Raw genomic sequence first — 57,671 nt, 5'->3', positions numbered from 1 at the left:
GTTGCATTGATGCTGTAACAGGGGATGCTCTTGATCTGAATGAGCGTTATCCGGAAGCGTCGTTTGACCGTATTTTGCTGGATGCACCATGTTCCGGTCTTGGTGTTATTCGTCGCAAGCCCGATGTGAAATGGACCAAATCCGTAGAAGATATTGAAGATATCTCCAACCTGCAGCGTGAACTGCTTGATCGTGTGGCGCCGTTGTTAAAACCAGGCGGGATTCTGGTTTACAGTACGTGTACCATTGAACCTGTCGAGAATGAGGTTATGGTCGCAGACTTCTTGAACCGACATCCGGAATATAGTCCAGCGGAAACGTCCGTCTGGTCCGATGCGGAGACAGTGAACCTGAAGGTCGTCAACGGTGGGGTTCAGATTTTGCCACAATTCGCTCACAGCGACGGATTTTTCATCGCACGGTTGACAAAAACAGTGGAATAACAGTTTAATAGAGCACGGAAGGATGGCCGCCGAGGGGAACTTCGGCGGATTTCTTTGTGATGGGACTTCGAGTTTATGGTCAGACAAAAGGGATGACAGGGTGCGATGGTGGCATTGAGGTGTTATAATGCATGAAGTACAGACATCAAGGGTATACATGGATGTAAAGTGGTCTTTGTGATAGAATAGGACGAATGGAATGTAAAGTAGGAGCCAAACGAAAAGAAAAGAAGGAATAGGTGTTGACAACAAAATGAAACCTTTTATATATGATTATTCTCTGGAAGAACTGCAGCAATGGGCTGTGGAGAATGGGGAGCCGGCGTTTCGCGGTGGTCAAATCTTTGACTGGATTTATGTAAAACGCGTGAACGATTTTAGTGAAATGACGAATCTGTCCAAGCCATTGCGTGAAAAGCTGACAGAGCAATTTGAATTTGTAACGCTTAAGGAAATTACAAAGTTTGAGTCCAAGGATGGGACCGTAAAATTCCTCTTTGGTCTTCATGACGATCATGCCATTGAGACAGTAATCATGAAGCACAACTACGGAAATAGTATCTGTGTAACCACACAGGTTGGATGTCGTATTGGTTGTACGTTCTGTGCGTCCACATTGGGTGGGCTCAAGCGTAACCTTACGGCTGGTGAGATTGTTGCTCAGGTTGTGCAGGCCCAGAAAATTTTGGATGAACGCGGCGAGCGTGTCAGCAGCATCGTGATCATGGGTTCGGGTGAACCGTTCGAAAACTATGAAGCAACGATGACTTTCTTGCGCATTATGATTCATGAAAAAGGACTGAACATTGGTCAGCGTCACATCACGGTTTCAACAAGTGGAATCGTTCCGAACATCTACAAGTTTGCGGATGAAGATACACAGATTAACCTCGCCATTTCGATCCATGCACCAAATGATGCACTGCGTTCGAAATTGATGCCGGTTAACCGTCGTTTTCCTTTTGAAGACGTGATGGAGTCCCTTCGTTATTATCTGGCCAAAACAGGTCGGAGAATTACGTTTGAATATGCACTCATTGGTGGGGTAAACGACCAGCCAGAGCATGCAGCAGAACTGGCAAGCGTGCTTAAAAACATGTTGTGTCACGTTAATCTGATTCCGGTTAACCATGTTCCTGAACGCAAGTATGTAAGAACATCGAGAAGCGACATTTTCAATTTTCAGAAGATTCTCTCGGAACAGGGTGTTAATGTAACCATTCGTCGTGAACAGGGACATGATATTGCTGCCGCTTGCGGTCAGCTTCGTGCAAAGCATATGGAGTTGAGGTGAGAACGTTTTGATCAAAACAGTTCATGTGAGCCATATCGGACGGGTGCGTTCGGTGAATGAAGATTCAGCCTGGATTCGTAATCTCGATACAGGATATATTCTGGGTATTGTTGCCGATGGCATGGGTGGACATCTTGCAGGGGATACGGCAAGCCGCTTGGCAGTGGAGACGTTGGTGCACGATCTGGGAACGCTGGAACCAGGTCTGTCGCATGCGTCTCTGTCTGCAGCTCTCAGCGATGCTATTTTGCATGCCAACGAAGTCATATTCCGCACGGCATCTACAGATGACAAGTACCACAACATGGGAACAACGGTGGTTGCAGCGTTATTGAACGATACGGAAGGTGTTATTGGACACATCGGTGATAGCAGAGCTTACAAAATTGCGAACAAAGCTGTGATCCAGCTGACCGAGGACCATACACTGGTGAATGAATTGTTCAAAAACGGCCAGATCAGTAAAGAGGATGTGTCTCATCATCCACGTCGCAACGTGCTGACTCGTGCGCTTGGAACAGATGCCGAAGTGAAGGTGGATCTGGATACCGTTAAGCTGGAGGAAGGCGAAGTTCTTCTCCTGTGTAGCGACGGTCTCAGTAACCTGGTCAGCAATGAGCAGATTATTCAGGTTGCCGGCAATCAGGAACTGGCATTGGAAGATCGTGCAGACCGACTGCTTCAGTTGGCTTTACTTGCTGGTGGAGACGATAACATCACGGTTGCATTGTTCGAGTTGCAGAAGGAAGGTTCCGTGGATACGGAAACGGGGTGTGAGTCATGATTGGGCACCAGCTAGGCGGACGTTATGAAGTAATTGAGCGAGTCGGCGGTGGCGGCATGGCTCTCGTGTACAAAGCCCAGGATCTTCTGCTGAACCGGAATGTAGCGATCAAAGTCCTTAGACAACAGTTTGTGCATGACGAAGAGTTTATTCGCCGTTTCCGCAGGGAAGCACAATCGGCAGCCTCACTTTCTCATCCCAATGTAGTCAGTATTTATGACGTGGGACAGGAAGATGACGTTCATTATATTGTCATGGAGTATGTGGAAGGCAAAAACCTGAATGAAATCATTAAAGAACGTGCGCCTCTGCAGGTGGATGAGTCGGTAAGAATTGCTTCCCAGATCGCAGACGCGCTTGATCATGCACATCATAATCAAATCATTCATCGGGATATCAAACCCCATAATATATTAATTGGCCGGAATGGCCGTGTGAAAGTAACAGATTTCGGGATCGCTCGTGCCGTTACATCTACAACAATTACGCAGACAGGTTCCGTAGTCGGTTCTGTACATTACTTCTCACCGGAGCATGCCAAAGGCATCGTTACTGGCGAAAAATCGGACTTATATTCTCTTGGGATCGTATTGTACCAAATGCTGACTGGGCAACTTCCGTTTTTGGGGGAAAGTCCAATCAGTGTAGCATTGAAGCATTTGCAGGAAGAGTTCGATGAACCACGCAAATTCAATCCTCTGATTCCGCAAAGTGTGGAAAATGTCATTCTGAAATCGATGCGCAAAAATCCGCAGGAACGTTATCAGTCAGCCAAAGAAATGCAGACCGATCTGGAAACTTGCCTGATGCCGGAGAGACGCAATGAAACGAAGATTGATTTTCCGGATGAGGATGATATAGACCAGACTCGCGTTATGCCAGCCATCAAGCCTGAACCGCGCGGAGTTACATCGACGGGTGCAGTGCCTGTGATGGAGTCTGACGATGAAGCAGGCAAAGCGAAAGCAAAGAACTGGAAGAAGCCAACACTACTCATTTCATTAACTGTTCTTATTCTAATCGCCATGGTGGGGGTTGTATGGTATGTCAAGGGTATGCTGGTTGTACCTGAAGTTACCGTACCTAATGTGATCACCCAGACGGAAGAAAAGGCTCGGGAAATACTCGAGGAGAAAGGACTCGTCGTCAGTGATGAGGTCATCCGTCTGTATCAGGAAGATGTCGAACCCGGTATTGTTTTTGACCAGAGCAGAAAAGAAGGCGATGTCGTCAAAGAAGGTTCCGAGGTCCAGATCAGTGTTGGTGCAGAAAAAGAACTGGTGAAGATGATTGATGTCAAACAAGAGACTTATGATGAGGCTCTCAAGAAATTGACTAAGCTTGGTATTAAGGAAGATCAGATTCAGCGGAAAGATGAGTTCTCCAATGATGTGGCTTCAGGTACTGTTATTTCCCAGACACCTGGCGTCAATGAGGAATTCGATCCAGAGGCGGTTCAGATTGAGTTAACCGTAAGTAAAGGCGCCGAAACGGTTAAAATGCCTGAACTGAAAAATCTAACCCGCAGTGAAGCCGAAGAAAAAATTAAATCTGCTGGACTTGTGCTTGCTCAGGTGCAGGAAGAGTCAAGTTATACGATGGCACAGGGCAAAGTGACGCAGCAATGGCCTGTGGAAGCTGGCGCAGAGGTGAGTCCTGGCGATAAAATTACGATCTTTATCAGTACAGGGTACCCGCCTGAAGCGCTCCAATATCCGTTCAATATCAATGTATCACCCAAAGAAGATGGCAAAAACAGTAAAATCCGTATCACGTATGAAGATGCACGCGGCAAGAATCAGGAATGGGGAACTCGCACCGTCAATTCAACCCAGACGCTAACCATTCCACTTGTGCTCGCTCCAAATGAAAATGGGGCAGTGTCCGTGTATCGAGATGGACAGTTCCTGGACACGTATCTTGTCTCCTACAGTGAAGCCAAAAACGGAACAGTGAGTGTACCTTCCATTGACCCGGAACAAAGCACACAGCCACCGCCAGAGAATGACCCTGATCCGGGTGTAGGTAGTGGTGAAGAGGGCAGTGTTGACCCCAACCAGGAAGGTGAGCCTGAGTCTACACCGGCAGATGGTGAGGGCGACAGTGAAGAGGAAGACACCTCTGCCATGAACAACGACAAAGGTCATGGCAAAGGAAAAGAAAAGAAAACGGAAGTAGATAACGCATCAAGCCGTCCATAAGGGCGGCTTATGCTGGCGTCTGGAGTAAATGTACCACCATCTAAAGGAGGGCGACGGAGCTATGCCAGAAGGTATCATCGTTAAAGCGCTAAGCGGTTACTATTATGTCATGCCAGTGGAAGACAACGGGGTTCCTTCGGTTGAAGGTTCCGCCGTTCAATGCAGAGCCAGAGGTATCTTCAGAAAGCGGGGAACCTCACCGCTTGTAGGTGATCGCGTCAGCTACATGTTGACTGAGAATGGAGAAGGAACGGTAGATGAAATTCGGAAGCGTGAGACGGAACTTATCCGTCCTCCTGTAGCCAATGTAAGTTTGGCTGTTTTGCTGTTCTCAGTGAAGGAACCGGATATGAACCTGAATCTGTTGGACAAGTTCCTTGTTCACATCGAACAGGCGGGGCTGGATGCACTCATTGTGTTGACCAAACAGGATTTGGCAGATCCAGCCAAAGATATCGTTGCTGAAGTGAAAGCATTGTATGAACAGGTGGGTTACGAAGTAATCTCGACAAGTTCACGTACCGGTGAAGGCAGTGAATTGCTCAGGGACCGTCTGGCTGGTAAGATCAGCGTATTCTCCGGACAATCCGGTGTAGGCAAGTCTTCGATGTTAAATGCATTGATGCCGGGCCTGACGCTGGAGACAAATGCGATCAGCATGCGCCTCGGACGAGGGAAACATACCACCAGACACGTGGAACTTATACCCCTGGATAATGGCGGGTTCGTTGCAGATACGCCGGGATTCAGCCAACTGGACTTCCTGGAGATCGGTGTGGAGGAACTCTCTACTTGTTTCCGGGAATTTGCCCAGTTTGCAGATCAGTGCAAGTTTCGAGGCTGTACCCATACACATGAACCAGGATGTCGTGTGCTTGCGGCCAAGGAGGAGGGTCTAATCTCCGAAAGCCGATATCAGCACTATGTGCTGTTCCTTACCGAAATGAAAGATAAGAAGCGGAGGTATTAACATGATTAAAATTGCCCCATCGATATTATCAGCTGATTTTGCCCGACTTGGCGCGGAAGTTGCAGAAGCCCAAGCTGCAGGAGGAGACTGGATTCATGTTGACGTTATGGACGGTCATTTCGTCCCTAATATTACGCTTGGACCTGCGATTGTAAAGGCGATCGCTCCACATACAAGCTTGCCGCTCGATGTGCATTTGATGATTGAAAACCCGGAGCGTTATGTTGAGGAATTTGCCAAAGCGGGCGCAGCGGTAATTACCGTTCATGCTGAGGCTTGTGTACATCTGCACCGCGTTATTCATCTGATTAAGGAGCAGGGAGTGAAGGCAGGGGTTGCCCTTAATCCGGGAACGCCAGCGTCAGCCATTCTCGAAGTTTTGGATGATGTTGATATGGTTCTTGTCATGACAGTAAATCCTGGTTTTGGCGGACAGGCATTTATCTCGGGCACCATGAACAAAATCAAGCAGATTCGTACCTGGTTGAATGAAAAGGGGCGCCATGATGTACATATCGAAGTAGATGGCGGAATTGCTGCGGACACAGCCCCGCTTGTGGTAGAAGCTGGAGCAGATGTACTCGTTGCCGGAAGTGCTGTATTTGGCCGTGAGGATCGTGCTGCTGCGATTACTGAAATTCGCCGTAGCTATGGGGGCTAATCTATGACCCTTAAGGAGACGCTGTGGACGATGGCTGCGAGTCTTGCGACGGGACTCGTGCTTGCTTTGTTTGCGGTTATTCAATCCCCGTATAATGCCATTACGTCATTGATCGGGGTGGGCGTTGTTATTATGTATTTCCGCAAATTTGATCGTACGGGACATCGGGTTACTTTTGTTATATTCAGCATACTGTATTATTTATTAAGTGTTTTCATGATCGCTGTCTATCAATATATTCCTTCCCAAACGTAAATGACCTGATCTTCGGGCTTGTCATTGTGGAATAGGGATCGAAGGTTCCGCATAAATATGGTTACATGAGCAGGTTTCTCATGTAGCCTTTTTTGTCGTGTTTGAGGTAAAGAAGGCCTGGAGCATAGGATACGGCGGACGCATGAGCATGATGGGGAGGGTGAATTATGAAATTTTACACATTCAAACTGCCGAAGTTTTTGGGAGGATTTGTAAAGGCGATTCTTAATACGTTTCAAAAGAACTGATCAGATTGATAAGGTAACAGGGAATACCGCCGCTTTGGCTCAGGCTTATCTGGAATTCGTACCTGCGAAGCGCCATGCGGCGGCCATTCACATGTTAATGAGCGTATTCAAGATCCCTTTTTTTGAATACCAAAAAAGCACCTGCAAGGAACAAGGTGCTTTTTGCTTACCCGATTTATAGTAGCTTTGCGTGATTATACGCGAGTCACTTTACCGGCTTTCAGTGCACGGGTGCTTACGTATACACGTTTTGGTTTGCCGTCAACGAGAATGCGGACCTTCTGAACGTTTACGCCCCAAGTACGACGGTTACGGTTGTTAGCGTGGGATACGTGGTTACCGGTGCCCGGTTTCTTACCTGTCACATAACATTTGCGAGACATAGATTACACCTCCTATCCTAAAATAACCAGTTGCCTTCGGAAACGAGAGATCATTCCATAAGGACTAAATTGTTCTTCCTGATCATCAAGATCAGGTTTCAGTAGCTAATGGTGTTGTTCAAGCCGGATGACCGGATCATTTCCATTACTTAACCTGCATAAAACAATACTTGAATATAATATCATAATCAAAAAAGCTTCGTCAACTGATCCAAAAACTTTATTTATTTCTCCTGTCTAATATAGTACAATGTTGAATAGTCCATAATACAGTGGTGAACAGGCTGTTGCCGCGGGAAAGTCGGAGAATAAACCGTATCTAGAGGTCGGTGGTCTGCTTTTTTGGCAACGCTGTGAGCTGCGGCATTCCATCAATTGGCACCAGTCTCCATGCGGCATTCATGTCGGCTCTTGATACCGGTGCATATCCGTATGCCCCGAAGTTAGGGGTGCAGAGAGTGCAGGATATTGGTAGCCCGGCCGCCCAGACCGTTAATCCGGCTGACATTATGTATTGTATGCCTGTGCCGGACAAGGTATGGACGAAGAATAACGCAGTCCGCGTTAGCGCATGAACAGACCAGACACATCTTGGTGCAAGGTGTTCGTGTATCAAGCTAGGAAGGGGAATTCTCACTTGAGTATACGTTCTTTAAATGGAACAGATTTCACCGCAATGGTACTTGCCGGAGCGGAACAACTTGGACAGCATGCAGAGCACGTCAATTCCCTGAATGTTTTCCCTGTGCCGGATGGTGACACGGGAACGAACATGAATTTGACAATGAGTGCAGGAGTTGCAGAGATTAAAAGAAAAAGTTCTGCCTCCATCGGCGAAGCTGCCGGTATTCTATCGAAAGGCTTGCTTATGGGCGCACGGGGGAATTCGGGAGTTATTCTATCGCAATTGTTCCGTGGATTTAGTCGTTCAGCTGCTCCCTTTGAGGAACTGAATACGCTCCAATTTGCAGCAGCCCTGCAGAACGGTGTTGACGCAGCTTACAAAGCTGTCGTAAAACCCGTGGAAGGGACCATTCTTACCGTAGCCAAGGAAGCGGCCAAACATGCCAGCTACTACGCAAGACGGACGAATGATATTACTGAATTAATGAATGAAGTTTTGTTAAAAGCAAAAGAAGCACTGGCAATGACTCCGGAATTACTGCCTGTATTGAAACAGGTTGGTGTTGTGGATTCAGGTGGTCAGGGGCTTGTATATATCTACGAAGGCTTTATGGAAGTGTTGCTGCAAAGTGACGGAGGAAATCGTACTTCCTTGAAGAAAGAATCGACTCCAGCTGCGGCAGCATCTGCATTGAAACCGGCTGCACCGGCAGAAGTGGTTGTCAAGAAGCCTGCACAGCAGGTAATTGCACCGGAGATGCCGTTGTCTGCTCAGGCGAGATTGGAAACGGAAGATATTGAGTTCCTGTATGATATGGAATTTTTCATTAATCGTGAGCTTGGAGAGAACGCAGGAGTGGCATTCGATGACGAGGCATTCCGGAAAGCGTTGTCAGTTAATGGGGATTCGATCATCATCATTGCCGATGATGAAGTGATCAAAGTTCATGTCCATTCCAAGACACCAGGTGATGTTTTAAATCTGGCACTGCAATATGGTGAAATCACACAGATTCATATTCTCAATATGCGTGAACAGCATCGGGATCTGCTGACGGCAGGAATGGATATTGCGCCTTCACCTGAATTGTTTGCAGACATTCCACCTGAGGCAGCGCGAAGCCTGGAAGAGGCTGTGCTTCCTGCAGATGAGATGGCACCGTATGGTTTTATTGCGGTATCCTCCGGTGATGGTATTGCAGAGATCTTCCAAAGTCTTGGCGTCGATGTCGTTCTGTCCGGTGGACAGACGATGAATCCAAGTACTGAGGATTTTGTGAAAGCCGTTCGTTCAATTGCTGCGGAGCAGGTATTCATTCTTCCGAATAACTCGAATATTGTACTGGCTGCCGAGCAGGCGCGTGAATTGCTTGAAGATGAGCGCCGGATTACGGTTATTCCAAGTAAGACCATCCCACAGGGAATGGCAGCTGCGTTTGCTTTCCAGGAAGACGAGTCTGCGGAAACGAACCGTGACCAGATGCTGGAGGCAATAAGCCGGGTACAGTCCGGTCAAGTGACTCATGCGGTTCGTGATACGCAATATGATGACTTGGATATCAAGGCCGGGCACTACATCGGTATTCATAACTCCAAAATTGTAGCGACGGATGAAACCATGCTTCAAGCATGTGAAGATCTGCTCAAACAGATGATGGAGAGTGGAGATGAAGTGGTGACGATCCTTGAAGGGGACGAAGCTGACCCTGAGGTTACCGCTGCCCTCGCTGCATGGCTTGAAGAACACTATCCTGATGCTGAGGTAGAGGTACATGTTGGAGGACAGCCAGTGTATTATTATTTGTTCTCCGTAGAGTCCTAATAGCACTCTAGCGAAGAGGAGGAGAGTCATGAGCCACAAGGTTGCGATTGTAACGGACAGTACGGCAGATATTCCCGAAGAACTCATTCGTAAGTACGGGATGCACATTGTTCCACTGCGTGTTCTGTTCGGGGAAGAAACATATGCAGACGGCATTGATCTGACTTCGGAACAGTTCTATGAAAAATTGAAGAAGGTATCTGTGTTGCCCACAACTTCACAGCCATCTCCAACCGATTTCATGAATGTGTATCAAGCACTGCTGGATGAGAACCCGGAACGCCCGATTGTATCCATCCACCTGTCATCCGGCATGAGTGGTACCTATCAATCGGCCATGCTCGGCAAGTCTTTGCTGGAGCGTGAGGGTGACATCACCGTGCTGGATTCGAAGTCAGCATCTTATGGATACGGTCTGATGGTGGTACAGGCTGCTGAACTTGCCGAACAGGGCAAGTCAGCAGTCGAAATTACTGCGGCTATTGAAGGGATGCAACAATCTCGCAAGTTGTTCTTTCTCGTAGATACTCTGGAGTATCTGCAAAAGGGCGGTCGGATTGGCAAAGCTTCAGCCATCTTGGGAACGCTGCTTAATATTAAGCCGATCCTGTCTATTGATGAAGAAGGCGTTATCTACGCAGTTGAGAAAGTCAGAGGTCATAAAAAAGCAATGGCACGCATTATTGAGCTGTTTCAGAAGGATCTTGCAGGCAAACGGGTTAACCTGGCGGTAGGGCATACCGCAGACCCGGGTTCAGCGATCGCTTGTGCAGAGCAGCTGCGTGGTCATTTTACACTGAATGAAGTGATCTATACCAATATTGGAGCTGTAATAGGCAGTCATGTTGGGCCTGGTGTCATTGCGATCTTTATGTGGCCTGTTCCGGAATGAGGGATTAGACATGAAATTGGAAGAAATATCGGTTAAGCAAATTAACGGCGTGAGTGCTCTCAAAGAGGGAGAGCTTCACGCCTTTGGCATCTCTACTGTTAAAGATCTTCTGGAATATTATCCCTTCCGTTATGAGGATTATCGTCTGCGTTCGCTTAGTGAAGTGAAAGATGGAGACAAGATCACCGTCCAGGGACAGGTGATGGGTATTCCTGTATTACAACGATACGGCAAAAAGTCCCGTCTCACCTGTAAGATCATGACGGAAGAATGGATGATTACAGCAACGTGGTTCAATCGCCATTTCCTCAAAGAACAGCTTACGCCCAATCGGGAGATTGTGATTACAGGAAAATGGGAACAAAAACGTATGCAGATGACGGTCACTGATTCAGAGTTCCCGGATAAAGGCGATGGGCGTTCAGGCACATTGCAACCTGTATACTCGGTAACCGGGAAGCTCACGCAACAATGGATGCGCAAAACGATCAATCAGGGATTAATCCAATTCGGAGATATGATTCCCGAGATTCTGCCCCAATCGTTGATGAAGAAATATAGTCTGATGCCACGCAAGCAGGCGATTGCGGGGATTCATCGTCCGCAGGACAACCGGGAAGGTCAACAGGCCAGACAGCGGATGGTGTATGAAGAACTGTTTCTGTTCCAGTTGAAAATGCAGGCGTATCGTGCGTTGAACCGGAATCGCATGGATGGCATGGTACATACTACGGACAATACGACGATTCGTGAGTTTGTACGCAGTTTGCCTTTTGAATTGACAGATGCCCAGAAAAAGGTGGAGCTTGAGATTCTGCACGATATGCGTTCCCCCTATGCAATGAACCGCTTATTACAGGGAGACGTGGGCTCCGGTAAAACGGTGATTGCGGCGATTGCGCTCTATACAACGGTTCGATCCGGTTTTCAGGGGGCTCTGATGGTGCCTACAGAGATTCTGGCGGAGCAGCATATGCGGTCACTGCAAAAACTGTTTGAACCGTTTGGGGTAACCGTAGGGCTGTTAACGGGCAGTGTAAATGGGCGTAAGCGTAAAGATCTGATCGCATCGTTGCAAATGGGCATGATTGATATCGTGGTGGGTACACACGCCCTGATTCAGGAAGATGTCTTCTTCCGTGATCTGGGTCTTGTGGTGACGGACGAGCAGCATCGCTTCGGTGTGAATCAGCGCAGCGTTTTACGACGCAAAGGATATAATCCGGATGTGTTAACGATGACGGCTACACCAATTCCGCGGACACTGGCCATTACGGCATTTGGGGATATTGAGGTATCCACGATCTCGGAACGTCCGAAGGGACGGATTCCAATCTCTACGTATTGGGTCAAACATGACATGATGGAGCGAGTGCTCGGTTTTATCTCCAGAGAAGTGGATCAGGGACGTCAGGCCTATCTGATCTGTCCACTCATTGAAGAGTCGGAGAAGCTGGATGTCCAAAATGCCATTGATCTGCATGTACAGATGCAGCAGAACTTTCCGAAATATCGCGTGGGTCTGCTGCATGGCCGGATGACGGCCGCGGAGAAAGAAGAGATGATGCGCGACTTCTACAGCAATGATATTCAGCTTCTCGTCTCGACTACCGTTGTGGAGGTTGGGGTCGATGTGCCAAATGCAACATTGATGGTCATTATGGATGCGGACCGCTTCGGGCTGTCACAGCTGCATCAGTTGCGTGGTCGGGTGGGTCGTGGGGCCCATGCATCCTATTGTGTACTCATTGCCGATCCAAAGACGGAGGTTGGGCAGGAGCGCATGAAGGTGATGACGGAAACCGAGGATGGATTCGAGGTATCTCGTCGGGATCTGGATCTTCGGGGTCCAGGTGATTTCTTTGGTACAAAGCAGAGTGGATTGCCTGAGTTCCGTCTTGCCGACATGGTTGCCGATTTTGCTGTACTGGAACAAGCCAGAGATGACGTAACCCACTTGATTGAGGATGCGACCTTCTGGACGTCTATGGACTACGCACCTTTGCGTGATTTCCTACAGCAACAGCAAGTGTTCAAAGGCGATTTAATTGACTAAGGTTTGCCGATACGACTGGATTTTTCATATTACCTTTGTAAAAATAGACAAGTGTACAAGCCCTCCCGACATATGAATAGGAAGTGAGTTTATTCTTTGGGAGGTGCTGTACGTTTTGGGTTACCAACAATATGGAATCAGTCCGCAGCTGGTGGAGCGGATCAAATTAAAGATGAAAAATCCTGCTGTCAAAGAGCGTATCAAAAGGTTGATTGATGGCGTGACCAAGTCTGATTTGCAAGATAAGGCCAAGGTCAGAAGGTTGGTCAAGTCTTCGGCAGTCATTATGAATGAAAATTTCTCTACGGCGCAGGAGGAGCAGTTCGTTGCTTTTGTACTCGCACAGAAGATTGATCCGAACAATACGTTTCATCTGATTAAGCTGTGGGGGATGTTTAGGTAGGGATACGATGTAATGTTGGGTGGGTTAAAATGAACTACAGGGTGTTACACGTGGCCACTACGAGTGCAGTACCATCTTTCGATCGCTGTTATCCCCGGATTTTTTTGAATTACCCTTTGAAAGGGTAAAATCCGGGGATAAAGGCGAGATTATGCTTACGAAGTAGCTTTCTTTCAGAAAGCTTTTAGCTTCGCTTCTCCAGATTGGTTCTGCACTCTCCGTTACTGTGTAGCTGGAGTTCATTTTATAAAAAACCAAATTACATCGAATGTGTATGAGGTAATTTTAGGTAAGGGCGGACCCTAAGTCAGAAAGATGACTTAGAGTCCGCCCTTTTTGTTCGTTATAAGCAGGGACAAGCCTTATGGCAACGTCTCGGTTGATTATGCTCAACCCAAATCCCTTGAAAATGATGAAGCACTTTTAGATGGTGATTCAAGATCGATTATAAATTCCTTTCTAACAATGCCCCCACTCGTTGTGCCATATAGTGAGGGGGGGAGGGCTTTCCATTCTTGAACCACCATTCCACTACCCCTACGATAGCAGCTCCAAAAAATTGAATAATCACATCTTCACTGTCACCGTGACTTAATCCTTGAGAACTTCCTTCGGTTATGGTTTCTACATTCTTTAACTCTTGGAGGACAAACTCAAGGAACCGACTGCGAAAAAAAGGTCCTCCTTGATTCGCCAACATCGTTGAAAAGAATAAATAATGACTCTCAAAGTACTCGAACCATAACAATACCGCATCAAAATAAACGGTATTATTAGCTGCTAATTCACAGAGTTTCCGTAGTTCGTAAATATGTTCTTCGATTAGCTTATCTAGAAGATCAAATTTATCTATGTAGTGAAGATAGATGGTTCTTCGGCTAACATTTGCCCTATCGGAAATTTCTTGTATAGTAATTTGATCCATTTTTTTTTCAATCATCAGTTCAATCAGAGCTTTTTTTATCGCTTCTTGAGATTTGATTATTCTTCTATCCACCTTAGACACTGTGAGTCACCATGCTTTCTAAAATAAATTACACAACTTCAAATGATTTGTGAACAAATGCACGAATTACGGTTATTTGGTCATTGCTGACGCATTATTTTTTTGTTTATGATTATACACAGTTGTTACCTAATACACCATTGTGCATTTTTATGTGGATATTAATTGAACCAGTAGGAGCCGATCTTCTTCGCGGTTGGCAAGCTGCGTCAAAGCTTTGGCAGCCACCCGTGCTGTCCAGTAAAGCAGCTATGAGTAGAAGTAATAATGATCACATTCGAAGGGGGATCTACTTAATGAAGATTACGGTAATAGGAGCGACGGGTGCGACTGGCAGGAAAGTGATAGAGCGAGCACTTGATTTGGGGCACGAGGTTGTAGCCGTGGCTCGCCGGCCGGAAGTCATCGCCCCCACAGCACGCCTCAGCGTCCGACAGGGAGATGTACTCGATATGCCGAGCATTGCCAAGGCCTTGGCCGATACAGGTGTGGTAATTAGTTGCATAGGTCCTACCGGAAACTTTTCGCAGGGTACCGTCATATCGGAGGGGATCTCGAACATCCGCAAAAACTTTTCGCCAGGCACCATCATGTCGGTGGGCATTACGAACATCCTAGCAGCCTGTCAGAGCGCCGGAGTTAAGCGCTTCGTCATGCAGAGCGGCATTGGTCTGAGCGATGGAAAAGAACTTTCACCACTAAATCGCTTGGCCATAAACATTTCGGGTCGCATTTTCACGAAGGCGGTTGAGGACAAGGCCATTGCCGAGCGTGCAGTACAACGGAGCGAATTAGATTGGATCATTGTACGACCGCCAGCTCTTAGCGACGTAGCCGCCACTTCGAAATATACGGCAGGCCCCTCGACCCGCATTTCTCCGCTCCGGCCACTTTCCTTCGCTGACTGCGCCGACTGCCTCGTAAGGGCGGCGACGAATGAGCCAACCTGGGTCAGGAAGATCGTTAACGTTGGGCGATAATGGGGTCTAATTTTGATATTTCTAAGTATTGTTCTTTTGAAAGGGTAGTTTAAATATCCAATTGAAATCGCGTGTTGACTACAAAATGAAGGTTGAAAACTATCCCCTTCCAAGGTAAGATCAACGAACTTTTACCTTGGGAGGGGATTTTTGTGTCGATAAAGATTGCCCAGAATGGGAAACCCGCATTGGAACAGCGTTTTTAGATTCATTAGAACACTTTAATCTAATTTATCTCTCTTTGTTAATACCGTTAAAAGAACGAGTGGCTACTAATGAAGCGATGAACACTAAAATTAAAATGTTGTTATACGGGTTTCCTTTAAGTATGTAGACTTGAACGATGAGTGCCAGAGTTGAGATGCTTAAGATTATTCGCAGGACAATCGCCGATGAGTGATCGGGATTCTGACTTCGTTTGGAGAGAAAAGATAGGGTGTACCATAGAAGACTAAAAAGTAGAATTGCAAGCATGCATGAACACCTTTCTGTATTAATTTCATTGTACAATTGGAATAACCTGACAACTGATTATAACATAGGTTTTTCGGGAATCGCAGATATTCATAGAAGTTAAGGGATGAACTATGGTGTGCATGGTGCAGTATTGTTGATGCATTTTCACAGGATGGACTTTGCTTTCCTCCGGGGGGAGCGGTAAACTGTTGCATACGAGATGAAGGAAATTGCGTTACAATGAGACATGTTTTTATTTTGGACAGATGTGGAGGAAGTACGATTGGAAATGTTTACGATGCTGCTGGGTTTATTTGAACGGGCGGCGCTGCTGATTATATTTTTATTCTTTCTGTCGAGGGTGCCGAGATTTAGGCAGATTCTGCAAAAAGGGAAATTAAGGTGGCAGGAGTATATTGCGGTTACCTTGTTATTCTGTGCTTTTGCCATCTTCGGCACGTATACCGGCATTAATGTTGAAGGTTCACTGGTGAACGTGCGGATCATCGCCGTGCTTTCGGGTGGTATTTTGTTCGGAGCGCCTGTGGGTATTATTACGGGTATTGTCTCCGGGGTGCATCGGTATCTGATTGATATCGATGGAGTCACAGCCATACCGTGTCTGATCACGAGTATCCTTGCAGGTCTGGTCTCTGGATATATACATAAGTATACGCCCAAGCCCAAGCGATGGATTATTGGTATTGGTGCCGGAATGATCTGTGAAGCGCTGACGATGTTACTGATCCTGCTATATTCCTATCCCGATCCACTGGGTGCTGATATTGTTTCGCAGATTGCCTTGCCTATGATTCTTGGTGAAGTCAATATTGGGCTGATTGTGCTATTGGTGCAGAGTGTAGAAGGGGAAAAGGAGATGATTGCGGCTCGTCAGGCGAAGCTTGCGTTGGAGATTGCGAACAAAACTTTACCGTATTTCCGTTCGATTGATGAGGAGTCTCTGCGTAAAATCTGCCGGATTATTCAGGAGGATATTCAGGCTGATGCGGTTGCGATTACGGATACCCGGAATGTACTGGCTTATGTAGGATTTGGTGAGGAACGATATCATATTGGCAATGAGATTATTAGTGAGATGACGAAGAAGACGATATCCAGCGGGGAGATTACGATCAGCAATGATGTGATTGATGAAAAAACACCGGATATCCACTCGCTTTTAATCATTCCGCTCAAAGAACGAGGAGACATCACAGGTGCGCTCAAAATCTATTATCGCAAAGCGTACAAAATTACGTATCCATTGCAAACGATGGCTGTAGGTCTATCGCAGATCATCTCGACCCAGATGGAGGTATCGCGGGTAGAGGAGATCAAGGCAGCTGCCAACAAAGCAGAGCTGCGTGCATTACAGACAACCATTCACCCTCATTTTCTGTTTAATGCGCTAAATGCGATTGCTTCGTCCATCCGAACCAAACCGGATCGTGCGCGGGAGTTGATTGTCAATCTATCCGGATACATGCGCTACAATCTGGAACTGTCGGATGAGTTAATCGATATTCACAAGGAACTGGAGCAAGTCCGCAATTATGTGGAGATTGAGAAAGCCCGCTTCGGCAGTCGACTTAATGTGATCTATGAGATTGATGAGGTCGCGGTGCATATCCCGAGTCTTGTTATCCAGCCGCTCGTCGAAAATGCAATTATACATGGCATTCTCAAGGTGAAAGGACCCGGGACCGTTCGAATTCGGGTACAGGATTATCCGGAGTTTGTGCGAATCAGTGTCAGTGATACAGGAGCAGGCATTGGAGCAGACATTATAGAACGGGTCTACCATGACCGCATGCCGGGTAACCAGATCGGGCTATATAATGTGCATCGCCGGGTTAAGCTCATCTACGGACAAGGTGTAACCATTACAAGGCTGGAGCAAGGAACCGATATTTTATTTGATGTGCCCAAAGGAGATGTCGTAACAAGGTGATGATGGATCAATGAAAGCTCTTATTGTGGAAGACGAGATTCTGGCAAGTGAGGAATTGAATTATTTAATCCAGGAACATAGTCAGATTGAGGTGGTGGATCGCCTTGAAGATGGGCTGGATGTACTGAAGTTTTTGCAGGAACAAGAAGTTGACGTGATTTTCCTCGATATCAATATTCCCTCGCTGGACGGCATGATGCTGGCCCATCATATCGGGAAGTTTGCAACTAAACCTTATATTGTATTTACTACGGCGTATAAGGAACATGCAGCAGAAGCCTTTGAGTTGGAGGCGTTCGATTATATTCTGAAGCCTTATGACGAGAAGCGAATCGCTGCGATGCTCCATAAGCTGGAGGTGTCTTTCAAGCGTGATCATGCGCCGGTGGAGCAGCATGTTGAGGATGGACCAGCCCCTACGGCGGACGGATCTGCTGTGCAAGGGGAACTGTTACGAGATACGAATTCCCATACGGACAGAAGAATTAATTTGCTGCGGAATGACAATATTATTGTTACGGATACGGCAGACATCTACTATGCGGAAGCGCAAGAGAAGGTGACGAAGGTATATACTAAAAATGGTGAGTTCACCATGCCAGTGAGCATTTCGGATTTTCACAGCCGTCTGCCACAGGACACGTTCTTTCGCTGCCACCGTTCGTACGTCGTAAATCTGTCGCAAATCCGTGAAATAGTGCCTTGGTTCAACAATACGTATCTGCTCCGTTTGCGCGATTTGGAAGCTGAAGTGCCCGTGAGTCGCGGGAAGGTCAAAGAATTCAGGCAACTCATGCGCATCTAGAAGCATTTCATTCCGCATCTGATGCAACTCATGCTCAAACCGGTGTAATGAATCCCCTTTCATGTATGATTAGCTTGTGAACGCATTCATGTATATGACATCGGCAAAGGGGAGATCACGATGAAAGCAGCAATTTCATCAGCACCTACATCAACATTTGCACCTACAAAAATGAACCGCTGGCTTATTGTTTTGGGGACTATCATTGTACAAATGGGTCTTGGAACCATCTATACTTGGAGTTTATTTAATCAACCGCTGTCTGATCGTTTCGGATGGGACGTCAGCTCGGTCGCGATAACTTTTTCAATTACCAGTTTTGCATTGGCATTTGCCACATTGTTTGCAGGACGGTTGCAGGAACGTTGGGGCCTCCAGCGCCTCATTCGTGTAGCCGGGGTTGTGCTTGGACTGGGTCTGATTCTGAGTTCCCAAGTTACTTCCCTAACACTGCTGTACATTTTGGCTGGATTTGTCGTTGGTTTTGCAGATGGTACGGCGTATATTACGTCGCTGTCTAATCTGATCAAATGGTTCCCGGAGCGTAAAGGCCTGATCTCGGGGATCTCGGTCGGAGCTTTCGGTACCGGTAGTCTATTGTTCAAATATGTGAACTCGGCATTGATTGGTGCCGTTGGTCCTGCTCAGGCATTTATGTATTGGGGTATTATCGTCCTCGTTCTGGTCGTTGCGGGATCATTCCTGATTCGTGAAGCTGTTGTTCGTGAACAGGCTCCGGCAAGTAAGGAAGGAACGAAACAAGTCGTGGCACGTCATGACTATACAGTAAAAGAGATGCTGCGTACGAAAGAAGCGTACATGCTGTTCGTTATTTTCTTCACGGCGTGTATGAGCGGCCTGTATCTGATCGGTATTGTCAAAGATATCGGTGTACAGCTCGCTGGACTTGATGTAGCTACAGCTGCGAATGCAGTCGCCATGGTTGCGATCTTTAACACGGCAGGACGTATTATTCTTGGTGCGCTGTCGGATAAAGTAGGACGAATGAAGGTCATCGCTGGTGCGCTGCTGGTTACAGCCGTAGCTGTCATGACACTTAGTCTGGTTCCACTAACCTTCGGAATTTTCTTCGCCTGTGTAGCGGCCGTTGCATTCTGCTTCGGTGGTAACATTACGGTATTCCCGGCGATTGTGGCCGACTACTTCGGACTGAAGAATCAGAGCAAAAACTATGGCGTGATCTATCAGGGATTTGGATTTGGTGCTTTGGCTGGATCGTTCATCAGCGCCCTGCTGGGCGGATTCCATCTAACCTTTATCGTGATTGCTGTACTCTGCGCTGTCTCGCTGTTGCTCGCACTGATCATTACACCTCCGGGTCAAGGTCGTCGGGCACGTCAACGTGAAAAACAGATGAACCTTAATCCTTCATCACGGGCAAGCTAAGCAACATGCACTGAAAGCACCGAATAGGATATTTCTTCATTGTAAAAAGTAAAAGAGCGGTCTCCAGATGAGGCCGCTTTTTGGTATCTACTAGCCTGATTGCCGGCCTGTTGGTCTGTTGAACTATCTGGCTGATTGCGAGCGTGGTGCCTTGTGTGCATTCCCTCATTCGCTTCTGTTATACTCTAGGTGATTCCAAGAAGATTAAGACCAAGTTATGTACGCCAGAGGAGGCATATCATGAACTTCATTAAATACACACAACCTGATTTTGATGATTATTATGCGTTGGTTTCCAATATGGAAGTGATGAAACAGATTACAGAACGTGCAATCCCGGAGCAAGAGGCGAGATCGCAATTCGAGTCCATGCTGGATTTTAATGAGCGTTCCACTTGTGGACATTACCGAGTATTTAGTGAAGATGGTGCCGGTGTGGCGTATGCCAAATTGATCCCGGATGAGGCAGACCCGAACCGGGCCGAAATAGGTTACATGATCCTGCCTGAACATTGGGGCAAAGGCAAGGGAACTGCAATAGCATCTCGGCTGATTATACAGGCACAAGCCGCAGGGATTGGATCACTCTATGCAGTCATTGATCCATCTAACGTCGCTTCCCGTCAGATCTTAACCAGACAGAACTTTGTGTCCACCTGGACTGGCGATTACGAAGGTCTTCCTGGTGAGATCTTGGAGTTAAATCTTCAAATGAAGCGGTAAAGGGAACAATCTTAGGGTAATCAGATGCTTATATAGAGATGTGGAGGAGATGACATATGAGCAATTCAACCATGGAACGTCTGAATGCATTACTGCCGGAGTGGCTGGAGACCAGTCGTTTGCACACCGGGCAGGGTAAAGTGGCTTCTTATATTCCAGAGCTTATCAAAGCCTCACAGGATGAGCTCGGTATACATATCATGGACACCGAAGGTAATTATGTGTCGGCTGGGGATTGCGGTGTCCCATTTACGATGCAAAGTATCTCCAAAGTATTTACCCTTATTCTGGCCTTAATGGATCATGGAGAAGAAGCAGTCTTCTTTAATGTAGGAAAAGAACCTACAGGCGATGATTACGATTCAATGGTTAAGCTTGAACTAGTCGAACCTGGTATTCCGTTTAATCCATTGATCAATGCAGGTGCAATTACGGTGTCCTCGCTTGTTGGAGGAGACTGCAAGGAAGAGAAATCACGGCGCATCCTGGAGTTTTTCCGCAAGCTGGCACATAATGATCGGCTGGGCTATAACGAAGAGGTGTTTCAGTCCGAATCGGAGAGTGGTCATATGAATCGTTCACTTGGCTACTTTTTGAAGCACAACGGGGTCATTAAGGATGACGTTGAAGACGTGCTTGCCGTGTATTTCCGTCATTGCTCCATTGAAGTGACGTGTGCCGATCTGTCCCGAATGTCACTCATTCTGGCCTACGATGGAACAGATCCAATTACGGGAGAAGAACTCATCCCTCGTCGCTATGTTCAGATTGCCAAAACCTTTATGACCACCTGTGGTATGTATAATGCATCAGGCGAATTTGCCATCGAGGTCGGCTTGCCCGCCAAAAGTGGAGTATCCGGTGGAATTCTGACCCTTGTACCGGGACAATTCGGCATAGGTCTTGTCGGCCCGGCTCTGAATCGCAAAGGCAACAGTATTGCTGGCGTGCATCTGCTGGAGCGTCTTTCCAAGGAATTCGACTGGAGCTTATTCTAAGAAGTTTACTGAAAAAAGAAGTTATACCCTTATATGTAGCCGATGAATCATGTATCTGATATTTTGCTTCTTTAGAACGAAGTGAATGGTCTGGATATGTCTCGTCGGCTGCTTTTGGTATTCACCAGGAAGTGTAGGAAGACAGTCCTGCATAGCAACGGCAATGCTGCATCTATCATGGAATATCCACAACATCGGGGTGGGTATATACCCCTTCATTCATTGGCAAGCGCCACATCCGTAATGAGGTTCATCTGAATATCCCGGGACCCACCTTCCATCAGCAATCGGAGAGTACGGGCAGGACGGTCCAGCCGAAGCACCTGTCCCGTGTAACGGATATCGTCATGTTCGTGAAACAACGTAATGGTAACGATATCTCCAAGCACCATTGAGTTGCTGAGCAGACGGGACATTTCTTCTGCGGCCTGGGCATCCAGGGATGGGCGGGTACGAGGAGCGAGTTGTTCCTGATGAAGAATATAGGCTTCCCGATGTTCGGGGAGCATCATGCGTGAGGACTCGAAGATACCGTTTTGCTGCAATTTTTTACTCATTTATAATGACCTCCAATTTTATGAGAACGTTCCTGTGCCTGCGCGGACGAGCAGAGGGAGGATGCCCGCATGATGGCGGTATCTCCGTACCTGCGCTTGATATCATCCGTGGCACGTTCCAGTTCTCTCTTGCGTTCGCGGTCATCGAACCAGGACAGCTGCACTTCGGAATCAGGCACTAGTCCGGTCAGTGACACGCTGATGCGGCGGATGGGTAATCCGTCCCAATGGCGCAGGAACAGAGCTGCTGCCGCATCATATACTTCATCCGTAATGTTGGTGGGTTCATTCACCTTCATCTGGCGGGAAAAACCGGTAGGCCGATCATAATCCTGTCCGCGACATCCAACCGAGACAACATGGCCCATGAGCGATTTGTCCCGGGAACGTCGACTGACGAGCTCCGCTAGTTCAAGCAGCACCACCTTGATATCTTCCCAGGAGTCATAGTCCCGGGGGAGGGTCATCTGATGTCCAATACCCTGCTGCTGATGAGCATATGTCCCGGGTTTGACTGGAGAATCATCGATACCGCGGGCAATACGCCACAGTACCTCGCCATTCACACCCCAACGTTCTCTCAGCCGAGACAGCGGAGTCTGGGCCAGATCACCAATGGTGTGAATGCCCATCTTGTAGAGATGCTGCGCCATGCGGGAACCGACCATGAACATGTCTCGCACAGGCTTCTTCCAGATGGTGGACGGCAGATCTTTACGAGGCAGCGTGCAGATGCCATCAGGGACTTTTTTGGCATACAGATCACAGGCCATCTTGCTGACGACCTTGGTATCACTGATACCGATTCGAATGTACACACCCGTCTCATCCATCACTCTGGATTGAATGCTGCGGGCAATCGTCTCGGGACTGCCAAACAGATCCAGGCTTCCGGTGACATCGAGGAACTGCTCATCAATACTATAGGGTTCCACCAGATCCGTGTAAGACTGCAGGATACGCGTAATATGAAGGGATACCCGAATGTACTCGGCCATCCGGGGGCGAACAACCACAACATCCGGACATTTGGCGAGCGCTTCGCCCAGTCGTTCTGCTGTCGTAATTCCATAGGACTTGGCGAGTGGACAGGCCGCAAGAATAATACCCGAACGGCGCGCCGGATCTCCCGCGACAACGAGGGGTCGATCCTTGTATTCGGGGTGTGCAGACTTCTCCACACTGGCATAGAATGACTGGCAGTCGGCCAGCATGATGACACGTCTGTCTTGGCGGGGCATAAGACTTCTCTCCTTATCCGTGATGCTGTGCTCTGTTAAGCATCGATTATCTTCATTTGAACATCGATATTTAACAGTTTATTTACAGTATGGAACAAGTGTTCCTGTTTTATAAGCATATCCGACAATTCTAAATGCGGCAACCGGAATTATTTTGCAAATTGGACACAATTATGGATTAGCTATATTAGAGGCAGAAATTAGGAAATAAGATGTGCTTTTTTACATTTAATGTGAGAGATCCGTGACCTCTGGGTGATGGCCGGGCGTTCATTTAAGTTTTTGTAAAAGGGTTATAAATGGGCACAGACCTATAGAGGGGGACGGACGTCCTTTTTTGATTTTCTGCATTTTTCAGAAAACCTTGATGTGACGCGGAATATCGCTGATGCGTTATCGGACTATAGTATCAATTTTGTAATCTTTATGGTTAATACTGTAAAAAGGTCCGCAACTTTAAAATATGACTCGCGTTTAATGGGGTATGTGTTCCATCCGCAAATGATGCCTGTACCCGCGTTGCGCATAACAATAAAGGTTTCAGAAGTGCAAGATTAGCAGGGCATCTAATCCATGCGATTCAACAGATATTAGAGTTTGGGTATCAAAAGTATCTCAGAGAATTCCACCTGCCAGTTGATGGCTTTTATTACGAATTATGGGCAGAATGTTCCATTTCATGTTTGCTTCCATCAGCCTAGTTACAAATGCAGAGTCTTAGCGCTATAGTGAGAACTACGCCGCTGACATCCCTACCAAGCGGACATCCGAAACAAAATGATTCGTATGCTTCATGTTGGACCATTCGGTGTTGAGGCAGGATGCATATTAGAGAGGTGAGCAATCTAAAGACATGAGCAGACAAAGACGAAGACGCTGGTTATTAACGGTGTTGACAGGAGCAGTGGTGGTGACTGGCGGGATATTTGCCGGATGGCACTATATGCAACCCGAGCTCGTTACGTACACAGCGGAGAACGGCACGGTGATGAAATTCAAGACTGATGGAGACCGATTCATGGAATACGGGCCGGATGGAATGTGGAGGGAGATGTTCGTCAAAGGTGTCAACCTGGGCGCAACTTCACCGGGGCACTACCCGGGAGAATTCCCGCTGACCAAAGAGGATTACTTGCGGTGGTTCCAGCAGATCGAGGATCTGGGAGCCAATGTGATCCGGGTATACACGGTTCACGAACCGATTTTTTACTCCGCATTGGTCGAATACAATCGTGGCCGGGAGCAACCGTTATATTTTATACAGGGCATATGGTCACCTGAAGAGGAGTTGATTGAGAAGCAAGATGCCTATGATGCCCATATTGAGCAGACGTTCAAGCAGGAGATTGAAAAGGCAGTATCCGCTGTCTATGGCGATGCGGACATTCCTGCCAAGCAGGGAGAGTCCAGCGGCAAATACAAGACGAATGCTGGAAAATATCTGATGGCCTGGCATGTGGGTACGGAATGGGACCCGGCGATGGTAGACAATACGAACGCGAAACATGCGGACGTGCCGCAATACAAGGGAGTTCATTTCTCCGCGAGTCCAGAAGCGTCACCGTTCGAAAATTGGCTGGCAGAGCTGCTGGATCATACGGCGGTTCTGGAGAAGAAGTATGGATGGGAGCATCCGATGACCTTCACCAACTGGGTAACCACCGATGTGCTGGATCATCCCGGCGAGCCGCTGTATGAAGAGGATCTCGTCAGTGTAGATGCGCGTCATATTCAGCCGGAGGCGTGGCAGGGAGGTTATTTTGCAGCCTACCATGTGTACCCGTATTACCCGGATCTGTTCCATATCGATAAAACACTCCAAACGATCAAAGATGAGAACGGTGAGTACAACACGTACAAAAGTTATCTGCGTAAGCTTAAAGCCGAGTTTTCCGATATGCCTGTAATGATTACAGAGTATGGTGTACCTTCTTCTCTGGGTATTTCCCATCTGGGTATGGGAGGCCGAAACCAAGGTGGACATAACGAGGTGGAGCAGGGAGATATTGACGCGTCATTGACGCAGGATATCTATGATGAAGGGTACTCGGGAGCGATTGTGTTCATGTGGCAGGATGAGTGGTTCAAAAAAACATGGAACACGATGCCACTGGAAATCCCGGCTGATCGCCGGGCATACTGGCTGAACGTGCTGACGAACGAGAAGATGTTTGGTCTGCTTGCCATGGACCCGGGTAAACAGGAACAGTTGACCATGGATGGATCACTGGATGACTGGGATGATCTGAAGGATGAAGAAGTCACCACCTGGCAGGGCCAAGTGGACGGCATTCAGGAAATGAAGATGACCCATGATGAAGCCTATTTGTATATTGGGCTGACCTTGGATCAACCTTTTGACCCGGATCAGACGGTGCTGCGAATTGGGACGGATACCCTGGCTGGAGGCAGTCAGCCTGATAAGTTACTCCCGGGCCGTACGCTTAGTGATGGTCTTGAGACGGTGATTACACTGGGGCAGGATGAAGAATCTCAGGTGGAAATCGCCAAGGATTATGACTTTAATCAGCGTCTGTACGGTAAGGATGGATACGACATGTTACCAGACAAGCAGTCTGATTCCGCAGATCCGTTCCATCCATGGAATCTGGCAGTCAGCCTGAAGATGACACCGCCGGATACGCGATCTGCCCATCCGTTCATGAATGAAAGGGTCGGGACATTGAAACGGGGAACCACAGCACCCGGTCAGCCCGATACGGATTCGTTAACGACATGGCAGTATAACGGCAATCAGGTAGAGATGCGAATTCCCTGGATGCTGCTCGGGTTTGGTGATCCGAGTTCGCTGCAAGCGATTGACTATGGACCGCTCAAGAATGGCCGTGAGTTCTCCACAGTTGCTGTGGAAGGTGTTACTCTCATTCCATGGCTCATGGACCGCGCCACGGAAAAGGTGTCCTGGCCTGGGGGAGAACAGACGACCTTAGACCTGAAGACGTTGCCGGTGTATAGCTGGCAGCCGTGGGAACAGGTCCAGTATAGCGAGCGGTTGAAGCTAAGCTACGAGAAAATGAAGCAGAGCTACGAAAAAATTCCTAGTTTTCAGATCGAATAAATGAGTATAAAGGAGGACCTTTTCACATGTTTCCAAGTTTGGCTTTGGCCTATTTGTTTCTGTACATCTGTATCGCACTTGTTGTTGTAGGCGTCATCGTATTGTTTGCCATGAAAATGTCCCACAACGGCAAACGACGCAAGATTGCGTTCTATGAATTGAAACAGCGTGACTATTTCACTTATCTGCAAACGGCTTTGACCGAGAATAGTCCGCTCAGACTGCCACCAGGCAAGCTGGCTCCGCTGGAACGCCGGGTCATCCAAGACAGGCTTATTGAGTGGATTGATCAGTTCAAAGGGGAATATCGCGACAAATTAATCGCACTATGCCGTGAAGCAGGATTCGTAGAGCACGACCTGAAAGAACTGGGTCGTCTGCGTTACGGTCGCCAGATTGATGCGGCTTATCGCTTGGGGGGCATGCGTTGTCCCGAAGCTGTTCCGGGTTTGATGGAATTGCTGAAGGATGAGAAACCGGGCCCGATGGCCATTATGATTGGTCGTTCCATCTCCAGATGTACGACTCGACAAGGTGAACTGAAAGACATGCTGGCGTTGCTGTTAACCAAAGGCAAGTCCATTCACCATCTGGCAGCAGATATTCTGCTTGAAGCGAGTCTGGATACGAGCAGAATTCTAATCGAATTGCTGGAAGACCGGAATCCTGATTTTGTCAAAGTTGGACTCGTTGCGATGTGGGGGCAAGCTGTACCTGAAGTGATGCCTGCGCTCGACAGACTCGTAGGCGCCGAACATCAGGATGTACGCGCCGAGGCGGTGAAGCTGTATCTTAGCGCAAGTCCGGCACTCCGGGATGAGACAATTCTGAAGCTGATCCAGGACCCTGATCCGGAAGTTCGCGCCGAAGTGGTGCAAGCGCTCGGTTCGAAGCATGCATCTGGCAGCATTCCATTGCTGCGCAAAGCGCTGCGGGATGAGGACTGGAGAGTTCGCTATAACAGTGCCGAGAGTCTGAGCAAGCTGGGCGAACCGGGATTCGAAGCGCTATGTCAGGCTGCGGTGCAAGGTACAGGTGCTGAGCGCGAGATTGCGATGCAGCAGATCGTGAGTACCATGCAGCACACGAGAACTGAGGACAGCGCAGTAGAGCAGATGATTGCACATAACAAAAAGAGACTGCTCTATGATCGCTATTTTGGCCCTGTACGAGAGAACAGAACCAGCAAGAAACGCACAGGTGTGGCTACGGTAGGAGGGGATTACACTGCTTAGGGATCTACTGTTAATCTACGGCATGGTCGCAATCTACTATGTTGTTTTCGTCAATACGCTCTACTTTTCCATTCTGGCGTTATCATTCCGTAACATCTGGACGATCTTCCGGCGGTCGCATTATTCCAAATACAATACATTGTCAGGCTCGGAACTGGTGCCTTCGGTTTCCCTGCTGGTACCAGCGTACAACGAGGAACTGACGATTATTGAAAATGTGAACTGCCTGATGACGCTGAATTATCCAACGTATGAAGTCATCGTCGTGAATGATGGCTCCAGTGATGCTACGCTGAAGATCCTGTTGGAAGAATATCGCCTGAAGCCGGTACCCGATACGAAGATTCGGGGCAAAATTGCTTGCCAGAAAATTCGCGGGATCTATCATAACCCGGAGTTCCCGGATCTGTATGTCATTGACAAGGAAAATGGCGGGAAGGCCGATTCCCTCAATGCAGGAATCAACCTGTCCCATTATCCGCTGATCTCTTCGATTGATGCCGATTCGTTGCTGGAGAAGGATGCCCTGATCCGCATGGCACGCATGTACATGGAGAATCCGGAAGAGACGGTAGCAATCGGTGGAGATGTAAGGATCGCCAATGGCTGCAAAATTGAAAACGGGGCAGTGCAAGATGTATCGCTGCCGCGCAAGATCTGGCCCATGTTCCAGTCGATCGAATATCTCAAAGCCTTCCTGGGCGGACGGATTGGCTGGAGTCACATGAACGGTCTGATTATCGTCTCCGGTGCCTTCGGCATGTTCCGTAAGGACGCTGTTATCGCCGTAGGTGGATATCGGGATGGTTATCCTGGGGAAGACATGAACATTATCATCAAGCTTCACCGTTACATGCTGGAAAACAAATTGAAGTACCGCGTCGCCTTCTGTCCTGAGGCCGTATGCTGGACGCAGGCACCGGATTCTTACCGGATCTTGTCCAGTCAGCGCAAGCGTTGGGGCCGCGGGAATCTGAAGAACATGATCGAGAATCGTGGCATGTTGTTCAATCCGAAATATAAGGTTATGGGTATGGTTACCATGCCATATAACGTTATTTTTGAAGCGCTGAACCCGTATTTCCGGATTACCGGACTTCTGGCACTCGCCGGATATGTACTTCTGGATATGACCCAGTGGCCGGTCCTGGTTCTGTTCGGACTGCTGAACTTCGTGAGTGGTTACCTGCTGAGTGTAGGCGCACTTGTCCTGGAAGAGATTGCTTTCAAGCGATATAACAAGCTCTCCGATCTGGTCAAAATGCTGGTCTACTCCGCGCTGAAGTTCATCGGGTACCATCAGCTGGGCGTACTGTGGAGATTGCAGGGACATGTGCAGTTCATGCAAAACAACAATTCATGGGGTACCATGACACGCCAGAGCTGGTCCGAGGATGAAAAGAAAACAAGCGAAGCCGCTTGAGTATAGAGATCATGGCACTAAAGCAACAACAGATAGATAATCGAGGAGAAGGGTGGAAAAGAACATGCCAAATACGGCGACATTGCAGCGTGAGGCTGCCGTTAATGTGTACCGAAGTGTAGAACAGGGATTGAAGGAAATGGGTGCCGAAACATGCGGCTTAATGTTCATCCATTGTGCAGGACATGCCCAACCTGAGCAGCAGGTCAGGACACTTCTGGAGCAGACGAGCGAGTCTGCTTTCCAGGTGTGGAAGGATGGGGCCACTCAGGCGATTGCTGTCCTGCTGCCAGGATTGTCACTGGATGAAGTTCACTATGAAGGGCTTCGGATTAAACATGAACTGCAAGAGACCGTTCCCGGTGCCGATCCACAGATTACACTGGCCAGTTTCCCGGAGGGGGAGCGCCCTTCGAAGGCAACCATTCAGCATATGGCTGAATTCTCGAAGCTTATAGATTCATCGGAGATTCATATCTACACGCTGGACACGACGGCGGACGAGCCGGAACGTATTTTGATTGTGGACAACGATCCGACGGTACGCGAATTCCTGCAGTTGCGACTGAAGATGCAAGGATACGAAACCTATGAAGCTGTCGATGGACTGGCTGCACTGGAGTTGATTGAGAAAGTCACACCTGATCTAGTGCTCACCGAACTGAATCTATATGGCATCGACGGTCTGCCGTTCATACATCATATCCAGAATCTGGAGATGGAGCAGCCACCCAAAATCGTAGTATTGACCGAGCAACGTGTCGAGCAGACGATCAGTCAGTGCTTCCGCAGCGGAGTGGATGATTACATGACCAAACCGTTCTCACCTGTAGAACTGGATGCCCGAATTAGACGCTGCCTTCATTAGAAGACAGCTTAGAGCAGTAGCCAACCATCTATTTACATGGATTTTAAGCACCACCAAATACATTGTCCGGAGGGAATATCATGGAGAATCAACAATTCCACACATTACTGAATGCAATTGAAAATAAAGAAGCTGTACTCGGCGTCGTCGGGCTCGGTTACGTAGGACTTCCACTTGCCGTGGAAATGGTCAATCAAGGTTTCACGGTAATCGGAATTGATCTGGATGCGTCCAAAGTTGAGAGTATCTATCAAGGAGATTCCTATATTCACGATATTTCGTCTGATGAATTGAAACAAGTAATGCAAAGCGGCCGTTTCCAGCCAACGACGGATTACAGCATGCTGCGTGTGATCGACGCACTCAGTATCTGCGTACCTACACCGCTCAGTGAGAATCAGGACCCGGATACGTCTTACATCGAGACCGTTGTGGATCAGATCAAACTGCATATGAAACCAGGTATGCTGATTACACTGGAGAGCACTACTTATCCAGGTACAACCGAAGAACTGATTCAGCAGAAGCTGGACAAGATCGGACATGAAGCGGGTAAAGACTACTTCCTCTGCTTCTCGCCTGAACGTGTGGACCCGTCGAACGGACGCTTCACGACATATAATACTCCGAAAGTAATCGGGGGCACGACCGAAGCTTGCTTGAAGCTCGGAACAGCACTGTATAGCAAGTATGTTGAAACCGTAGTGCCGGTATCTTCGCCGAAAGTGGCTGAGATGTCCAAATTGCTGGAGAACACATTCCGCAGCGTGAACATTGCCTTTGTGAATGAAATGGCGATGATGTGCGACCGCATGGGCATTGATATCTGGGAAGTTATTGACGCGGCGGCGACGAAACCATTTGGTTTCATGCCATTCTATCCAGGCCCAGGCATCGGTGGACACTGCATTCCGCTGGATCCAATGTATCTGTCATGGAAGGCCAAAGGCTTCCGTTTCTATAGCAAATTCATTGAGCTGGCGCAATCCACCAATGACAACATGCCATATTATGTGTTGAACAAAACATCAACGATTCTGAACGAATACGCTAAATCCGTACGTAAATCCAATATTCTGCTACTCGGCATGTCGTACAAACCAAATATTGCCGATCTGCGTGAATCACCAGGACTGGAAGTATATGAACTGTTCAAGGAAAGTGGAGCCAACGTCGGCTACTACGATCCACACGCGGATTCCTTCCAGGACAAGCATGGGGAGACCGTACACAGCGAAGTGTTCAATCTGGAGCAGTTCAAGAAGTACGATTGCATCGTGCTGATCACCAACCACAGCGATTTGCCTTACTTTGATATTGCCGAGATGGGTGTACCGATTCTAGATACACGTAATGCATTCCGTTCATACACACATCCGCATATCTACAAGATTGGTCACTCGGTACAGCATCCTGTGCTTGAGCCAAGTGAAGCGTTGCTCGTCTGAGGAAATATATGAGGCAACGGGGCAAGCTGGTAGGTATGGCGAAATGGGCCATTCTGGCTGTGGTGTTGTGCCTGCTGCTTCTGTCCTGGATGTTCAAATGGTTCAAGGCGGAGGAACACAAAGCGACCTGGCTGTGGGACGCGTCCATTATTGCAGAGCAGACGCCGGAGATTATCGCCTTTTCCAAAGAACAGGGTGTGGATACCATCTTCCTGCAAATCCAGGATGAGGTGCCTGATGCAACATATCGCAAATTCATTGCGGCTGCCCGGCAGGCTGAGATTGAAGTGCATGGACTTAACGGTCATGCAGACTGGGCCTATGAGGAGAAACGGGATGAAGGGCTTGCTTTTATTGAGCGAGTACGAGCATACAATGAAGCTTCCGCGAAGAATGAACGCTTCCAAGGCATTCAACTGGATGTGGAGCCTTATCAGCTGAAGCGCTGGGAGAATGAGGAGAGCAGCGTCATTGCAGAGTGGCAGAACAACATGAAGTCCTGGACAAATGCAGGAGAGGATGCCGGACTGTATATGAGCGCTGCCATTCCGTTCTGGCTTGATGCCCGTCAGTCGGCTGAAGGGGATGGTACATTCAGTCGCTGGGTGATCTCCCACTTCGATGCGGTGGCAATTATGGCTTACCGGGACAGTGGGCGGCAGATGTATGATCTGTCCAAGGAAGAACTGGACGAAGCGGATGAGCTCGGGAAGAAAGTCTGGATCGGAGCGGAACTCGCGGACACACATGAGGGGGATCACCTGACCTTTTTCCGTAAACCGGTTAGCAATATGAATGAGGAAATGGCGAAGGTGTTCGATCTGGGTTCCTCTCATTCTTCTTTTGCAGGTGTAGCTGTGCATCATTATGAAGCATGGTATGCAAAGGAGAACGGTATTCCACTTGCGCGCAAGGATGAGAAGAAGGAATAGCGTTAGGTCGACGAAAAAGGCTCGGGGTTTCTGGCACGTGCGTAAAAGACTATAATATAGAAAGAAGGCAAGTCCCGGGTTGAAGGGGCTTGCCTTTTTTGGTGCTGGATTAAGTAATGGATTCTGCAGCACGCACGAGATATGGATCATAGGCTGGGGAGCGAAAGGCCGCTCCTTTACTCTTTAGTACTCTCCGCTGTACGATAGCGATTGGGAGGCAGACCGACGTGCTTTTTAAATGCTTTGGAGAAGGAAAACAAGTCCGGGTAACCTACGGAATGAGCCACCTCTGTTAAGCTTAGCGGCGTCTGCACGAGCAGGCGTTTGGCCTGATTCATTTTCAGCTGCTGGATATATTGCACAGGGGAGACACCATAGGCTTTGCGGAATTGTTTGGCGAAATGGGTTCGATCCACACCAGCATGAGCGGACACACCTTCCACGGAGATGCCGCCTGCAAAATGAATGTCCATGTAATCCTTGCCTTTCTGAAGCCAGGGCGTGGTTGAATCCGGTTGCAATTCTTTGGTTGCAGGGGAACGGGCTATCCGGTCAAAGAGATTCAAAAACCGGGTGAGTCGTCCCAGATCGCTCGCTCCATCCTGAGGTTTGCGAACATCCTCCATGAATGCGCGCATGGCGCTTGCAGTCTCGGGGGTCAGTACACCTGAACGGTACGGTGAGTCGGGTGTAAGTCCAATTCGAGACAGCAGTTCGGCTGCATGTGCACCGTCAAAGGCAATAAATATTTTCTGCAACGTGTTCTCTGGATCAGTCCAGTACTCATGGGGAACATGTGGAAACAGACAGAATGCATCCCTGGCTCGAAGGGCATGACGCTGTCCGTTTTGTATGAATGTCCCTTCCCCCTCCAGTACAAACAGCAAATAATAATAAGGCGTAGTACGCGGGCCAATATGATAGTTGGTCTTGGCTATATTACGGCCAATGCGAATCGGCCAGGCGCCACCAGCTTTCTCGAATTCAGATGGCGTGAAGAAAATAAGTTCCAAAAACTCATGGTGGTCCTCCTTCATGCTCTCGGTCATCAGGAACACCTCTTTAATATCAAGTATCGTTTATATAATCTAAAAGTTTCGCTTATAACCCATTATACAGGTGGGTTTTATATATATTCAAGATCAGGAAGACCTAAATCTGAGAAAAGACCACAAAATGACAAAATAAAATTGCCGCGAAATGACATTGCTCACAGACAAATCAATTGTTATGATGTCCATACCTATTAAACCAAGTTAATTAATCGGCATTTGAGTTTGGTTATGCCTAATAAATCAATTTAAAGAATGACACGACAACGGAGGGGACAGAAAGTACCTGAAGAAGCGAAGCGTGCGCCTTTGTCACCGGATTTCCCCATGTAAGGGGAATGAGAAGAAATCTGGGGACAAGAGTGCTCGAAAGGTTTTCTGTAACCGAAGTGCTTGAGTGAAACATTTTTAGAGCAATTTATCATAGAAGGGATTGACTTTTGTGAGCGAACAGGAAGAAATGAAGTTTGGATGGTTTTTGCCAACAGCAGGGGATGGTAAGTATGTAGGGGTTGCCCCGGAGCGGGAGCCGAGTCTGGATTATCTGGTCGATGTGGCACAGACGGCGGAGAAGGCAGGATTCGAATTTGTACTGATTCCGACAGGGGGAGCCTGTCTGGACGCATGGGTGGTCGGCTCGGCTGTGATGAGTCACACGAAGACATTGCGTCCCCTTGTCGCCATTCGCCCAGGTTTGGTTACACCGGTACTGGCTGCACGCATGGGAGCGGCACTGGATCAGCTCTCTGGCGGTCGCGCCATGATCAATGTGGTGACAGGTAGTTCTGTTCGAGATCTGGAGGAACTCGGCGATCCACTGGCACATGCGCATGATGAGCGGTATGTGCGGGCGAGCGAGTATATGGAAGTGATGAAGCGTTCATGGACCCAATCGACGGGACTGAATCTGACGGAGTTTGCCGGAAGCGGTTCGAACTCTAGCGCAGATGCACCCAGCGATCCCAATCCTGAATTCAACGGCCAGTATTACAACTTCAAAGGACCGGTAGGCATGCCGGAGACGGTGCAAAACCCGCATCCACCATTCTATCTGGGAGGAAGTTCACCGATTGCCAAAAAGGTCGCCGTTGAACATGCGGATACGTTCCTGATGTGGGGCGAGCCTTATGACTGGATTCAGGAGCAGATCGAAGAGATTGAGGTCATTCGCCAGCAAGTGAAAGAGGAAACGGGACAAGATCGTCAGCTGCGTTACGGCATGCGTGCCCAGGTGCTCATTCGGGATACCGAGGAAGAAGCATGGGCAGCAGCGTGGGAGATTATTAGCCAAGTACCACCAGAAGCCATTGAGAAAGCCAAAGCCGCTTTTGCGGAGACGGACGCAACCAACCAACGCAGACAGAACGAGCTACGGGAACTGTCCGAGAAGCAGCAGTTTGTTGTAGGGCCCAACCTGTGGACGGGCTTGTCCGTTGTGCGTTCCGGCGGTGCGATCCTCATTGTAGGTACAGCCGAACAGGTCGCTGAACGCTTGATGGAATATGGAGATCTGGGTGTAACGACGTTCATTCTGTCCGGTTACCCGCATCTGGAAGAAGCCGAAATCTTCGGCCGCACGGTTATGCCGATCATTCGCGAGCAATGGAAAACAAGACAGAAACAGCACTCAGTTACTACCAACTAAGTAAGTTGAACTAATCTTTTTATACGAAAACGGAGAGGACAGAAATAACGTGAAGAAGCGAAGCGTTCGCCTTTATCCCCGGATTTTTCCTTTTATAAAAAGGAATCAAATAAATCTGGGGATAACAGCGATCGGAAGGTTATTCTGTCATCGGAGTGGTCAGTATAAACATTCTTTAGTTAAAATATCAAGCATCCTCAGGAGGTCACCTTTTCATGAAAAAAAATAAAAAATTAATCCTGCCTCTCGTCAGTATGCTGGTTATGTCCATCCTGCTGTCAGCTTGCGGCGGTGGGGATAACGCGTCATCCGGAGAGAACGGCTCCTCCGGTTCAGGCAAAGTGACCCTCAGCTTCATGCACTGGCGTGGAGAAGATGTGGAAGCACTGAATAAGAGCATTGACGCATTTGAGACAGCAAATCCGAACATCAAAGTGGAGATGCAGACGCTACCCTCCGATCAATACCAATCCACCGTTCAATCCAAAATTAGTGACGGTTCGGTAGGGGATGTATTTGCATCCTTCCCGGGTGCACAGTTCGAAGCTTTCACCAAAGCTGGCTTGTTCACGGATCTGACCGGATCATCGTTCCTGTCGGCTTACAATTCGAAGCTGATTGAATCAGGACAGCACGATGGCAAACAATATGCGATTCCGTACCAACTCGTATATAACGATCCAATCTATAATGTGAAATTGTTTGAACAATACGGCTTGACGCCGCCAACCGATTGGGAAGGCTTCCTGGCACTTTGCCAGAAGCTGAAAGACAATGGCATCATTCCGATTGCCTTTGCCGGAGCGGATATTGGTCCAGGGCAATTCATGAATACAATGGTGATGAACAATGCACCGAGTGACGACATTTTTACCAAAGTAGAAGCTGGTGAAGCGAAACTGACGGATGAGTTCTGGGTGAAAACATTGACGCAATTTAAGGAACTGAACGATAAAGGTTACTTCCAGCAGGATGCATTGGGTACGAAGGACCCTGCGGCTGGCGCACTGTTTATTCAAGAGAAAGCAGCAATGCTGGCAAGTGGATCATATCAATTGGCTCAGAACAAGCAGCAGAATCCGAACTTGGAGCAAAAACTGCTTGCACCGATTACCGTAAATGCAGATCAAGCGAAGTATGAAGGGGTTCATACGACCACATTCATGCTCGCGGTGAACAGCAAGTCAAAACATCCGGAAGAAGCGAAGAAGTTCATCGAATTCTTGAGCAATCCGGAAGTGGCTGGCGAATACGCCAACCAAACGGGACAGAATGTAACGGTAAATGATGTGAAGTATGATACACCTGAGCTTCAGGTAGCGGGAGATTGGGCAAGCAAAAAGACTGTGTTCCAGCCACGGTTCACCATCCTGAACGGAGACAATCAAAAAGCAGTAACCAACTCCATTCAGGCCGTGCTGAGCGGCACTTCTCCAGAAGAAGCAGCACAGCAGGCACAAGCGATCATTGATCAGCATATCGGGAAATAAACGATGAAAAACCGTCTTCAGCTATCCCTGTTTCTGATCCCTGGGTTGCTGCTGTACATTGGATTGTTCGTATTTCCTACATTGACGGGGCTGTTCTACTCCTTTACGGATTGGGACGGGGTATCCCCGTCGTATGCATTTGTAGGGCTGGATAATTACAAGGACAGTCTCAGCAGCATCGTATTCCGCAAAGCCTTCGGCAACAACGTGGAATTCATGTTAACGGTTGTTATTGCACAAACCTTTATTTCACTTGTCCTGGCTCTGCTCCTGGTACGTAATACCAAGACACGCATTGTGCTTCGGGCATTGTATTTCCTGCCTGCGATTCTGTCCTCCGTATCGGTCGGATTGATCTGGGCATTCATGTATGATCCATCTATCGGATTGATCAACTATGGACTAAATGAAGCGGGGATGAACAGCATCGCCCGTAACTGGATTGGTGATCCGAAGATCGCTATCTATTCCATCGCTGCGGTGCAAGTCTGGGCCCATGCTGGGCAGATGATGATCGTATTCATTGCAGGTCTGCAAGGCATTCCGGCAGAACTGTATGAAGCGGCTCGTATGGACGGCGGCAGCAAATGGCAGGTATTCCGTACCGTGACTTGGCCGCTGCTGGCACCTTCGGCAACGATTGTTGTGGCTTATACGACCATTCAGTCGTTCAAGGCATTTGACCTCATTTTCACAATGACGGACGGAGGCCCGAATTACGCAACTGAAATTTTGACAACATATATCTATCATACCGCCTTTGGCAGCTATTCATTTGGTCTGGCTTCTGCCGGTTCCATGATCTTCCTGGTGTTGCTCGCGCTCTTGACGTTATTGCAGTTCAAGGCACTACGCGCTGACCGGGTAAGCTATTGAGGTTGATGTTGGAGCATTCATCCTGCAACCGAGGCAGAAGGGAGTTCACATGTTCTTAAAATGGTTCAATCGCCTGATCCTATTAGTGTATGCACTGCTGATCATGGTGCCGCTGTACTTTGTATTTGTATCTTCGTTCAAAACAAGCAGCAACTTCTTTACCAGTCCGTTCAGTTGGCCGGACCCGTTTACGTGGGATAACATTACTGGCATGTTCCGTAATCAGCCGATGTGGCAATATTTCGGGAACAGTCTTATTGTGACGCTCGGTACGGTTGCAATTGAGTTATTGCTGAGCAGCATGATTGCTTACGCTATTGTCCGCTGGGGCGGCAGTGTAGGTAAAATCGTGTTTGCTCTGTTCGTAGCCGGTCTAATCGTTCCTTCCCAAGTGAGTATGCTACCGATCTATTCCCTCACCCGTACGCTCGGGTGGTCGGACAGTCTAACAGGACTGATTGTCGTTTCCGCCGCTATGCTGATGCCTGTCTCTGTATTTATGTTGACAGGCTTCATGCGCATGCTCAATTCGGAGATTTTGGAAGCGGGCAGTATGGATGGAGCAAGCGAATGGAGGCTCTATACCCGGATTGCACTGCCACTGGCTGCACCGTCGCTGGCGGCAACGGCTACGTTCCTGCTCGTCATGGTCTGGAATGACTTGCTTATTCCGATGCTGATGCTCAGCAGTAAGTCCAAGCTAACGTTACCGCTCGCGCTAATGCAGTTCCGCGGAGAATACGTGACGAACTATCCGATGATGCTTACGGGTGTGCTGGTAACGGCTATTCCGATGATCGCGCTGTTCCTTATACTCCAGCGTTACTTTGTAGCAGGTCTGACAGCGGGTTCACTCAAGGGGTGAGATATCGCAGAAATCGGAAGGAAAAGCTTATTTTGCATTGATTTCTGGAGCATTCTGCATAATAATGATTTAGTGTCAGAATGACTACATAGAGATCAAGGGAGCTATAAGTGATGAGCAAACTGGAAGTATTGCGGAATCCCAAGCAGCGCAAGCTGCTGTTCAGTGCCGGCATGAGCTGGCTGTTTGATGCGATGGAAGTCGGTATGATCTCCTTTATCGTGGCTGCACTCGCCAAGGAATGGAGTCTCAGTCCCGGACAAGTCGGCGTGCTTACGAGTATTAACTCCATCGGTATGGCGCTAGGTGCTTTGCTTGCAGGTGCACTTGCGGACCGTTTTGGACGGAAGGCCATACTGATGTGGACCTTGCTAATCTTCACGATTGCAAGCGGTCTATCTGCACTTGCGACTGGGTTCGCCGTATTGTGTGCACTACGTTTGGTCGCGGGTATCGGACTCGGCGGAGAGCTGCCCGTGGCATCCACGCTGGTATCGGAGTCGATGCCTACAGCGGAACGGGGACGTGCCGTTGTGTTATTGGAAAGTTTCTGGGCTGGGGGCTGGATTGTATCAGCACTCATTGCCAACTTTGTCATCCCGGAGTACGGATGGAGAATTGCCTTTGCCATAGGAGCGCTTCCGGCGTTCTACGCACTGTATCTGCGTCGTGCCATTCAGGACCCACCGCGGTATAAGAATCATACCAAGCTTCATAAAATTACGTTCCGCGAGAAAGTGGCTACCGTCTGGTCCGCACCACATCGCCGTACAACGTTGATGCTCTGGATTTTGTGGTTTACCGTCATTTTCTCTTATTATGGGATGTTCCTGTGGTTACCTTCGGTTGTGATGGCGAAAGGATTTACGTTGGTTAAAAGCTTCCAGTACGTGCTGATCATGACGATCGCACAGTTGCCAGGGTACTTCACCGCGGCGTACTTCATTGAACGTTACGGTCGCAAGTTCGTACTTGTTGTGTATCTTACTTTGACTGCATTCAGTGCGATTGCGTTCGGACTGGCAACAACGGAAGCGACGATCCTGACCGCAGGGATCTGTCTTTCATTCTTCAATCTGGGAGCTTGGGGTGGCCTGTACGCCTACAGCCCGGAATTGTACCCGACATCTCTTCGTTCGACAGGTGTTGGTCTAGCTACATCGGTTGGCCGGATCGGTGGCGTACTTGCCCCATTAATGGTCGGTATGTTGGTTCAGCGCGAAGTGGCAATTAGCCTGATTTTCACGATTTTCTTCGTGACAATCCTCATTGGCGCAGCCGCTGTGCTGTTCTGGGGCCGGGAAACAAAGGGTCAGGAACTAGCTGAGTAATTGTCATTATATTCAAGCGCAACTTTTGTACGGGTCTGCCAGCCTACGGAAATGCCGGGTTGGACAAGCGGTATTTGGTTGATAGAAGAAGGGGTATGACCATGGTGTGACCATGGGCTCATGCCTCTTTTTGCCATGTTCAGCGTCGTTTTTTCACTGCGTCATCGGTCCGATAGACTTCATTTTTTCTATATCCTATAATGACACTCGGGATGTAGGGCCGTGAGGATTCAGGGGAAAGAAGTGGAATCTGGATTCAGAAAAGTGGAGGTTAATGGAATGATGAAGAACAATATTGGAATGGATCGAACGAATGAAATGAATGGAAAGAATATGATAACTGAATTAGATAGCACGAATGAGGGGCTGGATCTGTTAGCGATTGCTGGCAACATGGAACCTATCACCGTCAGTCGGAAAGTCACTCATGGGAAGGGAAGAACGGCTGGCAAAAGAGCAGGGCGGGTCAGTATGCTCCTCGGTGCCTACGCATTGACTCTGGGATTGACCGTGGTAGCTCCTTCTGCAGGAGCACAGAAGCTGGAACAGGGCGTTCGTAGCGAGCATGTGCTGCAATTGCAGGAGCAATTAAGCGATCTGGGCTACTTCGACGCCGGAATGACTGGATATTATGGGTCGATTACCAAAGGTGCTGTCCGTGAGTTCCAACAGGCTCAGGGACTAAGTGCAGATGGCGTGGCAGGTCCTGCGACGCTCAACAGGCTGAACAAAAAGGCCAAAGCAGAAGGCGAAACGTTACGCCAGTTGGCGAAGCTGATCCATGGTGAGGCGCGCGGAGAATCTTTTGAAGGGCAGGTCGCTGTAGGAGCGGTTGTGTTGAATCGGGTACATTCGAGTGAATTCCCGTCGTCGATTTCGAAGGTTATTTTCCAGAAAGGGCAGTTCACGGCTATAGACGATGGCCAGTTTAATACCAAGCCAACCCAGACCTCTTACAGGGCTGCTCGCAAAGCTTTAAATGGCGCTGATCCGACGAACGGAGCGCTCTATTATTACAATCCGAAGATTGCCACTTCGGTGTGGAGCAAGAGCAGGCCAACGCTGCTGACCATTGGGCAGCATGATTTTACACGTTGAGTTAGGTTTGAGGAATTAGAGCAATAGTAGTCTAATATAACAATGAACCCCGGCTGTATGCTGTTGATTTGCAGATAAGCTACCGGGGTTTATGTAATCATGTGCAATTGCTGCATCACGATTCTATCCAAACCTAGAGATACAGGAACATTTGATTACAATGGAAAATATAATTGCTAAAAACTGTACCTATAATTTTTAGAAAAAACAATATTTTACATACTTACACCCATTATATTACATATTACGGTTTTAAAATACATATAATTCTATTAGTATTGATAGTGAAAATTGAACTGGCCAGTGATGTTTTCAATACTACTTATCGGGAGATGAGAAATTGTTTAAAAAATATATTCCTTCAAAAATTATATTATGTTTAACGTTGATGTTTGCGCTTCCTTACCAGATTGCGGGGGCGGATTCGGTTAATGGAAATAAGTTGGATCAAATCGTTTCTCTACATGAGAATGGTTTAACGAGAGAAGAATTACAAGAGACCATTTTGGAAATTTCACAACAACAAGGAGTAAGTCAGGAAAAAATAACAAATCAAATTCTCCAAGAGTTACAAGTTAAACAACTTGAGCAGACACAGGAGCCCTTAAGAACAGCTAAATCAACTAAAGACAAAGTGCAGGTAACAGAGCCTGATGTAATCAACCCGTTTTCTGATAGTGGTAGTGATGGAAATTATCAGCTTAATGAAAGTCGTAAAGGTACTTTTTTTTACCAACCAGCATCCACACTTGGTTTACCACACGGGCATATAGGAATGTATTATACAAAAACTACAATTATTGAAGCTGCTAACCCTAACGATGGTGTGAGAAGTGCTTCAGTAGCAAACCGCAAAGTATCATCTGGGTCCAGAATCATGTCAACCACGGTAACAACTATCACCAAAGATGAGGCTGCGGCAAACTGGGCATATGGAAAGAAAGGAAACAGTTACAATAATAACTTTGTATCAAATCGTTCTTGCGATGGTTCCAAGTTTAATTGCTCTCAGTTAGTATGGTGTGCTTTTAAACAGGCAGCTAACATTGATCTTGATAAAGATGGAGGATGGGGAGTATATCCGGTAGATATACGTGATCACAAAAATGTATACGATATTAAGGTCTACTAAACGATCATAAACATAATAAGTTTGAGCAATAAGCTTCTGAATAGTAGGGCAGAATTTTCTGCCCTACTATCATTAAGAAAAAGTAACCGATGAAGTGATGGTAAAGAAGTTTACTGGATAATCTATACTTAATCATCTAGCAAAAGGAGTTCTATGATATGAATTGGTTTTCCAGGTGTAGGTATGCTCTTTTCTGTTTGTCTTGTTTAATGATGATACTTTTGCTTATTGCCTGTAATGAGCAAAAGGATGAAAAAGTTCCTTTAAAGAGTTCCATAGCATCTGTTCTATATTCAACAGATACTGCAGGTGAAAAGTTGGGATCGGGAGTAAGTTATATGTTCCTAATTTCGGAAAATGGTGATGTTTCAACAGTTAAAAAAAGCGGCTTAGAGTTAAATTCTATTATTCCTTATAATAATCAGATACTGCTCCATCAGAAAAATGAAATGATAGGAATAAAGGAAGATGGTCTTATGAATCACACTGAGTTTAAAGGATGTAGTGCTCCTTCTGGATATGGGCAGTCATCGGGATTATTGAAGAACCAAGGTTATCACTATTCTTTGTTTAATATCGGATTCACCCCTGATATGGATGATTATATTTCCAGAATTAGATGGGGAGACGCAAAAAATAATTATTGCAAAGAACTAGGAAGTTATATTGAAGCTACTGGACATGATGATAATAACATTTATTTGCTTAGTGGTGACCAGATAGATCCTACGAGATTGAATTTTCAAAGGGTTAATATAGGAGATGGTACGGTTGATGAGAGCACGCTGATTGAACTGAAAAACATGAAATCCGATTCAAGAATAATGTTTACCCGATTGATTCCATATGAAAATAGCCTTATAGGTATTTTCTCAAACTCATCTCAAAATAGTACTCAACTTCAACTATTGGAACTTAACCCTGCTCATCCAGAAGATGCGAAGATATATCCTCTAAAAGAATATTCTGAAGGAACTTCAGATTATTTTTTGTATAACAAGGATTCGATTCACGTCTATAACGGACTGATTTATTATGTCGATGGATACGGAGATGTATATTCATATGATCTAAAAAATGAAATATTAGAAAAAGAGTTTCATTTTGAAGGATATACTCGTACACCCATGCTTCAGGATGAACAGGTATTTTTCAAGAATGATCGACTCTTTTTTTTCCGAAATAACCGTGATAAAGGTGACCATCAGATTGAGGCTTATTCATTGAATGGCGATAGAGAATCCATCCTTCCTGTAAAAGGAATTGAACAAGCAATTGGAAGAGATAAAGTTCATATTTATGATTTTAAAATCTTAAAAGAGTCTGCTTTGGATTAATTTGAAATTTGGAAATTTCAAGTTAAAAGTTAATGAGTTATTTAGTGCATTTAAGCGTAATAAAATTGGAGGGAAGTATGTTGGTTAACACATTACAAGAGTTGTTGTATCGTGCTGAAAAAACAGATAACGGACTCTATGAAATCTCTAGTTCTACTGATGTATTCGTATCTTATGCGGAGCTTTTAAAGACATCGCTCAATGTCCTTCATTTAATCCAATCTTCAGGCGTTGATCCTCGGGATGAAGTTATTCTTTTTGTGGAAGATTCATCTCGATTTTTGCACACTTTTTGGGCGTGTATTCTAGGCAATATGATCCCCATACCATTAACTGCTTCAAGCAAGCCAGAACATCTGAATAAACTTGATAATGTATGCAAAATATTGAAAAAACCATATATTATAACGGATATCCCTAAAAAACTAAACAATACTTATGAAATCATAACGTATAATGAAAAACTAAAAAGCGAGAAGGAGGGCGTTATCTCGCCTTCTGATTCAAGTCAGATTGCCTTCATCCAATTTTCTTCTGGATCAACGGGAGATCCTAAAGGTGTAACACTGACCCATCGTAATCTTCTATCCAACATTTCGTCAATCATTAATGGAATGGAGTTTACATCCACTGAAAGATCTCTCAATTGGATGCCATTCACTCATGATATGGGGCTAATTGGAGGTCACCTTACTCCTCTTGCCGCTTGTAGTGATCAATTCCAAATGCCTACTGCATTGTTTGTACGACGACCTGTATTGTGGATAAAAAAGGCAGCAGAACATCGAATAAACTACCTCAGCTCACCTAACTTTGGTTACGGCTATTTCCTTGATTATGTGAAGGATAGTGACTTGCAAGATGTCGATTTGACTTGCGTAAAGTTGATTTTTAATGGAGCGGAACCAATCTCTGCTGAACTTTGCCAACAATTTGCCCAACGGCTTGCACCTTTTGGTTTATCTTCGCAGGTATGGTTCCCGGTATATGGTATGGCAGAGGCAAGTCTTGCTGTTACATTTCCGCGCATCGGAGAAGGATTGAAGAGTGTTTACTTGGATCGAAGAAAATTAGGTACAGGGGAGTACGTGCAAGTTGTTTCACCATCAGATCCCTACTCCACTGTTTTTGTAGATGAAGGTTATCCCGTTCAGGATTGCTTGGTGAAAATTTGTGGAAAACATGGTGAACTTTTTCCTGAACAAGTGGTTGGTCAAATCTACATATCAGGTAACAACGTGACAAAGGGATATTATAATAATGAAACAGCCACTAAGGAAGCGTTGAGCCCGGACGGCTGGCTGAAGACAGGGGATCTAGGATTCCTGTATGAGGGGCGTCTTGTTGTGACTGGACGGGAAAAAGATATTATTTTTATTCACGGTCAGAATGTATATCCGCATGATATTGAAAGGCTGTTGGAGCAGAAAGAAGGAATAAAACCAGGTCGTATTGCTGCTTGCGGAGCTAGGAATGACACGTCAGGAGAGGAACTTATATTATTCTGGTACACGGCAAAGATTGATTATGATGCCCTTCTTCCCCTCTTCTCAAGGTTGAAACAAGTTGTAAAGGAAGCAACAGGGATTACTCCTAAAGAAATTATACCGATTAGGCGGATTCCTAAAACGACAAGTGGTAAAGTACAACGTTATCAACTTGCCTCCAGGTATGAAGAAGGTGAATTTGATGAGTTGGTTGAAAGAATTCGCGAAGAGGTAGCCGTTCGTCAAGCTCCTAAAGTTTCACGACTACCTCAAACAGAGACGGAAACACTGCTTTTGTATCTTTTAAATGAGACTATTGGAGACAATACTATAGAGATGTGTGTTACGACTGAATTTGATTTGATAGGATTAAATTCACTGAAAGTTTCTTATTTTGCAGCACAAATCTCAGAACAATTTCATGTTCACATACCTGTATCGGTATTTATACATTCCAACACTATAGAAAAGTTGGCTGTTGTTGTTGATCACGAATGTAACACGTCTTCAAAAAGTTACTTTCATGAGGACCATCAAAACCAATGGATGCCAGGTGATCTCATACCAGCTCCTTTGAATCTGCAAAGATTGTATGTTATGGATAATATGAGTGAGGTTAAAACCGCTAATCATCTTACACTTGTTCTTACAACTCCTATGTGCAGAAGTTTAGAGGACTGGAATCAAGCTCTAAGAGAAGTTACTCAGCTTCATGATGCTTTGAGAATGTTCTTTGTTGTCCATGATAATGAATTATTCATTGATTTCGTCTCAGAGTGTACGTGTACATTCGAGAGAATTTCAATTGAAAAAGATCGTGTTGATACATCCATTATAAATTGGATTAAGCCGTTTGACTTGAATAAACCAACTCTTTGGAGAGCTGGACTCATTGATTTAGAAGAACAACAAAAGCTAGTTTTTGATTTTCACCATACTGTAATAGATGGTAGTTCAGCAAAGATTTTTGTTCAGGATCTATTCTCTCGTATTTCAAATAAAGAGGTAATAAACCCAAATATAAGATATGCAGATGTATGTACGCGATTCGCTGAGGATCTAAGTGCAGGGGGCTTGGATGAAAGTAGAGCCTATTGGATTGAGCAATTTGAGAATGGTATTCCAATCCTTGAGTTGCCATCGGATAAATCTAGACCATTGCACAAGACATATAAGGGAGCATCCATACAATTTGAAGTAAATGAACAACTAACTTCTGGATTAAAAGCTCTGTCAGAAAAACAACGCTCAACAATATATATCATTCTGTTGTCTGCATACTATCAACTTCTTGCACGCTACACTGGTCAGGATGATATTGTTATGGGTACACCGTTTGCAAATCGAGCGCATCCCCAATTGAGTCGGACTGTAGGTATGTTGATTAATACGCTTCCTATCCGAGTTCGAAGCACTCAAGAACACACATTTGCTGAGCTGTTATCCAGTGTAAAAACGAAAGTATTTGAAGCTCTGGATCATCAAAGATATTTATGTGAGAACCTAATTATGGATCTTAATATTCCTCCGGTAACAGATCGGAATTTGCTCTATGATGTCGTTTTTATAATGCAAAATTTCATAACTTCTGGTGACAACGAAAATGAGCAACTGGACTGGGCAGAATTTTCCCACAATTCATCAAAAGTAGATTTATCACTTGAATGTGTGGAGTTAAAAGGCGCTCTGCGACTTACTTTGGAGTACAGCACAGACTTATTCACTGAGAACACCATACGGCGGTTAGCTAACCATTATCTGCAAATTCTACAGAGCGTAGTGGAATATGAAGAAATCAAGCTCTCAAACATGGAGTTATTAACAAATGATGAGAAAAAACAGTTAATACAGTTCAGTAATGCCGTTAATCTGAACGGAGATCTTCACCCAGAAAACATTCCGTTTGTCATGCAGTTTATGGACCGTGTTAATCAACATCCAGAAGCTATCGCCTTGCAGTATAATGGACAATCCATGACATATAGGGAGCTTGATGAGATTAGTAATAGGCTGGCTACCGAACTCATTGATAAAGGCATTCGTAGAGAAACAATTGTTGGCGTTATGACCTATAACGGTGTGGGACAAGTTGTTTCATTGCTTGCGACATGGAAGGCGGGCGGAGCATGTATGCCTATTGATCCCGACTATCCAATTGAACGTATTGAATACATGGTATACGACGCTCTTCCAAAAGTTATCATCTCAGATCATTCTTTAGTTGAAGGATTGTTACCCAGATTGGAGCAGATCGATGTGTTGGCTTATCTGGAGCAGCCAGGAGATTCAAAGATAACTCCCAAGCCTATAACCTTAACACAACCACAGGATTTAGCATTAATTATGTACACCTCAGGTACAACTGGCAAACCAAAGGGGGTTATGGTCGAACAAAGAAATCTGAGTACGTATATTAAAGCCTTTCAAAATGAATTTAATATTATTCCACAGGATGTTGTATTACAGCAATCCTCCTTTGCATTTGATAACTATGTAGAAGAAGTTTTGCCAACCCTTGCAGCTGGGGCATCGTTACTAGTGATGGATAAAGAAGATCTCCTAAATCTTTCTCTTTTAAATCAGCGTTTGAGAGAGTGTAAAGTTTCTGTAATAAGCTGTTCCTGTCTGTTACTCAATGAGCTAAATAAAATGGACATCGCTTCTTCTGTTCGCCTAATGATCGGTGGGGGGGATGTATTGAAGCCAGAGTATGTATCCAACCTTCTCGACAAATGTGATGTATACAACACCTACGGCCCGACAGAAACGACTGTTTGTGCAGCCTATTATCGATGTGATGCAGGGAGAGAAAGGTATCCAATCGGAAAGCCAATTGATGGTTATCGAATATATATCGTAGATTCTCTTTTCAGAGAAGTTCCCATCGGTATTGTCGGGCAAATTTGTATTGCTGGAGCCGGTGTAACTAGGGGCTATTATGGAAAAGAGGAATTGACAAACGACAGATTCGGGGAGCATTTCATCTCAGGGGAGCGAGTCTATCTAACAGGTGATTACGGTCGTTGGATGGCTGATGGTAACATTGAGTTTTTAGGGAGAACAGATCGCCAGATTAAAATTCGCGGTCACCGAGTTGAGCTAGATGAAGCAGAACAGGCGGTCGCCCGGTGCAATGGCGTGAAAGATGTCAAGATAATTGCCGACCAAGAAAAAGGAGGAGCATCTGTTTTATTGGCATATTTGATTACGGATCAACCTATATCTTCCAAGGATCTACGCGAGCAATTGATTCGAAAAGTACCAGAATATATGATTCCTTCTCATTTTATAGAAATTGAAAGTTTTCCAACGACGACTCAAGGAAAATTAGATGTTCGTAAACTGCCTAAGCCGAGTGCCGTAAACCATGATATAGATGAGTACGAGCTGCCTGAGGGTCCGATTGAACAACGTTTATCCGAAATGTGGAGTGATTTGTTAGGGATTGAAAGAATTAGTGTTCATGATCATTTCTTCACTATTGGTGGACAATCGCTTAAAGCAGCATTACTGATGAATGATATTCGTAATGAATTCAACGTGTCTCTCTCTATTCGTGATCTATTTCTAATGCCGACGATCCGTCAATTAGCTGTATATATTTCCGATAGTAAGAAATATGATCAGGATCTAATACCAATTACAGATCGAAATTGTAGAGAATGGCCAGCTTCTCGTGCGCAAGCAAGAATGTATTTAATGCAAGAGCTCAATCCGGATTCTACAGGCTATCATATTAGTAAAGCATTAAGAATCCATGGACCATTAGATCCAGTCCGGCTGCAATCGTCGTTGCAGCAATTAATAGATAGACATGAATCACTGAGAACATCATTTCATTTGAATAACGGGTTGGTTACCCAGAGAATCCATGATGCTGTCGAACTTCCATGGAAGTTTGAAATACTGAATCATGAAGATTTTGATATTTGCCAAAGGCAAGAATTAAGACCATTTCAATTAAATAATCCCGGACTAATTAAGGCTGTGCTCTACTGTTTAGCCTCTAATGATCATATTTTATGGATTGATATGCATCACATTATTTCAGATGCCATGTCGGTGTCTATCCTTCTTGGTGAGTTTCAGAGTTATTATGTACAAGGATTACCGTTGAATGAATGTCATCTTCAATATAGAGATTATGCTGTATGGCATTCACATCTTTTAGAGTCAGGTCAGCTTAATGAACAGAGAGACTTTTGGTTGAAAGAATTTGATACGCTGCCTGAGCCGTTGAATCTACCATTAGACCTTCCAAGACCTTCTGTAATGTTAGGTTGCGGAAAAACATATACATTCAAAATTGACCGGGATCTCGCGAAACAGCTCAGAGAAGTTTGCAATGAGAACGGGTCGACCCTGTACATGCTTTTACTCAGCGCCTATGCTGTCTTACTTGCTAAATATACCGGTCAGACAGATGTAGTCATTGGCACACCAGCTGCGGGAAGAACTCATAAGGACACTCAAAGTATAGTGGGGATGTTTGTCAATACACTTCCAATTCGTGTTCGCCCTGATATGAACCATACATTTAAACAATTGCTCACTAATGTAAAGGATACTGTAATTAAGGCACTAGGAGCTCAGGATTATCCATTAGACACGCTCGTTGATCAACTAGGTCTTCGTCGTGATCGTAGTCGCAATCCTTTGTTCGATACAGCATTTGTGATGCAAAATGTATCCGTTCCAACTTTATTGGAAGAAGACTTTCAAATGGAGGACTATCCGATAGTTCAGTATTCGTCCATGTTTGATTTGTCTTTGGAATGTAAGGAGATTGAAGAAGGACTTTTATTCGAATTTGAATACAGCACAGAACTCTTTCTACATTCTACAATACAAAGAATGGCAGATCACTTTAAACAATTGTTAGGAGTACTATCAAGCAACCTGACGAAGCAGATTAAAGATGCTCAAATCATGGAGCCGAGTGAAATGATGCAATTACATTCCTGGAGTACCGGCATTTCTCGTGAAATATCTTCCCTAGGAATTATAGAACTGATTCAGCAGCATGCTCATAGCGATCCAGAGAAAGTTGCTATAAAAAGTAAAAATGATTCTCTCACGTACCAAGAGTTGAATCAACTTAGTGGCAATATCGCTCGGAAACTGTTTGAAAGAAATTTGGGTTCCGAATCGATCATTGGAGTATACATGACAAGAGGGCCTTTACAAATAGCTACATTGTTGGCTGTATGGAGAGCCGGAGCGGCATATTTGCCTATAGATCCTGAGTATCCAGTAGATAGAATTCGTTTTATGCTGGAAGACAGTAAAGCAACACTGCTTCTTGTTGACAGTGAAATCAACTTTAATACTCCTGGTACTCCTGTATGGAATGTAGGAAGTGGTAGGGGGGATTCAATTACTGATGATCTTAATGCTTTATCTATGGAGGAACTACCTGATAGATCAGAAGAGTTAGCTTACATTATATATACCTCTGGTACGACGGGTAAGCCAAAAGGAGTCATGGTTGATCATAAAAATTTGATGGCATATACCACTGCATTCTTGGAAGAATTTAAGTTGAATGGGATGGATACGGTTTTGCAGCAAGCATCCATGGCGTTTGACACATATGTAGAAGAGGTTTTTCCTGCGCTCTCTGTTGGTGCAAGTCTTATTATTGTAGAAAAAGATGAACTTCTGCTACCAGCCCAGCTTAGGGAGAGGATGCAGAATGAAAAGGTTAGTGTAATCAGTTGCTCACCGCTTTTATTAAAGGAGATTAACCAATTCAAACCTATCGCTTCCCTAAGATTGGCAATTAGCGGAGGAGACGTACTGAAGCCAGAGTATATCGATCAACTGATCGAATACTGTAAGGTGTACAATACCTACGGACCAACAGAGACAACAGTTTGCGCAAGCTACTATGAAGTACAGGGCGGGGAGACTCGTATTCCAATCGGAAGGCCAATTACAAACTATTCTCTGTATATACTGGATACGAATTTCCGCCCTGTACCCATTGGAGTAACAGGACAAATTTGTATTGGTGGTGCAGGGCTTAGTAAAGGTTATCTGGGTAACAAAGAGTTAACAGAAGGTAAGTTCCGCAATGACCTCTTCCCTGAAGAAACGATGCTTTATCTAAGCGGAGATCTTGGCAGATGGTTACCTAATGGCAATGTGGAATATCTAGGAAGAAGTGATCAGCAAGTCAATATCAGAGGGTATCGGATTGAGACCGAAGAAATAGAACGAGCCCTCTTAAATCATCCAAGTATTATTCAAACAGCCGTTATAGCCTTACAAGAAGAAGAGCCGTATTTGTGTGCTTACATTATAAGCCGGAACGAATGGACGATTAGAGAGCTTCGTTCTTATCTTGCTTTGAAGTTACCTTCCTACATGATCCCTTCTTTTTTTGTGGAACTTGAACGGATTCCGGTAACGATCAACGGTAAAATTGACGTGCAACGTCTTCCGGATCCCAAGGAAATGAAGAAAGATCAAACCACTGATTTAACACCGAGAAATAATACAGAACGACAACTTCTTGAAATTTGGAAGGATGTTCTACGGATTCCTTTAGTTTCGGTTGATTCGGACTTTTTCGAGGTGGGGGGGCATTCTCTTAAAGCACTTGAGCTAGCTAGTCGGGTTCAGGAACAGCTTCATAAACGGATCGAAACAAGCGCGGTTTTTGAATATCCTAGATTAAATGAATTATCGGATTATATTATTTCGTTGTCTCCTGATCAACCTGAGACAGTAGCGATTCCAAAATTATCGAAACAGTACAGCTATCCGTTGTCTTCCAACCAGAAACGGTTGTATCTAATTGAACAACTAGAAGAACCAGGAACAGCTTATAATATGCCAGCTGCGTTCCGAATAATAGGAAATGTATCCGTATCTGAGTTGGAAAAGGCGTGGATGAAATTGCTTGCTCGGCACGAAATTCTACGGACTTCTTTCGAGGAGGTAGACGGGGAGCCGCAAATGATTGTGCATGATCAGTTAAACAACTCATCATTTACAGTTATTGAAGGTCCACAATCTATAAATGATCTTATCTTTCCTTTTGATCTCACACGAGCTCCACTATGCAGAATGTGTGTACTCAAGGAATCAGATAATACGTTAACTATAGTCATTGATATGCATCATATTGTTTCGGATGGGCTGACAGTAGACTTGTTGTTCCGTGACTTTGAAGCACTTTATAGAGGTGAGGAACTTAAGCCGCTTGAACTACAGTATAAAGAATTTGCAGCATGGCAGAATACGGAAGGTACATCTCAGAACGATCAACTTTCGTACTGGAAGAACGCTCTTATGGGAGAATTACCGGTTCTGCAATTCCCATATGATTACAATAAAAATCTAAATGCTGGCTTGTCTGAAAGCGAGCTAATTAAATATCACATGGACTCTTCCATTTATTTGGCTGTTCAAAAGAAGGCGAGTAGTCTCAGAGTTACACCGTATATGCTATTGTTGGCTGTTTATCATGTGCTCCTATCTAAGTACACAGGTCAAGAGGATATTATTGTAGGTATCCCTGTCTTAGGACGGTCAAGACCTGAATTTGATCAAGTCGCAGGAATGTTTGTCAATACGCTGGCCAACCGAAGTTTCCCTCGCAGTGATCTTTCCTTTGCAGAATTTCTGCAAGAGATGAAACAAGCTGTTACAGGAGCTTTTGAAAATCAGGATATTCCTTTGGAACGTGTCATTGATAGGTTGAATGAGGAAGGACAGACTTCAAATATTAATCTTAAATCTCTGCTCACAACAATGTTCTCCTTGCGCGAAGAGACTGAACATGAAAGAACATTTGCAAATTATCCTGTGGAAATGCTCTCTGTATCGAGTCAGATATCAAAATTCGATTTCGGTATCGAGATAGTAGATCAAACCGATAGTTTTGCACTGGAGCTGACATACGCCAAATCTATGTTCAGATATGTAACCATGGAAACGTTCGGACGAGCGTATATGACACTTCTGAAGTCTTTTCTAGAAGATGCAGAAATGAAGCTTTCGGAGGCATCTATTCTATCGGCTAAGGAATCTCTGGCCCAACTGGAAGCTTTTAATCCAGGTCCAACAAATAAAGTATTTAGGCCGATTTATTTGGATATTGAGGAACAAGCATTACGAACGCCAAATGATTCAGCTTTAAATTATGGTGTGAATTCCATTTCCTATCAGAACCTGAATGGAAAAGCCAACGGTTTGGCTATTAAACTACAGGAAATGAATATTCGCCAAGGAAGCTGCGTTCCTGTTCTCATGGATCGCTCTCCAGAACTAGTTATTTCACTACTTGCTATTATGAAATCAGGAGCAAGTTTTGTTCCAATGGATCCTAATTGGCCGGCAAGTCGAATAGGATCCATTATCCAGGACACAAAAGCAACGGTTATTCTATTTAATCATCATCAGGGTATGCCCGCAATTGAAGTTGGCGACAGCATGCCAATTGGAGTAAGTATTGATCAACTTGCACTCGCAGATAATTTAGAGCCGAGCGCTAGACCTGAAGATCCCATTTATATTATTTATACATCAGGTTCAACAGGTAAACCAAAGGGTGTTGTTGTACCGCATATAGGCATCTCTAACCGATTTGCTTGGATGAATGATTATTTTGGCTCTCAAGTAGCCACATCTGTTCTTCAAACGACCCATCATGTGTTTGACAGCTCAGTTTGGCAATTTTTCTGGCCGCTTACTGTCGGAGGGAAAACAGTATTACCAGATGGCGAGCAACTTTTGTCTGCAACGTATATTGCATCTGTTATTGAAGATAATCAAATTACACTTACAGATTTTGTACCCTCTGTATTCAATGTCATCGTGGATCAGTTATTAAACGGCTCAAAGAAATTGTTACAAAAACTAGCATCCCTACAAAGCGTAATTGTAGGTGGAGAAGAAGTAGCCGCAGTTACTGTTCATCAATTTCAAGAATTGTTCCCAGACATAAAGTTAACAAATCTATATGGTCCTACAGAAGCAAGCATTGGTTGCATATACCATCAAATTGATGGGAATGAGACCGTGCGGATTCCAATTGGTCGACCAGTTCATAACACACAGATTCTAATCTTGGATAAGAATCTGCATCTCGTTCCTCCTGGTGTAATTGGTGAGATCTATATATCTGGGTTATGCCTTGCAGATGGATATTTAAACGATACGGAGAAAACAAACGCTGTATTTTTGAAGCATGCTTTTCCAGAAGCAGGATGGGAACGAATGTACAAAACAGGGGATTTAGCAAAATATGATCATACAGGGAATATCGATTATATGGGGCGCTCAGATTTCCAAGTGAAAATTAGAGGGCTTCGTATCGAATTAGGTGAAATTGAATCTCAAATCATGCTAACAAACCAGGTGAAGGAAGCGGTTGTGACTACTGCTGATTCTGGAGGACAAGCCGTCCTGTGTGCTTATGTAGTACCTTACGGGAAATTGGATATTGCAGAATTGAAGCGAGAGCTACGCCTTGTTTTACCAGGATACATGATTCCCGCAGCTTTTGTCAGTTTAGAATCAATGCCACTGTCGCCAAGTGGTAAAGTGGATCGCAAAGCACTTCCGAGTCCTGACTGGTCAGAACACCTAGCATTTGTCTCAACATCCAATAACATAGAAGATGATATCAAACAGCTGTGGGTGGACATCCTCGGTTTTGACCATTTTGGTGTCACAGATGACTTCTTTATGCTTGGTGGACATTCTCTTAAGCTTTTTGCGCTTGCTGCTGGGATTCAAGAGAAATTTGGAATTCGTATATCACTCAAAGATTTACATTCTTTATCAACCATCCGTGAGTTAGCTCGATATACTGAAGAGCGATATAGACCAGAAGGCTTGCACAAAGAAACTCAATTTTCGGTCTTCCCAGCGGACCAGGAGGAAATCCGTGTACGAGCATCTGCACAACAAAAAGCACTCTATGTCCTAGACCAATTCGATGGAATAGGGTTAGCGTATCATATGCCGAGTGTTTATCAATGGATTGGTGAGTTTGATGAAGTACGTTTTAATCAGGCTGTACAGAAGCTAATTGACCATCATGAAGCACTTCGTACTCGATTCCATCTTGACGGAGATGTACTCATGCAAGTGATAAGAAAGAAACAACTCATTGAGATAAACCATTATGAATCTACAAATGAATCTCTGGAATTTTGGAAGGAAACCCTTATTAATCGATTCGAATTATCTGACGGACCCTTGTTTAAAGTAGTGACGGTTAAACAAGAAGAAGTAAGGTACGTATTGATGGATATGCATCATATTATTTCCGATGGTCACTCAATGCACATTATTTTAAGAGACTTTCAGAGCTTGTATGAAGATCAGCCCATTCTCGGCTCTCCAACCCAGTTACGTCACTATGCGGAGTGGCAACATATGATGTTGGAGTCGGAAGAAGGCACAGCACATGAACAATTTTGGAGAAATATGCTTGGTTCGGACCCTAAACCGCTTTTGCTTCCTGCAGATTATGAGCGTCCAGAAATACAAAGTTTTGAAGGAGACATGCTTTTCGTTGATTTTGGGGAAGAGCTTTCCTTTACAATACTAAGGTTTGCTGAGGAGAATCATTATACAGTATATATGCTTATGCTTGCAGCGTATTCCGTGCTTCTCTCTATGTATTCCGGAGAAAGAAAACTAATTGTTGGTACGCCAGTTTCTGGTCGAACCAAGTCTTATTTTGAGAATACGATTGGTATGTTCGTAAATACGCTGCCGTTCCAGTTGAGTCTGGACATGGAGTCTTCTTTTGATGATTATTTGAAACGGGTTAAAGAGTGGGTGCTTGAAGGATTGGAGCACCAAGATTATCCTCTAGAAGAGATTGTGCGCAATTTGTCTCTACACCGCTCTGCAGATCGTTCTCCATTATTTAATGTATTGCTTGCAGTAGAGGGTACGGAGCAAAAACAGGTTTCAGAATTAATGCGTCCAGTGTCCCTTCCAGGGTGGGAGGATGAAACCGTGAAATTTGATCTCGCTGTCACTGTACGAAATGACTCGGATCGACTGATTGCGGAAATTCAGTATGCAACTACCCTTTATAAATCAGAAACGATAAGCAAAATGGGTAAGCATTTGATGGAAGTTATAGTGCAGATGGTTTCAGACGTTCAGAAGCCTTTATCCTCAATTCAGCTTGTACACGTTGATCAGAATACCCAGAGTAAGTTGAAGTCTTTGAAACAGGAATTATATGAATTTGATTTCTGATGAAATGGTTAGCATATAATACGGCTTTTATCTGCAATAACCAGGGAGTGTGATGGTGTGTTTAATCAACTTGAGAAATCTATAATTGTCAATTCTGATCGCTTCAAAGAAATGAAGCTATTTTGGCAGAATGAACTTGCCAGTATCGACAGGAGTTTAAGAAATATGGAAAGTGGAACGACTGGTAATCCAGTCGTTCTGCATCTTTCTTTATCCGATGATGTCAATGGTATGCTTCATCGATTGGGAAGAAATGACCCGTTATTAATGTACAGCCTACTGTTGTCCGGACTACAGATAACCGCAGAATACTTTTGGGATGTTCAGAAGAGCGTATCCATTAGTCCATTACTCCAAAAACTAAAAACGGAAACTACGTTCGGTAAAATGATTCCTCTTTTTGTGGAAATGGAAAATGAAACTACATTTTCTGATTATGTAAAGAAAACAAGAGATAAACTTCTGACTTGTTATGAACATCAGGATTATCCAGTGGAAGAACTATGGGAAGCAGACTATGTTGTACCGACGGGTACAGATAGTGTCATTTTTTGTGCGGGCTTTCAGGGGCTGCATAGCTCTTTTGATGAAATAAGTATACTGAATGAATACCCGAAATTTTTATTCACTGAAGAAGAATCAAATATTGAGATCGAGATTCATTATGATTCAACCATGTATCAATCCTTTGTTATGGAAAGCTTTCTAAACTGCTGGTCAAATGCGCTAGAACAATTCCTATCTTCACCCTCTATGTTGATCAAAGATACACAGTTCATCAGTGCACAAGAACTACTAAAATTAAAGGAGCAATCCAGTCCAGATTATCATCATGTAACCACATTGGAATGCAATCTGATCACATTGTTGAAAAAAAGTGTATCTATCGCTCCATACCGCATAGCCGTCTGGTCACCCGATGGAGAGCTTACTTTTATGGAATTAGATAAACGATCTGATCAAATTGCCAGTCACTTATTAAAAAGTGGTGTAGTCAAGGGTGAAATTATCGGTTTGGAAGCAGATCGATCCGAACAGACGATTGCTGGTATCTTCGGTATCTTAAAGGCTGGCTGCGCCTACTTGCCGCTAGATCCTACGTGGCCTGAACTTAGAGTGAAGGAAATTTTAAATAATGCAGGAATATCTAAAATGATCATTACAGGTCAATCTATTCAGGGAGTAGAGCGCAGTGAGGTCATTAATCTAAACCAACCTCTTGCTGCGGCAGACAGTACCTCATTTCCTGAAATTCAACCTAACGATCTAGCTTATGTAATATACACATCAGGCTCTACTGGAAAACCCAAAGGCACCATGATTGAGCATAGAAATGTCATCAACTTAATCGAAGGTCTAACGGCTCAAGGAATATATAATATTCCGGGCCAGAGGGTTGCTTGTGTAGCACCATTTTATTTCGATGCCTCAGTCCAACAGATTTTTCCCTCTTTATTGCTAACCAATTCTTTATACATTGTGCCAGAAAATACTCGGTTGGATGGAGAAGCTTTGCTTGATTTTTATATCGATCACCAAATCGATATTTCAGATGGGACTCCTATGCATCTTCGAATGCTGACAGTTGCCAGTCAACAACATAAGGATAAGAAAATAAAGATTAGTCAGTTGATTATTGGAGGAGAGGCGCTTCCCTATAACGTTGTGAGTGAGTTCGCAGAAGCATTCCCAGACGAAGCTCCATTAGTTATCAATGTTTATGGTCCTACGGAATGTTGTGTGGATACAACTGCGCATATCATTTCTCCTAGGGAGATGACGGACATTCCAACAATTGTCCCTATCGGGAAACCTCTGATGAATCAAAGTGTTTATATTTTAGACAAGAATTTAGAATTCAGACCGGAAGGTGCTCCTGGTAACCTTTACGTTGCTGGATTTAATGTGGGGAGAGGGTACTTGAAGCTTCCGGAGCTGACCAAAGAACGGTTTATTCGTCATCCTGATCTCGAAGGAG

39 protein-coding genes (2 of these 39 only partly in view) are annotated in these 57,671 nt (G+C 45.6%); 34 read left to right on the top strand and 5 right to left on the bottom strand.

The annotated features are described in order from the left end of the window. The 8 genes from rsmB to spoVM form a co-directional block, all read left to right on the top strand. Window positions 1-443, top strand: partial view of a 16S rRNA (cytosine(967)-C(5))-methyltransferase RsmB gene (gene rsmB / locus M1D71_RS19285; RefSeq protein WP_458123262.1) — the end only. Its footprint begins 1,060 nt before the window's first position; 443 of the gene's 1,503 nt are visible here — the last part of the coding sequence; its start codon lies off the left edge, out of view; it ends in the stop codon at window positions 441-443. A gap of 253 nt (window positions 444-696) precedes the next feature. Beyond that, window positions 697-1,737, top strand: a complete 1,041-nt coding sequence (gene rlmN / locus M1D71_RS19280; protein ID WP_062836114.1) for a 23S rRNA (adenine(2503)-C(2))-methyltransferase RlmN — start codon at window positions 697-699, stop codon at window positions 1,735-1,737. A 7-nt stretch (window positions 1,738-1,744) separates the two neighbouring features. After that, window positions 1,745-2,521, top strand: coding sequence for a Stp1/IreP family PP2C-type Ser/Thr phosphatase (locus M1D71_RS19275; protein ID WP_145322830.1), 777 nt, complete (start codon window positions 1,745-1,747; stop codon window positions 2,519-2,521). Next, window positions 2,518-4,722, top strand: coding sequence for a Stk1 family PASTA domain-containing Ser/Thr kinase (pknB, locus tag M1D71_RS19270; RefSeq protein ID WP_458123261.1), 2,205 nt, complete (start codon window positions 2,518-2,520; stop codon window positions 4,720-4,722). Before M1D71_RS19275 ends, pknB begins: the two co-directional genes overlap by 4 nt. Before the next feature lie 61 nt (window positions 4,723-4,783). After that, window positions 4,784-5,692, top strand: a complete 909-nt coding sequence (rsgA, locus tag M1D71_RS19265) for a ribosome small subunit-dependent GTPase A (protein WP_458123260.1) — start codon at window positions 4,784-4,786, stop codon at window positions 5,690-5,692. Between the two features lies 1 nt (window position 5,693). After that, window positions 5,694-6,353 carry a ribulose-phosphate 3-epimerase gene (gene rpe, locus M1D71_RS19260; protein WP_017687456.1) on the top strand — a complete coding sequence of 220 codons (660 nt, stop codon included), beginning with the start codon at window positions 5,694-5,696 and terminating at the stop codon, window positions 6,351-6,353. Window positions 6,354-6,356: 3 nt separating this feature from the next. Further along, the gene (locus M1D71_RS19255; RefSeq protein WP_062835351.1) at window positions 6,357-6,608 is read left to right on the top strand and encodes a hypothetical protein; all 252 of its coding nucleotides are present in this window, start codon (window positions 6,357-6,359) and stop codon (window positions 6,606-6,608) included. A 167-nt stretch (window positions 6,609-6,775) separates the two neighbouring features. Next, window positions 6,776-6,856: a stage V sporulation protein SpoVM gene (spoVM, locus tag M1D71_RS19250; protein WP_019424875.1), complete on the top strand. Its 81-nt coding sequence runs from the start codon at window positions 6,776-6,778 to the stop codon at window positions 6,854-6,856. A gap of 194 nt (window positions 6,857-7,050) precedes the next feature. Here spoVM and rpmB read toward each other — a convergent pair whose 3' ends face one another. After that, a complete protein-coding gene (rpmB, locus tag M1D71_RS19245; protein WP_017687459.1) occupies window positions 7,051-7,239 on the bottom strand; it encodes a 50S ribosomal protein L28 in 189 nt (62 codons plus the stop codon). 637 nt (window positions 7,240-7,876) lie between these two features. On the opposite strand from rpmB, the gene M1D71_RS19240 reads away from it, so the two are divergent. The 4 genes from M1D71_RS19240 (at window position 7,877) to M1D71_RS19225 (ending at window position 13,036) form a co-directional block, all read left to right on the top strand. Then, window positions 7,877-9,685, top strand: coding sequence for a DAK2 domain-containing protein (locus M1D71_RS19240; protein WP_458123259.1), 1,809 nt, complete (start codon window positions 7,877-7,879; stop codon window positions 9,683-9,685). Between the two features lie 28 nt (window positions 9,686-9,713). Next, the gene (locus tag M1D71_RS19235) at window positions 9,714-10,577 is read left to right on the top strand and encodes a DegV family protein (RefSeq protein WP_458123258.1); all 864 of its coding nucleotides are present in this window, start codon (window positions 9,714-9,716) and stop codon (window positions 10,575-10,577) included. Window positions 10,578-10,587: 10 nt separating this feature from the next. Then, entirely contained in the window at window positions 10,588-12,633 is a 2,046-nt protein-coding gene (recG, locus tag M1D71_RS19230; protein WP_458123257.1) for an ATP-dependent DNA helicase RecG, read from the top strand. A 115-nt stretch (window positions 12,634-12,748) separates the two neighbouring features. After that, window positions 12,749-13,036, top strand: coding sequence for a stage VI sporulation protein F (locus tag M1D71_RS19225; protein WP_458123256.1), 288 nt, complete (start codon window positions 12,749-12,751; stop codon window positions 13,034-13,036). A gap of 445 nt (window positions 13,037-13,481) precedes the next feature. Here the strand turns inward: M1D71_RS19225 and M1D71_RS19220 are convergent, their stop codons facing one another. Continuing rightward, a complete protein-coding gene (locus tag M1D71_RS19220) occupies window positions 13,482-14,042 on the bottom strand; it encodes a TetR/AcrR family transcriptional regulator (protein WP_458123255.1) in 561 nt (186 codons plus the stop codon). A 296-nt stretch (window positions 14,043-14,338) separates the two neighbouring features. Between M1D71_RS19220 and M1D71_RS19215 the strand changes: the two genes are divergently transcribed. The 6 genes from M1D71_RS19215 (at window position 14,339) to glsA (ending at window position 21,362) form a co-directional block, all read left to right on the top strand. Beyond that, window positions 14,339-15,022, top strand: coding sequence for an NAD(P)-dependent oxidoreductase (locus M1D71_RS19215; protein ID WP_458123254.1), 684 nt, complete (start codon window positions 14,339-14,341; stop codon window positions 15,020-15,022). 754 nt (window positions 15,023-15,776) lie between these two features. Next, complete coding sequence (locus tag M1D71_RS19210) at window positions 15,777-17,429, top strand: LytS/YhcK type 5TM receptor domain-containing protein (protein WP_458127299.1); 1,653 nt, start codon at window positions 15,777-15,779, stop codon at window positions 17,427-17,429. Between the two features lie 10 nt (window positions 17,430-17,439). After that, window positions 17,440-18,234, top strand: a complete 795-nt coding sequence (locus M1D71_RS19205; protein ID WP_458123253.1) for a LytR/AlgR family response regulator transcription factor — start codon at window positions 17,440-17,442, stop codon at window positions 18,232-18,234. A 120-nt stretch (window positions 18,235-18,354) separates the two neighbouring features. Next, window positions 18,355-19,641 carry an L-lactate MFS transporter gene (locus M1D71_RS19200; RefSeq protein WP_186327820.1) on the top strand — a complete coding sequence of 429 codons (1,287 nt, stop codon included), beginning with the start codon at window positions 18,355-18,357 and terminating at the stop codon, window positions 19,639-19,641. Between the two features lie 240 nt (window positions 19,642-19,881). Further along, window positions 19,882-20,364: a GNAT family N-acetyltransferase gene (locus tag M1D71_RS19195; RefSeq protein ID WP_458123252.1), complete on the top strand. Its 483-nt coding sequence runs from the start codon at window positions 19,882-19,884 to the stop codon at window positions 20,362-20,364. 56 nt (window positions 20,365-20,420) lie between these two features. Continuing rightward, window positions 20,421-21,362, top strand: coding sequence for a glutaminase A (gene glsA / locus M1D71_RS19190; RefSeq protein WP_458123251.1), 942 nt, complete (start codon window positions 20,421-20,423; stop codon window positions 21,360-21,362). Window positions 21,363-21,577: 215 nt separating this feature from the next. On the opposite strand, the gene M1D71_RS19185 is transcribed toward glsA, so the two are convergent. Further along, window positions 21,578-21,919: a YolD-like family protein gene (locus tag M1D71_RS19185; RefSeq protein ID WP_458123250.1), complete on the bottom strand. Its 342-nt coding sequence runs from the start codon at window positions 21,917-21,919 to the stop codon at window positions 21,578-21,580. Further along, on the bottom strand, window positions 21,916-23,160 hold the full coding sequence (locus M1D71_RS19180; RefSeq protein ID WP_458123249.1) for a DNA polymerase IV: 1,245 nt from the start codon (window positions 23,158-23,160) through the stop codon (window positions 21,916-21,918). Before M1D71_RS19180 ends, M1D71_RS19185 begins: the two co-directional genes overlap by 4 nt. A gap of 853 nt (window positions 23,161-24,013) precedes the next feature. Here M1D71_RS19180 and M1D71_RS19175 point away from each other — a divergent pair. From M1D71_RS19175 to M1D71_RS19150, 6 genes are all read left to right on the top strand, one after another. Next, window positions 24,014-26,239, top strand: coding sequence for a hypothetical protein (locus tag M1D71_RS19175; RefSeq protein ID WP_458123248.1), 2,226 nt, complete (start codon window positions 24,014-24,016; stop codon window positions 26,237-26,239). A gap of 26 nt (window positions 26,240-26,265) precedes the next feature. Then, window positions 26,266-27,474 carry a HEAT repeat domain-containing protein gene (locus tag M1D71_RS19170; RefSeq protein WP_458123247.1) on the top strand — a complete coding sequence of 403 codons (1,209 nt, stop codon included), beginning with the start codon at window positions 26,266-26,268 and terminating at the stop codon, window positions 27,472-27,474. Window positions 27,475-27,496: 22 nt separating this feature from the next. Next, window positions 27,497-28,897, top strand: coding sequence for a glycosyltransferase family 2 protein (locus tag M1D71_RS19165; protein ID WP_458123246.1), 1,401 nt, complete (start codon window positions 27,497-27,499; stop codon window positions 28,895-28,897). Between the two features lie 64 nt (window positions 28,898-28,961). Continuing rightward, window positions 28,962-29,765: a response regulator transcription factor gene (locus tag M1D71_RS19160; protein WP_458123245.1), complete on the top strand. Its 804-nt coding sequence runs from the start codon at window positions 28,962-28,964 to the stop codon at window positions 29,763-29,765. An 80-nt stretch (window positions 29,766-29,845) separates the two neighbouring features. Beyond that, complete coding sequence (locus M1D71_RS19155; protein ID WP_458123244.1) at window positions 29,846-31,213, top strand: nucleotide sugar dehydrogenase; 1,368 nt, start codon at window positions 29,846-29,848, stop codon at window positions 31,211-31,213. Window positions 31,214-31,221: 8 nt separating this feature from the next. Next, window positions 31,222-32,145, top strand: a complete 924-nt coding sequence (locus M1D71_RS19150) for a hypothetical protein (protein ID WP_458123243.1) — start codon at window positions 31,222-31,224, stop codon at window positions 32,143-32,145. Window positions 32,146-32,321: 176 nt separating this feature from the next. Here the strand turns inward: M1D71_RS19150 and M1D71_RS19145 are convergent, their stop codons facing one another. Continuing rightward, window positions 32,322-33,194 (bottom strand): AraC family transcriptional regulator, encoded by an 873-nt coding sequence (locus M1D71_RS19145; RefSeq protein WP_458123242.1) that lies wholly within the window; start codon window positions 33,192-33,194, stop codon window positions 32,322-32,324. Window positions 33,195-33,657: 463 nt separating this feature from the next. On the opposite strand from M1D71_RS19145, the gene M1D71_RS19140 reads away from it, so the two are divergent. From M1D71_RS19140 to M1D71_RS19095, 10 genes are all read left to right on the top strand, one after another. Continuing rightward, window positions 33,658-34,842 carry an LLM class flavin-dependent oxidoreductase gene (locus M1D71_RS19140; RefSeq protein ID WP_458127298.1) on the top strand — a complete coding sequence of 395 codons (1,185 nt, stop codon included), beginning with the start codon at window positions 33,658-33,660 and terminating at the stop codon, window positions 34,840-34,842. A gap of 215 nt (window positions 34,843-35,057) precedes the next feature. Further along, entirely contained in the window at window positions 35,058-36,332 is a 1,275-nt protein-coding gene (locus tag M1D71_RS19135; RefSeq protein ID WP_458123241.1) for an ABC transporter substrate-binding protein, read from the top strand. A gap of 3 nt (window positions 36,333-36,335) precedes the next feature. Further along, on the top strand, window positions 36,336-37,208 hold the full coding sequence (locus M1D71_RS19130) for a carbohydrate ABC transporter permease (protein ID WP_458123240.1): 873 nt from the start codon (window positions 36,336-36,338) through the stop codon (window positions 37,206-37,208). A 49-nt stretch (window positions 37,209-37,257) separates the two neighbouring features. Continuing rightward, the gene (locus tag M1D71_RS19125; protein WP_458123239.1) at window positions 37,258-38,073 is read left to right on the top strand and encodes a carbohydrate ABC transporter permease; all 816 of its coding nucleotides are present in this window, start codon (window positions 37,258-37,260) and stop codon (window positions 38,071-38,073) included. A gap of 113 nt (window positions 38,074-38,186) precedes the next feature. Continuing rightward, the gene (locus tag M1D71_RS19120; protein WP_458123238.1) at window positions 38,187-39,404 is read left to right on the top strand and encodes an MFS transporter; all 1,218 of its coding nucleotides are present in this window, start codon (window positions 38,187-38,189) and stop codon (window positions 39,402-39,404) included. A 471-nt stretch (window positions 39,405-39,875) separates the two neighbouring features. Beyond that, complete coding sequence (locus tag M1D71_RS19115; RefSeq protein WP_458127297.1) at window positions 39,876-40,502, top strand: cell wall hydrolase; 627 nt, start codon at window positions 39,876-39,878, stop codon at window positions 40,500-40,502. Window positions 40,503-40,842: 340 nt separating this feature from the next. Continuing rightward, the gene (locus M1D71_RS19110; RefSeq protein ID WP_458123237.1) at window positions 40,843-41,634 is read left to right on the top strand and encodes a hypothetical protein; all 792 of its coding nucleotides are present in this window, start codon (window positions 40,843-40,845) and stop codon (window positions 41,632-41,634) included. Window positions 41,635-41,792: 158 nt separating this feature from the next. Next, entirely contained in the window at window positions 41,793-42,971 is a 1,179-nt protein-coding gene (locus tag M1D71_RS19105) for a hypothetical protein (RefSeq protein ID WP_458123236.1), read from the top strand. A gap of 77 nt (window positions 42,972-43,048) precedes the next feature. After that, the gene (locus M1D71_RS19100; protein ID WP_458123235.1) at window positions 43,049-55,693 is read left to right on the top strand and encodes an amino acid adenylation domain-containing protein; all 12,645 of its coding nucleotides are present in this window, start codon (window positions 43,049-43,051) and stop codon (window positions 55,691-55,693) included. Window positions 55,694-55,750: 57 nt separating this feature from the next. Beyond that, window positions 55,751-57,671, top strand: the 5' end (the start) of a protein-coding gene (locus M1D71_RS19095) for an amino acid adenylation domain-containing protein (RefSeq protein ID WP_458123234.1). Its footprint extends 2,249 nt past the window's final position; 1,921 of the gene's 4,170 nt are visible here — the first part of the coding sequence; the start codon lies at window positions 55,751-55,753; its stop codon lies beyond the right edge, outside the window.

The organism is Paenibacillus sp. Z3-2 (genome assembly GCF_054161325.1).
Note: the sequence above shows the minus strand (reverse complement) of the source record. Positions and strands in the feature narration are given on the sequence as shown.

Bases quoted from the DNA above. Each gene is read 5' to 3' on its own strand.
- M1D71_RS19210 (WP_458127299.1), top strand. From the start codon at position 15,777: ATGCTGCTGGGTTTATTTGAACGGGCGGCGCTGCTGATTATATTTTTA.
- M1D71_RS19115 (WP_458127297.1), top strand. From the start codon at position 39,876: ATGCTCCTCGGTGCCTACGCATTGACTCTGGGATTGACCGTGGTAGCT.
- M1D71_RS19150 (WP_458123243.1), top strand. From the start codon at position 31,222: ATGAGGCAACGGGGCAAGCTGGTAGGTATGGCGAAATGGGCCATTCTG.
- rlmN (WP_062836114.1), top strand. From the start codon at position 697: ATGAAACCTTTTATATATGATTATTCTCTGGAAGAACTGCAGCAATGG.
- M1D71_RS19255 (WP_062835351.1), top strand. From the start codon at position 6,357: ATGACCCTTAAGGAGACGCTGTGGACGATGGCTGCGAGTCTTGCGACG.
- M1D71_RS19200 (WP_186327820.1), top strand. From the start codon at position 18,355: ATGAAAGCAGCAATTTCATCAGCACCTACATCAACATTTGCACCTACA.
- M1D71_RS19140 (WP_458127298.1), top strand. From the start codon at position 33,658: ATGAAGTTTGGATGGTTTTTGCCAACAGCAGGGGATGGTAAGTATGTA.
- M1D71_RS19175 (WP_458123248.1), top strand. From the start codon at position 24,014: ATGAGCAGACAAAGACGAAGACGCTGGTTATTAACGGTGTTGACAGGA.
- recG (WP_458123257.1), top strand. From the start codon at position 10,588: ATGAAATTGGAAGAAATATCGGTTAAGCAAATTAACGGCGTGAGTGCT.
- rsgA (WP_458123260.1), top strand. From the start codon at position 4,784: ATGCCAGAAGGTATCATCGTTAAAGCGCTAAGCGGTTACTATTATGTC.
- rpmB (WP_017687459.1), bottom strand. From the start codon at position 7,239: ATGTCTCGCAAATGTTATGTGACAGGTAAGAAACCGGGCACCGGTAAC.
- M1D71_RS19105 (WP_458123236.1), top strand. From the start codon at position 41,793: ATGAATTGGTTTTCCAGGTGTAGGTATGCTCTTTTCTGTTTGTCTTGT.
- M1D71_RS19180 (WP_458123249.1), bottom strand. From the start codon at position 23,160: ATGCCCCGCCAAGACAGACGTGTCATCATGCTGGCCGACTGCCAGTCA.
- pknB (WP_458123261.1), top strand. From the start codon at position 2,518: ATGATTGGGCACCAGCTAGGCGGACGTTATGAAGTAATTGAGCGAGTC.
- M1D71_RS19165 (WP_458123246.1), top strand. From the start codon at position 27,497: ATGGTCGCAATCTACTATGTTGTTTTCGTCAATACGCTCTACTTTTCC.
- glsA (WP_458123251.1), top strand. From the start codon at position 20,421: ATGAGCAATTCAACCATGGAACGTCTGAATGCATTACTGCCGGAGTGG.
- M1D71_RS19145 (WP_458123242.1), bottom strand. From the start codon at position 33,194: ATGACCGAGAGCATGAAGGAGGACCACCATGAGTTTTTGGAACTTATT.
- M1D71_RS19130 (WP_458123240.1), top strand. From the start codon at position 36,336: ATGAAAAACCGTCTTCAGCTATCCCTGTTTCTGATCCCTGGGTTGCTG.
- M1D71_RS19205 (WP_458123253.1), top strand. From the start codon at position 17,440: ATGAAAGCTCTTATTGTGGAAGACGAGATTCTGGCAAGTGAGGAATTG.
- spoVM (WP_019424875.1), top strand. From the start codon at position 6,776: ATGAAATTTTACACATTCAAACTGCCGAAGTTTTTGGGAGGATTTGTA.
- M1D71_RS19185 (WP_458123250.1), bottom strand. From the start codon at position 21,919: ATGAGTAAAAAATTGCAGCAAAACGGTATCTTCGAGTCCTCACGCATG.
- M1D71_RS19135 (WP_458123241.1), top strand. From the start codon at position 35,058: ATGAAAAAAAATAAAAAATTAATCCTGCCTCTCGTCAGTATGCTGGTT.
- M1D71_RS19120 (WP_458123238.1), top strand. From the start codon at position 38,187: ATGAGCAAACTGGAAGTATTGCGGAATCCCAAGCAGCGCAAGCTGCTG.
- M1D71_RS19195 (WP_458123252.1), top strand. From the start codon at position 19,882: ATGAACTTCATTAAATACACACAACCTGATTTTGATGATTATTATGCG.
- M1D71_RS19155 (WP_458123244.1), top strand. From the start codon at position 29,846: ATGGAGAATCAACAATTCCACACATTACTGAATGCAATTGAAAATAAA.
- M1D71_RS19125 (WP_458123239.1), top strand. From the start codon at position 37,258: ATGTTCTTAAAATGGTTCAATCGCCTGATCCTATTAGTGTATGCACTG.
- M1D71_RS19160 (WP_458123245.1), top strand. From the start codon at position 28,962: ATGCCAAATACGGCGACATTGCAGCGTGAGGCTGCCGTTAATGTGTAC.
- M1D71_RS19235 (WP_458123258.1), top strand. From the start codon at position 9,714: ATGAGCCACAAGGTTGCGATTGTAACGGACAGTACGGCAGATATTCCC.
- M1D71_RS19100 (WP_458123235.1), top strand. From the start codon at position 43,049: ATGTTGGTTAACACATTACAAGAGTTGTTGTATCGTGCTGAAAAAACA.
- rpe (WP_017687456.1), top strand. From the start codon at position 5,694: ATGATTAAAATTGCCCCATCGATATTATCAGCTGATTTTGCCCGACTT.
- M1D71_RS19215 (WP_458123254.1), top strand. From the start codon at position 14,339: ATGAAGATTACGGTAATAGGAGCGACGGGTGCGACTGGCAGGAAAGTG.
- M1D71_RS19170 (WP_458123247.1), top strand. From the start codon at position 26,266: ATGTTTCCAAGTTTGGCTTTGGCCTATTTGTTTCTGTACATCTGTATC.